The sequence below is a fragment of the Ruegeria sp. CJ3 genome, assembly GCF_056536725.1.
The window spans coordinates 1-57,171 of the sequence record NZ_JBQFQE010000006.1 but is presented as its reverse complement, the minus strand read 5'-3'; the positions used below and the strand labels follow the sequence as shown (position 1 = coordinate 57,171).

Sequence of the window (57,171 nt, the reverse complement as noted above, 5' to 3'; positions counted from 1 at the left end):
TCGAACTGCCGGGCTAGAAAATCTGTCAGGTAAAACGCAGTCGTCTCATCGTCGCCATGGGCGGCAAAGGCCCTGTTACCTTCGAAGAAGGAATAGCAATGGGGGCCTTGAATCATCTCGACCCCGAGTTTTTCACAAGCGGTTTGCAGCAACCCGCCGGTACCGCAGTCGGCATAGACGACGTAGATGCGGTCGTAATTGTCGCGATGTTTGACCACGGCGTCTTCGACGGCCTGCGTGATCTTCTCGGGGTGAACATGCAGGATGGCGGGCAGGCAGGTCAGCGCCATGTGATCCCAGCCATTGCGTTCTTTCAGGTCCAGGATTTCCCGCGCCAACGCCCCGCAGGCAATCAGAAGAATGGATTCGGCTGCGCGGGGCGCGGCATAGCCCTGGCGGGTCAGGCTTTCATCGTCTGGCAGGGGGGCATCGGTCATCTGATCTCTCCTCCGGGCTGACTTCATATAAGTACGCGCACTGCCGACAAAAAAGGCCGCCCCTTCGCAGGACGGCCTGTCTCACAGCATGGTCTGTGGCTCAGCCCGCCAGCGAGTTGTGCTTGCGCGACATGAAGTCCTTGGCCATTTCCACGGCCACAGCGGCGTCGCGGCAGTAACCGTCGGCACCGATGGCTTTGCCGAACTCCTCGTTCAGCGGCGCGCCACCAACTAGAACCACGTATTCTTCACGCAGGCCTTGCTCGATCATCGTGTCGATCACGACTTTCATGTAAGGCATAGTGGTGGTCAGCAGGGCGGACATGCCCAGAATATCCGGCTTTTCGTTTTCCAGCGCTTCCAGATAGTTCTCGACCGGGTTGTTAATGCCGATATCGACAACTTCGAAACCTGCCCCTTCCATCATCATCGACACGAGGTTCTTGCCGATGTCGTGGATGTCGCCCTTGACGGTGCCGATCACCATTTTGCCGACGCGCGGCGCGCCGGTTTCGGCCAGCAAGGGCTTCAGGATCGCCATGCCGCCTTTCATAGCGTTGGCGGCCAGCAGCACTTCGGGAACGAACAGGATGCCGTCGCGGAAGTCATGGCCCACGATGGTCATGCCGCCGACAAGGGCCTTGGTCAGAATGTCGTAAGGCATCCACCCGCGTTCCAGCAGGATGTTCACACCTTCCTCGATCTCCTCTTTCAGGCCGTCATAAAGGTCATCGAACATCTGTTCGACAAGTTCGTCGTCATTCAGTTCGGACAGGACGATGTCTTCTTCGTCGGACATGGAGCGTTTCCCTGAGCTTGGCGGGCCCGCGGCCCGTGGTGGCAATTTTTATCGTTTTGGCCATTTCGTCGCAGGTCGACTGTGACGATTGCGACCTCGGTCGATCCGAGACCGACCTATATGAGGAAATGTGACAACCAGCGACAGAATAATTTGCAAGATCATCCTGCATTCCTTTCATTTTTCCACATCAGATCGTCGTTCTGTCAACTGTCATTTCAGTTGAAGGACAGATGCAGCGATGTGCTCATCTTGTCGCGGAACCGCATTTGAGCTAAATCTGGGTTATGGAACATATAGTGAACAAATGCCGCATCACCTGAAAACGCCGGGGCGGGGCACCACCACCAACGCAACCGGTAGGTTCGAACGTTTTGCGACCGAAGCAGCCGACGATGGCTGGGATTTGCCCGATGACTTGCCGCCGCTGAGGACCGAGGTGCGGGATGAGGTCGCCCGCAGTCTGATCACATATAACCGGTCGCCGGATTTGCCCTTTGACCGGTCGATCAACCCTTATCGGGGTTGCGAACACGGCTGCGTTTACTGCTTCGCCCGTCCAACCCACGCGTATCTGGGCCTGTCGCCCGGTCTGGATTTCGAGACTCGGCTGATCGCCCGTCCTAACGCGGCGGATGTTCTACGGCGGGAACTGTCCCGACGCTCGTACAAGGTTGCGACGATCGCGTTGGGCACCAATACTGACCCCTACCAACCGGTCGAGAAAACGCGTGAAATAACAAGGTCCTGCCTGAAGGTGCTGGGCGAGTTCGGTCATCCCATTGGCATAGTGACCAAAGGCGCGCTGATCGAGCGGGATCTGGATATTCTGGCCCCGATGGCGCGCAGGAATCTGGTTCGGGTCGGGATTTCGCTGACCACGCTGGACGCGGACCTGTCGCGCCGGATGGAGCCCCGGGCACCATCCCCGCAGCGCAGGATTCGCATGATCCAGCGGCTGACACAGGCCGGGGTGCCGGTGCGGGTGATGACCTCGCCCATTGTACCGGGGCTGACAGATCACGAGCTTGAGCAGCTGCTTGAAGCAGGCCGCGATGCCGGTGCGGATGCTGCAAGCTGGATCATGCTGCGTCTGCCGCGCGAGGTCTCGGGCTTGTGGCAGGACTGGTTGGCCGAACATCAGCCGGGGAGGGCCGAAAAGGTGATGGCGCGGCTGCGCGAGATGCATGGCGGCAAGGATTATGACCCGCGTTGGGGGCACCGGATGCGGGGCGAGGGGACCTATGCTCAAATGGTTGCGCAGCGCTTCAAGGCGGCCTGCAAAAGACTGGGGCTTGCGATCAGGACGCCGCCGCTCAGCACCGCGCATTTTGCCCGCCCGCCGCAGCGGGGCGATCAGTTGTCGCTGTTCTAAGATGCGGGTTCAGAAACTGGCCGCTAAACCGACCGTGAAACCGTTGACAGTGTCGCTGCCATAGTACCGGACCATAAGCCGGGTCGTCGTCACCCATGGCACCCATGTGTCCGAAAGATCCACCTCGATCCCGCCGCCAACACGGGCCAGCCAGTCTGTACCAAGCACAATGGATTGATCCCCGATCAGATAGGACAGCGACAAATCCCCGACCCAGCGCACAGGGCGGCCGAACATCCGCTTGCCCGTGGGAAAACGATACCGGGTCCACAGAACCGTATTGGCTGCGGTGGACTGAACAAGCAGGTCTTTGTCGTCGCCGATCGGCCAGTATTCGATATGCGTGTGGCGCAGGCTGGCTTCGAATTCGCGGTCGTTTTCCAGCGGCAGGTGGTAGTCGAGCGTCAGCGACCCGCCAGCGCCACCGGCCCACAGACCTCCGCTTTCGACGAAATCCCCTTCGATGCCCAGCCGATTGGCGATCACTTGCGTCGCCACGGATGCATCGGACTGGGTTCGGCCAACCGAAATATGGGCCATCGGAGTCATCTTCCACCGCTCACCCAGATCGAACTGATATCCAACGCCTCCGGTCGCGACGACGCTGGTCCATTTCAACGGCAGAGCTGTGGTCTGGTCCGTACCGCTGAACGTCAGCACCGGATCGTACCGGGCGTATCCGATATATCCTTCCAGATAGATCGGGACGCCTTCGCTCAGCCGAAAACCTCCGCCCAATTGCGCGGATTTGAAATCATAGTCGCGATTTCTGGTGTCGGATTGCAGAGAAATCGCGCTGGCTGAATCGTCGGGGATGCCAGCCAGCCCCATGACGGCCAGTGACCCGGCTGCGTTCTCGCGTTGCAGCTTTTCGAATGCACTCTCAAGCAGGTCCTGCGCTGCAACGGGGCTGCTGAGCATGAAAGCCAGAATGATCAGAATGATACGCATGGATTCGAAGACCTGCCGGGAATTTTGACGCAAACTAGGCAGCAGACCCATGGCTGCAAAGTAAAGCGGTGGGCGGAGCTGCAGATTTCCAGCCAAGGCTACATTTCGGACACACAAAAAGACAAAGCCCCGGCGAACCGGGGCTTGTTGTTTGGTGTCATTCGCGATGCCGAAAAAGTGCTTAGCGGTTTTCGATGTCCACGTAGTCCCGGGTGGTCTCGCCCAGATACAGTTGGCGCGGGCGGCCGATTTTGTTCTGCGGGTCGGCAATCATCTCTTTCCACTGGCTGACCCAGCCCACGGTGCGCGACAGCGCAAAGATCGGCGTGAACATCGAGGTGGGGAAGCCCATCGCCTCGAGGATGATGCCGGAATAGAAGTCCACGTTCGGGAACAGCTTCTTCTCGGCAAAATACGGATCTTCCAGAGCCTGTTTTTCCAGTGCCTTGGCAACCTGTAGCTTGGGGTTGTCTTCGATTCCCAGCAGGTCCAGCACCTCATCTGCCGATTGCTTCATCACCTTGGCGCGCGGGTCGAAATTCTTGTAGACCCGGTGACCAAAGCCCATCAGGCGGAACGGATCGCTCTTGTCCTTGGCACGGGCGATGTACTCGGGGATGCGGTCGACCGAGCCGATCTCTTCCAGCATCTCAAGGCAAGCCTGATTGGCACCGCCATGGGCGGGACCCCAGAGGCAGGCGATCCCGGCAGCGATACAGGCAAACGGGTTGGCACCCGAGGACGACGCCAGACGCACGGTCGAGGTCGACGCGTTCTGTTCATGATCGGCATGCAGCGTAAAGATGCGGTCCATCGCGCGGCTGAGGATCGGGTTGACCTCGTATTCCTCGGACGGCACGCCAAAGCACATGCGCAGAAAGTTCGAGGCATAATCCAGATCGTTACGCGGATAGATGAACGGCTGGCCGATGTGGTATTTATAAGCCCAGGCCGCAATGGTCGGCATCTTGGCCAGCAGACGGTGCGAGGCGATCTCGCGCTGGCGCGGGTCGGTGATGTCGGTCGAGTCGTGATAGAAGGCCGACATAGCGCCCACAACGCCCACCATGATCGCCATCGGATGCGCGTCACGGCGGAAGCCGCGATAGAAATACTGCATCTGTTCGTGCAACATCGTGTGGCGGGTGATCGTGGTCTCAAACTTCTCAAGATCTTTTGCGACCGGCAGCTCGCCGTACAGCAGCAGATAACACACTTCGAGGAAATGAGATTTTTCCGCCAGTTGATCAATCGGATAGCCGCGATGCAGCAGCTCACCCTTTTCACCATCGATAAACGTGATCGTGCTGTCGCAGCTGGCAGTCGAGGTAAAGCCGGGATCATAAGTGAACACGTCGGCCTGACCATAAAGTTTGCGGATGTCGATGACATCGGGGCCCGCGGTGGGCGAGTGGATCGGCAGCTCGTATGTGTTGCCGTGGACAGTCAGGGTCGCTGTTTTTTGGCTATCGGTCATTTTGTCCCTTCCTCATTCATGCGCATGTCGGGTCGCTGTCCGACGCTGCGGGCAACGGCTGCGCGCGGGCGCGCAGTCCGGGTGTTAGCGGAGCAGCGTTACCCTAATATGAAGATCGGGTTTAAGTCGCTGCATCAGAAAGCCGCGCCAGGGTTTCATCCCGCCCCAGCACGAGCATCATGTCAAAAACCGAAGGTGTGACCGCCCGACCCGCCAGCACCGCGCGCAGCGGACCGGCCAGCTTGCCGAACTTGATCCCTTTCGCCTCGGCGAAGGAATTCAGAGCCTCCTCCAGCTCGTTCCGGGACCAGCTAACATTTTGCAGATGCGGCGTCAATTCTTCCAGTATACCGTCGGATACCGACGAAAGCGCCTTTGCCGCCTTCTCGTCGGGCGAAATCGGGCGCGACGTGAGCGCAAAGTGAGCCTTTTCAACAAGTTCGGGAAGGGTCCGTGCCCGATCCTTGAGGCAATACATCGCACGTTCCAGATCACCAGATTGTGCATCGCTTAACAAAGGAAGGTTCGCAGCAGCCAGATAAGCCTGAATTTCCTGCCGCAACGCAGCATCATCCGAGATGGCGATATGCTGCCCACACAGGTTCTCGAGCTTTTTCAGATCGAACCGCGCGGGGCTTTTGCCGATTCCGTCCAGATCGAACCATTCCAGTGCCTGTGCGTCGGTGAAGAATTCGTCATCGCCGTGGCTCCAGCCCAGGCGCGCCAGATAGTTTCGCATACCGGCGGCGGGATAGCCCATCGCCTGATATTCCTGCGCGCCAAGCGCGCCGTGACGTTTCGAGAGCTTCTTGCCATCCGGCCCGTGGATCAACGGGATATGCGCCCAGACCGGAACATTCCAGCCCATCGCCTCGTAGATCATCATCTGCCGGGCCGCGTTGTTAAGGTGATCATCGCCCCGGATCACATGGGTGACGCCCATATCATGATCGTCGACCACCACCGCCAGCATGTAGACCGGTGTGCCGTCCGAGCGCAGCAGGATCATGTCATCCAACTGATCGTTGCGGATCGTCACGGCACCCTGCACCTGATCCCGGATCACTGTTGCCCCGTCCTGCGGGGCCTTGATGCGGATCGCAAACGGCGCATCGGGGTGCGAGGCCGGATCAGCATCCCGCCACGGGCTGCGGAACAGGGTCGATTTGCCCTCAGCCCGGGCCTGTTCGCGGAAAGCGGCAATTTCGTCTTGCGTCGAGAAGCACTTATACGCCTTGCCTTCGGCGAGAAGCTGATGCGCGACCTCAGCATGACGGGGCGCACCTTCGAACTGGCTGATTACGTCGCCGTCGTGGTCCAGGCCCAGCCACTCCATGCCCTGTAGAATCGCTGCCGTTGCTTCGGGGGTCGAGCGTTCGCGGTCGGTATCTTCGATCCGCAGCAGGAACTTACCACCGCGACCCCGAGCATAGAGCCAGTTGAACAACGCAGTGCGCGCGCCACCGATATGAAGAAAGCCGGTGGGAGAGGGGGCAAAGCGGGTGACGACCTGATCGGACATTGTGTGGATTAACCTTTTGGTAACCGTAGCGGGCATAGTTTGGCGACTATCTACCCAGCCCGAAGGACGGGGGCAACCATGCGTGTTCTGGCACGGATCACGGCTGCATTGCTGAACCAACGCGGGCATCTGTTTCCATGGTCGCCGGTCTGTCTGGCGGCGGGCATCGGCTGCTATTTCAGCCTGCGGTTTGAACCCGGTGTGGGGCTCTACGGTGCTGCTGCCGCGTTGGTGCTGTGCTGTGTGATGGCAAGCCGCCGGATTGGCGCTGCATGGTCGCCGCTGGCTATTGCCTTGGCGCTGATTGCGGCGGGGTTTCTGCTTGGCGGCGCAAGGGCTCACAAGGTTGCAGAGCCGGTTCTGCAATGGCGCTACTATGGCCCGGTCGAGGGGCGGGTCGTGGCGCTGGACCGCTCTGCGTCGGATGCGCTGCGGATCACTCTGGATCAGGTGCGGATCGGGGACGTTCCTGCAGATCAGAAGCCGCGGCGCGTCCGGCTGTCCGTGCATGGTGACCCCGTACACCTGACACCGGGGCGGCGGATCATGACCACCGCGCATCTGTCACCGCCGCAAGGACCGGTCGAGCCGGGAGGGTTCGATTTCCGCCGTCATGCGTGGTTTCAGCAACTGGGTGCTGTCGGCTATACCCGCGTCCCGGTTCTGACCACAGCCCATGCGGCGGACGGGCGGGCCGGTGTGCGGGTGACGGCGTGGCGCATGGCGATCTCGGACCGGGTGCGGGCCGTCCTGCCGGGTGAGACAGGCGGGTTCGCTGCCGCTGTTACAACCGGAGATCGTAGTGGAATGGGGCAGGCGTCGCTGGAGAAACTGCGGGCCTCGAACCTTGCGCATCTGCTGGCGATTTCGGGGCTGCACATGGGTTTGCTGACCGGTTTCGTCTTTATGACCTGTCGGATCGGATTGTCGATGCTGCCGGCGGTGGCCCTGCGGCTGCCGGTACGCAAGCTGGCGTCGATCTGCGCCTTGGTTGCGGCCACGGTCTATCTGCTCTTGTCCGGTGGCAATGTGGCGACCGAGCGCGCCTTTGTCATGGTCTGCGTCATGCTGGGCGCGGTGCTACTGGATCGTCGCGCGATCTCGTTGCGGGCGGTCGCGGTTGCGGCGGTGATCGTTCTTACACTGCGCCCCGAGACGCTACTGAGCCCGGGTTTCCAGATGTCTTTCGCGGCAACAACCGCGCTGGTTGCCGTCTTCGGTGGGCTGCGGGACTATGGACCGATGCCGTTGCCCAAGTGGCTGTGGCCGGTCGCGGCCCTGCTGATGTCCTCGGCCATCGCGGGACTGGCCACTGCCCCGATCGGGGCTGCGCATTTCAACACCATGTCGCATTACGGCTTGCTGGCGAACCTGTTGTCGGTGCCCGTGATGGGCACAGTGGTTGTTCCGGCGGCGGTCGTGGCGGCGCTGCTGGCACCTTTTGGGTTGGAAGCGCTGGCGCTGCAGGTGATGGGGGCCGGATTGCGTTGGATCTTGACCGTCGCAGATCGGGTGTCGGGCCTGGAGGGCGCGCAGGGTTATGTCGTCAGCCCGCCGGGATTTCTGTTGCCCGTGCTGGCCGTGGCGCTTCTTTGGCTCATCCTGTGGCAGGGACGCGCACGATGGCTGGGTGTGATCCCTGCGGTTGCGGTGCTGGCGCTGTGGGGGCAGGGACACCGGCCCGAGGCCCTGATCGCAGAGACCGGTGGCTTGGTCGGCGTCATGACGGAACGTGGCCGCGCGCTCAGCAAACACAGAGGCAGCGGATTTGTTGCTTCGGTCTGGTTGGAAAACGATGGCGATGGCGCGGATCAACCGCAAGCGGCGCTGCGATGGCCCGGGGCCATAGGCGGGATTCAACGCTATCATTTGGGTGACAAAGAGCTGATCCATATCACGGGCAAAAGGGCTGCAGGCACCTTCGACGAATGCCAAAAAGACCAGATCATCGTCGCGCCGGTATCATTGGCATTGACCGGAGAATGCTGGATCTATGATCCTGAAAAACTCAGAAAAACGGGTAGTCTGGCACTATCCGAGGGGCGTCTGCGCAGCAGCGTCGCAGTGTCGGGCGACCGGTTGTGGTCGCCCAAATCAAGTCAGTAACTGCGGATCAGCCCGACCAGCCGGCCTTGTACCTTGACCTTGTCTTCGGGCAGGACGCGGGTTTCGTAAGCTGGGTTTGCAGCCTCAAGCGCGATGGCCTGACCCCGGCGGAAGAAGCGCTTCAACGTGGCCTCCTGATCCTCGACCAGCGCGACCACGATATCGCCGTTGTCGGCAGCCGATGTTTCGCGGATCACGACGACATCGCCATCATTGATGCCCGCATCGATCATCGAATCTCCGCGCACCTCAAGGGCGTAGTGTTCACCCTTGCCCGAAACCATCGTGCCCGGCACCGCAACTCGGTGCGAGACATGGCTGATCGCCTCAATCGGGACACCGGCGGCTATGCGACCCATGACCGGTAGTTCCAGCGCGTCCACCGTAACCGGTTCGAAATTGGCCGGACGGGGACCTTCGGGGCGGTCCCCTTCGATCACGCGGGGTTTGAAACCTGCGGTGGGCTCTCCTCCAAGGCTTTCAGGCAGCTTCACGATCTCGATCGCGCGGGCCCGATGAGCGAGGCGTCGGATAAAGCCACGCTCCTCTAACGCGGTGATCAGTCGATGGATGCCGGATTTCGACCGCAGGTCCAACGCGGCCTTCATCTCATCAAAACTGGGCGGAACACCGTCCGCCTGCACGCGTTTGTGGATGAATTCCAGCAAATCCAATTGCTTCTTGGTCAGCATCGCTCGCACCTCATCGCTCATGCGTTTTCTTTTGTTCTACGCATGTTCACGTTTTGTGTCAACGGGCTTGCTAGATCGGCAGGTACTGCACCTCATCCCCGGCCGCGCGCGCCGGATCATGCGGCTGACGCACCAGCAGCGCATTGGCTTGCGCCAGAACGCTCAGAAGTGAGCTGTCCTGATCGTCGCAGGCGCGGATGCCGTGATTGTCCAGAACGGCGCGCATGTAGTGTTCGCGCGGGCCATTTTCGGTAAGCGGTGCGGTCAGGCGGGCGCGTTGAAACGGGGCCAGAACCTGTTCAACCCCCAACATGCGGCGCACCATGGGGATCAGAAAGAGATAACCGCATACCATCGCGCTGACCGGGTTGCCGGGCAGGCCGACCATGGCGGCATCGCCCATGCGGCCCGCCATCAGGGGTTTGCCGGGGCGCATTCGAATCTTGTAGAACGACCGTTCAAGCCCCAGCGCCTCGGACACATCCGAGACCAGATCATATTCTCCGACCGAGGCGCCACCGATTGTCACGACCAGATCGGCGCCCTGCGCCAGATCAAAGGCGGTTTCCAGCGAGGTGACGGTGTCCTGCGCGATGGGCAGCACCCGCACATGCGTGCCAACTTCTTCCAATAGTGCTTTGATACCAAACGTATTTGATGCGATGATCTGGTCGGGTCCCGGGGTCTCTCCGGGCATCACCAATTCGTCGCCGGTCGAGATCAGAGCAACGGTCGGCTTCTGTGTCACCGGGACAGATGCGATGTTCATTGCCGCCATCAAAGCCACATCTTCGGGGCGGATGCGCCGTGGCGCGGTGATTTGGGTACCCAGGGCGAAATCCACGCCTGCGGGCCGGATGTTGGATTTCGGCCCGGGTGCTTCGGTGATGGAAATCACGTCACCGCGCCGATCGACATCTTCCTGTATGACGACAAAATCAGCGCCTTCGGGTACGGGCGCGCCGGTGAAGATGCGAACGGCCTGTCCGGGCCCGACCAGGCCGTCAAATCGCCTGCCCGCGGCAGCCTCACCCACCACTTTGAACATGGCGTGCAGTTCAACTTCGGCGCTTTTGATCGCATAGCCGTCCATCGAGGATGCGGCGAAAGGCGGCTGATCGCGCGTCGCCGCGACGTCCTGCGCCAGAACACGCCCCGAGGCCTCAGTCAGCGGAACAGTTTCGGCGGGTAGCGGTGAAACGAGCTCAAACAGAAGGGCGCGGGCGTCTTCGACGGAAATCATGTCGCTTCGTAACGTCCTGATTTACCGCCATCTTTCAGAAGAACGCGAATACCGCCAATCTCCATCGCCTTGTCGACGGCCTTGGTCATGTCGTAGACGGTCAGCGCGGCTGTTGAGGCGGCGGTCAGCGCCTCCATCTCGACACCGGTCTGGCCCGAGGTCTTGACGGTTGCCTCGATCCGTACGCCGGGTAGGCCGGGATCCAGCGTCAACTCAACCGCGACCTTGGTGACTGGCAGCGGATGGCACAGGGGGATCAGATCGGGTGTTTTCTTGGCGCCCATGATGCCCGCAAGCCGCGCAACGCCCAGAACGTCGCCTTTCTTGGCGCGACCTTCCGAAATAAGATCAAAGGTTTCCTGCGCCATCTTAATGTGACCTGCGGCAACAGCGACCCGATCGGTCACCGCCTTGTCCGAGACATCAACCATATGCGCCTGACCTTGGGCATCGAAATGGGTTAGTGGCATCACATCACTCCGGGAATAAGCGGGTTGGCCAACAGGGTCCGGGTGGCCGAGGCGACGTCGTCCTGCCGCATCAGACTTTCGCCAATGAGAAAGCAGCGCGCGCCGTAGCGGGCTATATCGGCCAGATCCGCAGATGTACTCAGGCCGCTTTCACACACGATTGTCCGGTCCGCTGGGACCAGTTTCGACAGGTGGCGTGTGGTATCAAGAGACGTCTCGAACGTCTTGAGATTCCTGTTATTTATACCAATCAATGGGCTTTTCAACAGGGTCGCGCGCTCCAGCTCCTCGGCGTCGTGAACCTCGATCAATACGTCCATACCCCAGTCAAAGGCGGTCTGTTCAAGCTCTGCTGCCTGCGCATCATCGACCGAAGCCATGATGATCAGGATGCAATCTGCGCCCAAGGCGCGGGCTTCGACCACCTGATAGGGGTCGTACATGAAGTCCTTGCGTAGCGCGGGCAAAGAACAGGCCGCGCGCGCCTCGCTCAAGAACGCTTTTGCGCCCTGAAAGCTGGGCGTATCGGTCAAGACTGATAAGCAGGTCGCGCCACCTTCTTGGTACGCCTGCGCCAGCGCGGGCGGGTCGAAATCGGCGCGAATTAGACCTTTGGATGGGCTGGCCTTTTTGACCTCGGCAATCAGTCCGTAACCGGTGCGCGTGGCGGTTTGCAGCGCATTGGCAAAACCGCGAACTTCCGGTGCGCTGCGCGCCTCGGATTCAAGTGTTTCCAGCGATTTATGCGCCTTGTCTAAAGCAACTTCTTCAAGCTTATAGGCTTTGATCCTGTCCAGAACGGTCTCGGTCATGCGGCTTCCTGTGTAATGCGTGCCAGAGCGTTGATTTTGTCCCGCGCCTTGCCGCTGTCGATGCTTTCGCGTGACATGGTAACGCCTTCGCGCAAGTCGGAGGCGGCGTCGGCTACAACCAGCGCGGCGGCAGAGTTCAGCAGCACCGCGTCGCGATAGGCCGAGGGTTGCCCGTCCAGCAAAGCGCGGAAGGCGATTGCGTTTTCTTCGGGCGTACCGCCGAGTATATCCTCGAACGGGTGCACCGGCAGGCCCGCGTCTTCGGGATGAATCTCGACTTCTTTCACTGTGCCGTCCTCGACCGAGGCGACCCAGCTGACGCCGGTGATTGTCAACTCGTCGGTGCCGTCCGACCCATGCACCAACCAGGCATGTTCCGCACCTAGCAGGCCAAGCGTTTCGGCCATCGGGCGGATCAGGTCACGACTGAAGGCCCCCGTCAGCTGGCGTTTGACGCCTGCGGGGTTGGTAAGCGGGCCCAGAATGTTGAAGATCGTCCGCGTCCCAAGTTCTTGCCGCGAGGGCATGACATGGGCAATGGCCGGGTGGTGCATTGGTGCCATCATGAAACCGATTCCGACCTCTTGCAGCGCCTTTTCAACAACTTGCGGGCCAACCATCACGTTGATCCCCAACTGTCCCAGCGCATCGGCAGCGCCGGATTTTGAACTCAGGTTTCGGTTGCCGTGCTTGGCAACTGTGACCCCGGCACCCGCCGTCACAAAGGCCGTCGCGGTCGAGATGTTCAGAGTGCCCTTGCCGTCGCCCCCAGTGCCAACGATGTCAATCGCACCTGCGGGGGCTTTCACCGCGTTGCATTTCGCACGCATCACCGCGGCGGCGGCTGCGTATTCGTCCACCGTTTCGCCCCGCGTGCGCATCGCCATCAGCAGCCCGCCAATCTGGCTGGGCGTCGCAGCACCGTCAAAGAGGATACCAAAGGCCTGTTCAGCCTCGGCGCGGGTGAGAGGCCGATCGGCCGCAGCGTCGATCAGCGGTTTCAGAGCGTCGCTCATGCAGGGACTTTCATCTCATTCAGGAAATTCTTGAGCAGGGCATGACCATGCTCAGAGGCGATGGATTCCGGATGGAACTGAACGCCGTGTATTGGCAGATCCTTGTGCTGCAGACCCATGATAGTGCCATCTTCAAGCTCGGCAGTGATCTCAAGACAGTCGGGCAGGGTGTCGCGATCGACGACCAGCGAATGATAGCGCGTGGCCTCGAAGGGTGATGGCAGCCCAGCAAAAACGCCTTTGCCGGTGTGGTTCATCGTGCCCATCTTGCCATGCACGATTTCATGGCACCGCACGACCTGACCGCCAAAGGCCTGACCGATGGTCTGATGGCCAAGGCAAACACCCATCAGCGGCGTCTGCGTCTCTGCTGCGGCTTCGGTCAGGGCAAGGCAGATACCGGCCTGGTCCGGGTCGCAGGGACCGGGGCTGAGCAGAATACCGGCAGGGTTCATTGCCATTGCTTCCTGCACATCCAGCGCATCGTTTCTGCGCACGACCATCTCTGCCCCAAGCTCACCCAAGTAGTGAACGAGGTTGTAGGTAAACGAGTCATAGTTGTCGATCAGCAGCAGCATTTGGGCACTTATCTTCCTATGGGCATTTCAGGCTGGCGATGCAGCCCATAGCCACGGTATGATGTCGGAACATACATGCTCAGGCTTGTGCGGCAGCGTCAAGAGGACATACCGATACTGACGTCGTACGGGTGAGCGCCACAGCAGATGGCGCCGGGGCGGTCGAGGCAAGAAACAACGCGAAAGGCGAGATTTCGATGGGCGGATTTTACGGTGGACTGATCGCCGGGGCGGTCTCGGTGCTGGCTTTGGGCGCTGTTCTGTCGCTGACGGCCCCTTTGTCGCGCAAACCAGAGTTGGCCGAGGACGCACCGCGGGTGGCCGAGGCTCCGGCACCTGTGCAACCTGTCGAGGTCGACGATACCGGTCTTGATGCCGATCTGGTCGAGCTGCCGCCCTCGGGTCCGGAAAGCCCGGATTCGGACACGGATTCGCTTGATGCCCTGACAGGGATCGAGCAAGAGCCAGGTCAACGCCCCGAAACAGCCGCAGCACCGGCTGCGTCTGATGCTCCGGCAGTCGGCTCGACGACGACCGTGACGGTCCAAACCGACGCGCCGGCTGCGCCTCCGGCACCGGCTCCGGTCCCGGATTCGCCTTTGCAAGAAGCCGATCCCGAGGTGCTTGCCGAAGCGCCTCCGGCACCAGAGCCCGAGCAAACCCCAGAGCCCGAAGTGATCGAAGAGGTGCCCGCAGAGGAGGAACCTCAGATCGCGGCCCTGCAGCCCGAGGTGCCAAAGGAAGAATCAGAGGCCATCGAAGCACCGGTTGCCGAGCCTGAGGCCTCGCCTCAAGACAATCCAATCGCGGTTGAGGGGGAAGAAGATACCCGCCCGGTCGTCCGGCCCCGCGTTCTGGCGTTGCCACAGATCGGGGGCGATGGTCCCACGGTCTCGGGCGGATTGATCGGCAAACGGGTGGTGCCGCTGACCGAGCGCGACGATGCCCCCGCCGAGACATCTGATCCGGTTGCGGTGGCGCAAAAGCCGATCGAGGAACACGCGGCCAGCTTTGAAAATCCCGAGGCCAAGCCTCTGATGTCGATCGTTCTGATCGATGACGAAGGCGCGTTCGGAGTTGAGGCATTGCAGGATTTTCCATATCCGCTCAGCTTCGCCATCAGCCCGTCGGACCCTGATGCCGCCGAGAAGATGGCCCGCCACCGCGAGGCCGGGTTCGAAGTACTGGCTCTGATCGATATGCACGAAGCCGCCAGCGCGCAGGATGCCGAAGTGTCCTTGTCCGTGTGGCTGGATCAGCTGCCCGACACCGTTGGTATTCTCGAAGGCGTCGGCTCGGGTATCCAGGGCAACCGCAAGCTGGCTGATCAGGTCGCTGTGATTGCGGGCGATACCGGGCGCGGGCTAGTCACTCAGGATAATGGTCTGAACACGGTGCAGAAGCTGGCGGCGCGCAATGGCGTCCCCTCGAGTGTTGTGTTCCGGGACTTTGATGGGGCCAAGCAGGACCCCAAGGTCATGCGGCGATTCCTGGATCAGGCGGCCTTCCGTGCCGGGCAGGAGGGGGCCGTTGTGATGCTGGGCCGTCTGCGCCCTGAAACGATCTCGGCCCTGCTGTTGTGGGGGCTTGAGGATCGCGGCAGCCGAGTGGCGATGGCACCGATCTCTGCTGTGATGATGAATGAAGTTCAGCAGGGCGACTCGGGCTTGTGACGCGGGTCGCATTGACCCTGTCGTCCGGTGCTTAGCTGTTCCCGCTGCCGGTAAAGCGCGCCGCATCTGCCGCCGCACGGCGGATGGCGTTCGACTTGTGCACGGTCTCCATGTATTCCGCCTCGGGGTCGCTGTCATAGACCACACCGCCGCCTGCCTGAATATAGAGCTTGTGGTCTTTCACAATGGCCGTTCGTAGCGCAATGCACATATCCATATCGCCGCCTGCGCTGAAATAGCCGACCCCGCCGCCATAGATGCCGCGTTTCTCGGGTTCCAATTCGTCGATGATCTCCATCGCGCGCACCTTGGGCGCACCTGACACGGTGCCCGCTGGCATCCCGGCAAAGAAGGCGTCCAGCGCGTCTTTGTCATCGGCCAACTCTCCGACCACGTTTGATACGATATGCATCACGTGGCTGTAGCGTTCGATGATGAACTCTTCGGTGGGGCGCACGGTGCCGATTTTCGAGACACGACCGGTATCGTTGCGCCCCAGATCCAGCAGCATCAGATGCTCGGCCAGCTCTTTCTGGTCGGCCAGCAGATCGACTTCATTGGCCTTGTCTTCCTCGGGCGTTGCGCCGCGTGGGCGGGTGCCTGCGATGGGTCGGATGGTGACTTCGTTGCCGAAGACACGCACGAGGATTTCCGGGCTGGCCCCGACAACCTGAAAGCCGCCAAAGTTGAAATAGAACATGAAGGGCGACGGGTTGGTGCGCCGCAGCGATCGGTACAAGGCAAAGGGCGGCTGCGGGAAATCCTGCGTCCAGCGTTGCGCCGGGACGACCTGAAAGATATCGCCCGCGCGGATATATTCCTTGGCCTTTTCGACCGCCTCCATATAGCCCGACTTGGTGAAATTCGAGGCCGGAGGACCGACTTCAATCGCCTCACCCAGATCGCGGGTCTCGGCGGGCATGGCGCGTTCCAGATCGCGCACCGCATCCATCACACGCTCAGCAGCTTGTGCATAGGCCGCCTTGGCGGATTGGCCTTCACTGACCCAGGCGGGTGAGACCACGGTAACCTCGCCCTTTACGCCATCCAATACGGCGATGACCGATGGGCGCAGCATGATCGCGTCGGGCAGGCCCAGCGGATCGGGATTCACGTCCGGTAGATACTCAACCAGCCGCACCATGTCATAGCCCAGATAGCCGAACAGCCCCGCAGCAGCCTGAGGCAGATCATCCGGCAGCGCGATGCGGCTTTCGGCCAGCAGGTCGCGCAGGTTGTCCATCGGGTTGCCGTCCTGCGGCTCGAACGCCTCGGCATCGAAACGGGCGGATCGGTTCAGCGCGGACGTCTCGCCGTGACAGCGCCAGACCAGATCGGGCTTCATGCCGATGATCGAATAGCGCCCGCGCACTTCTCCGCCTGTCACGGATTCCAGCATGAACGCGTCTTTCTGCGCGCCCGTCAACTTGAGCATCAGTGAAACCGGCGTGTCCAGATCGGCGGCGAGGCGGGTATAGACAACCTGATTTTCGCCCGCGTCATAGGCGCGCGCGAAGCTGTCATAATCCGGGGTCAGGGCCATCAGAGGTCTCGCTTAATAGCTGGCCCGGACTGCGTTCAGCGCTTGCTGATCCACCACCGGGCGCGCGCGGGTCTGGGCGTTGCGCACGTAGATATCGAAAATGTTCTGCGCCAGCGCCTGATTGAGCTGCGCGGCCAAGGCATCCTGCATCTGACGCTGCTCGTCGGTTTCTGCGGGGGGCAGTTCCTCGTCCAACCGCACGATCAGGGCGGTGCCGGTGCCGGGGATAACGCGCAGTTCGCCGGGCTCCATTTCAAAGACCTGGGTCATGAAATCGGCCGGAACGTCGTCAAGAAAAGCAGTACGGGTCAGGGCATTTTCGACGCGGAACGGCAAGCCGGTCGCGGTGAAGTCGCCGTCGACCGCCAGTTGTGTCAGAACCGTATTGGCCTGATTTTGCAACGCTTTCGCGATCTCGTCCTGCACCCATGCGCCCGCAACCCGGGGCCGCGCGCTGTCGAGCGGCTCGGGGCGCTGCGGCAGCACTTCGTTCAGGCGCAGGGCAAAGATGGAACCATCTTCGAGGAAGGCGATCTCGGGGAAATCGCCGTCTTGTACGGCCAGGGCCGCCTCGCGGAAGCCGTTATAGGCGGCGACGCCTTCGTCACTTTGCTGGGTCCAGTCGATCTGACCCAACTCCATCTCGGTCTCGCCGGTCAGTTCTTCCAGCGTGGCACCACCGGCCAGCAGGTCGTTGATATCTTCGGCCTGTGCCTCGATCTGGCGGCGGGCGCGATCAGCGGCCAGCTCTTCGCGCAGCTCAGGCTCGGCGTCTTCGAAGGTCACTATGTTTTCGGCCAGTGAGCCGTTCACGCGGAACAGGGCGGGACCAAAGAGCGACGGCAGCGGGCCTACAACCTCGTCGATCTCGGCCGCGAATACGCGGTCTGCAGCCTCGCCAAGGTCTTCGCGGGTCACGTCACCCAGATCGACATCGCTGAGTTCCAGCTGACGATCCCGCACCAGCTGTTCAAAATCCGCGCCGCCGACTTCCAGTTGCGCCAGTGCTTCGGTTGCCTCGGCTTCGCTGGGATAAGGCAGGCGTTCGACCAGACGACGCTCGGGCTGATTATATTGGTCCGAGCGCTGATCGTAGAGGCGGCGCAGCGCATCCTCATCAACCTCGACACTATCCACCAGCATCTCGGGCGACAGGATGGCATAGGTCAGGCGCTTGGTGCGGGGCAGGGTGAAGCGGTCGGCATTCTCATCATAGTAAGCCTGCACCTGTGCGTCCGTCGGTTGCGCCACAGGGGTTTCCAGAGCGTCTGAGGACAGGGTGGCGACGGTAAAGCTGCGGCGGGCAAGGACATAGTTCGACAGGGCCTCGGTCAGGGTGCGGGGCATTTCGACACCGCTCATGACAGCGCCTTGAACGATGGTGCGGGCAGATTCCTTGCGCAGGTCCGATTCGAACTCGGTGTCGGACATGCCGACCTGATCCAGTTGAAAGCGATAGGCTTCGCGGTCGAACGTGCCATCGACGCCTTGGAACGAGGGGATCTGCACGATCTCGCGCTGCAGATTTTCGTCACCGATCGAGATGCCAAGCTGACCGACCTCGTTGTCCAGCGCAGCCAGCGCAACAAGCCGGGACAGCGCCAGTTGATCCAGACCCAGATCATGCGCCTGCGAGATTTGCATCGGTTGGCCGGTCTGTGCCTCAACTGCGCGGATTTCGCGCTGCAACTCGCGGAAGTATTCGTCAACCGAAACACTTTCGTCGCCCACCTGAGCGACGGTACGCACTGTGCCGGTCAGGCTGGTTGCGCCAAAACCTGCAAGGCCCAGCATCAGAAGGCCCATGAGAATCCAGACAAAGGTTTTGGATAGCTTTTTTACGCCTGCGGCCATGGTGCCCTCTTGGTTATGTCTGCCCTGTCGGTTGCGGCCCTGAATACGATGCGCGTCGCCGGGGGGCAAGCTTAGAAGGTGAGGGTTTCCAGCCGGTCGAACAATTGCGCGATTCCGGCGCGGTCGAGATTGGCAAATGCGATGCGGACCTGCCGTTGTCCGGCGGCGTCATGTTGGGGCATGAACATGGTGCCAGGCAACAGCAGCACACCCGCATCGGCCACCAGACGTTTCGCCAATTCGTCCGAGGGCATGTCGAACGGGTGTTCGAGATAGGCGAAATAGGCCCCCAATCCCAGCAGACGCCAGCCCTTGTCCGCAAGGCGCGGCATCCCGTCGGCGATCGCGGCGCGGCGGTCTAGGATTTCATCCCGCTCACCGGCGACCCATTGCGACAGGTTCTGCATCCCCCAGAGCGCGGCGAACTGTCCGATCTGGCCGGGGCAGATGGCCACGGTATCGAGGAATTTCTCGATCTCGGCCAGCAGGGCCGGATTAGTGGCAAGCGCCCCGACGCGGTGGCCGGTCAGGCGGTAGGCTTTCGAGAAGGAATAGAGATGGACAAGCGAGTCGTCCCACGCGTGTTGCTGGAACAGTGCGTGAGGGGGGCCGCTGCGGCTGTCGAAATCGCGGTAGGTTTCATCTACCAGCAGGTACAGGCCGGTTTCCTGTGCAAGATCATAGAAAGCGCGCACCAGCTCGGCTGGATATTCCACGCCGCCGGGATTGTTCGGCGTGACCAAAGCGATTGCACGGGTTTTGTCGGTGATCAGCGCGCGGGCCTTGTCGGGGTCGGGCAGAAGATCGTCGCCGGTGGGCAGATCGATTGCGGTGACCCCGGCCATATCCAGCCACATTTTATGGTTGAAATACCATGGGGTCGGCAGGATGACCTCATCCCCCTGATCGGTGATGGCCGAAACGACCGCCGAGAACGCCTGATTGCAGCCCGAGGTGATGGCGATCTGATCGGCCGCGATCTGTGCGGCGTAATGGGTGCTGATCTGCGCGGCAAGCTCGGCCCGCAGGTCATCATTTCCCAGAACCGGTCCGTACAGGTGCGCGCTGTCCTGAGAGACGGCGAAATCGGCCATGGCCTGACGCAGCGCCAGCGGCGGCGGGTCGACCGGGGCGGCCTGGCTGACATTGATCAGGGGCCGGTCGTCTGGGAAGGTAACCCCATCCAGCCAGCGGCGCGCCTCCATCACCGGAGGGGGGAAGGTGGCGCTGGTGCGGGTCTGTGTCATGGTGTGACCAATTTGCGAGGCTCTGCCTCGCGCTCCGAAGTATTTTTGAACAGAAGAAGGATCAGTCAGTGCCCCGATAGGGTTCGACATATTGCAATGCCATATCCCACGGGAAGAAGATCCATGTGTCCTGAGAGACCTCGGTGATGTAGGTGTCGACCATCGGGCGGCCTTTGGGTTTCGCGTAGACGGTGGCGAAATGGGCCTTGGGGTACATTTCGCGCACCAGTTCCAGCGTTTTGCCGCTGTCGACCAAATCATCGATGATCAGGACGCCGGTGCCATCGCCCATCAGATCGGCGTTGGGGGCCTTGAGCACCTCGGCCTCGCCCTGTGCCTGATGGTGGTAGGATTTCACGCTGACCGTATCGACGGTGCGAATGTCGAGTTCACGGCTGACGATCATCGCGGGCGCCATGCCGCCGCGGGTGATGGCCACGACGGCGCGCCATGCGCCATCGTCGGGGCCTTGCCCGTCCAGCCGCCATGCCAGCGCGCGCGAGTCGCGGTGAATCTGATCCCAGCTGATGTGAAAGCCTTTTTCGTGGGGCAGGCGGTCCTTGGCGCTCATGGTTTAACCCTTTTCAACGTCTGGTGCGTCAACGGCTTTCATGCCGACGATGTGATAGCCCGAATCCACATGCAGGTTCTCTCCGGTCACACCGCTGGACAGATCGGATAGCAAGTAGAGCGCGGAGTTGCCAACATCGTCGATGGTCACGTTGCGGCGCAGGGGCGAGTTATACTCGTTCCACTTCATGATATAGCGGAAGTCGCCGATGCCACTTGCCGCCAGCGTCTTGATCGGGCCCGCCGAGATCGCGTTGACGCGGATGCCGTCCTTGCCGAGATCTTCGGCCAGGTATTTGACCGACGCTTCCAGCGCGGCCTTGGCGACACCCATGACATTATAGTGCGGCATCACTTGCTCGGCCCCGTAATAGGTGAGTGTGATGGCGCTGCCGCCTTCGGTCATCAGCTTTTCAGCCCGCTGCATGACGGCGGTGAAGGAGTAGACCGACACATCCATGGTCAGGCTGAAATTGGAACGGCTGGTGTCGACATAGCGGCCACGCAGTTCGTTCTTGTCGGAAAAGCCAATGGCGTGAACAACGAAATCGAGCTTGCCCCATTTCTGTTCCAGCGCAGTGAACAGCCCGTCGATGGACTCTTCGTCGCTGACATCGCAGGGCAGGACGATCTCGCTGCCCAGTTGCGCCGCCAGCGGGTCGACGCGTTTCTTCAGGGCATCGCCCTGATAGGAAAAGGCCAGCTCGGCCCCGGCATCGGACAAGGCGCGGGCGATTCCCCATGCGATTGATTTGTCATTGGCCAGTCCCATGATGAGGCCGCGTTTTCCGGCCATCAACTGATTTGACATCTTCGGTTCTCCGCCTGTCGTCGCGTTACTTTCGGTTGGTTTATGCCATTGATTGGCCTGCATCAAGGCCATGTCCTCTTGCCCGCAGCGGCTTCTCGCCTTAGGGTCGGAAACAATTGTTTCCAGGGGATGGAAATGAACGAGCGCAGTGGCATCTTTGCCGGAACCGATCCGTTTGAAATTGCGGAGCGGTGGCTGGCCGAGGCGGAAAAGACCGAGACGAACGATCCGAATGCGATTGCGCTGGCAACCGTCGATAAGGAAGGTTTGCCTAATGTCCGGATGGTTCTGCTGAAAGAGATCGAACCGGACGCGTTTGTATTCTATACCAACTACAAAAGCGCCAAGGCCGAGGAACTGGGCTCCACCGGCAAGGCCGCGTTTGTGATGCACTGGAAATCGTTGCGGCGTCAAATTCGCGTTCGTGGTACAATCACCCGGGAAGACGGGCCAAAAGCTGATGAGTATTATGCATCTCGGTCGCTCAAAAGCCGGTTGGGTGCTTGGGCATCACACCAGTCGCAGCCGCTGAAAAGCCGGGCATCGCTGATGGCGGATGTGGCAAAAGTAACAGCCAAGCTGGGACCGAACCCGCCGCGCCCTGAATTCTGGGGCGGATACCGTCTGACGCCGGTCGAGATCGAATTCTGGGCCGATGGGGCCTTTCGGTTGCACGACAGGTTTCAGTGGCGTCGGGGCAACCCTGATTCCGAATGGCAAGTGCAGAGGCTGAATCCATGACTCTCGCGTATCGTGAAATGCAAAGGCCAGCAAACAAAGGCTTTTTTCAGCTTGAATTTGCGGACCAATACCATAAACAACAGACCCTTAACGACCCGCCTTTCATCGTAATGGGAAAACAGTGCCGGAAGATCTGAACAGCATGTATCGCGTCCGTGGACACGTTAAATGGTTCGACCCCGCCAAGGGGTACGGATTTGTTGTGTCCGACGAAGGCGGTCCGGATATTCTGTTGCACGTCAATGTGTTGCGGAATTTCGGGCAGAGCTCGGTCGCCGATGGTGCGGGCATCGAGATCATGACGCACAAGACCGACCGCGGTGTTCAGGCGGTCGAGGTTGTCAGCATTGATCCGCCCGTGCGGACCGAAACCATGATGCTGGCTGACTTTGCCGAGCTTGATCCCAACGTGATCGGCAGCGCTCCGCTCGAAGCGGCGCGGGTCAAGTGGTTCGACAAGGGCAAGGGCTTTGGCTTTGCCAACGTATTCGGCAGCAGCGAGGATGTCTTCTTGCACATCGAGGTGTTGCGTCGTTCCGGGCTGGCCGATCTGCAACCGGGCGAGGCGCTGGCGATGCGCGTTATTGACGGCAAGCGCGGGCGGATGGCGGCACAGGTTCTGGCCTGGGAAGCGGCCTTGGGCGGCTGAACTTCAGATGAAGAAATTCGTGGCAGTTCTTGGGGTTGTTGCGGCTATGTCCGGCGGGGCGGCCCGTGCGGAATGCCGTGCCGACCGGGTTGAGTTGCGAAACGATCTGGCGCAGGTCCGGTTTGACATCGAACTGGCAGTAACGCCGCAAGAACGGTCGCGCGGTTTGATGTTTCGGGAAACCATGCCAAGCCGGTCAGGGATGCTGTTCATCTTTGACCCGCCACAACCGGTGGCATTTTGGATGAAGAACACGCTGATTCCGCTGGATATGATTTTCGTCGATCGCACTGGAACCGTGACGCGTGTTCATAAGGGGGCCATTCCCGGCGACCTGACTCCGATCGAGGGCGGCGATTCGGTTTACGCCGTGTTGGAAATCAACGCTGGTCTGGCCGAGCGCTATGCTCTTCGTCCGGGAACTCAGATGCGCCACCAAGTTTTTTCGCAAGGTCCCGCGATTTGGCCCTGTTAGGGCTTTTCAAATCAAACCACCACGTTTAGGAAGGCGCACGGTCCGGGGCGTGGCGCAGTCTGGTAGCGCACCTGTTTTGGGTACAGGGGGTCGTAGGTTCGAATCCTGCCGCCCCGACCACTTCCATCATATTGGCGTTCCACCGAAATCGGCATAAAGCCGTGAGAAATCCCGATCCAGATCCTTGCTTTCCACGGGTATCCTGACGGTCTTGCCGTCTTTTTGCGGCACAAGAAAGAACAACTCGGCGTCCACCCGGTACCCGGCCTGATTCTTACTGGAACTCAGGCGGGTTACGATCTGCGGCAGGTTCTGCGGATACCCATCGAAATTGAGAATCAGATAGGCCGTCGCCTCGGGCGAAAGGGCCTCGCGGCATTCCACGCTGTTCGAACTGGTCTTCCTGTAACTGTCGCCGGGGCCGGCGCAGTCGGTCTTGAAGCTGCGGAACAGGTTTTGTGGATAGTCGGGGAATTGTGCGCTGCGCGACGCGGGCGGCACGTCCTGTGATGTGCAGGACACGATCAGGGCCAGAAGAGGCAGCAGAAAAAGCAGGCGCATGGCTAAAACGGGTCCCGGGCAAAAAACACAACATCGCAACTATGGCACGGGGTTGGCGGGGGTGACGATGATTCTCTGACGGGTTGCTTAATGGTGTGCCGCCGGATCAACCCTGCGTAACTGTGGCGTTCAAAACGGGAAATCAGTTTGGGACTTCGGTGTCCGGCCTAGTCGGCGCGCATGACCTGCCTGTGGAGGAATCGCCGACCGGCGGTTTCCCGCCGGTTCAGCGAACGGGGTCAAGCCAAAAGATTTGTAAAATGGACGAAAAAGCCCGTTGACCAGCTATGGGTGTATACGTCAAGTTGTATGGACCGAGAGGCGAGCCACAAAATCTGGTAGATATAGGCCAGAGGCGGCATTCGGGCGAGGGACGGAAAACAATACAGTATGACGTGCGACCGTATTTGCGGTCCCGCGCTGCGATACGCAGCGTCCGGTCCTTTGTGCCCTGATCGCGTCGGTCGTGCGGGCGGCACCCCGCAACACAAGATTTGGTGCCGGCGTTGAGAATTTTGGACAACCTGAAGCTGGGGCAGCGGACATGAAGATTGAAAGAAAATTCACCAAACCGGGACAGGATGCATATGCCGATCTGGATTTTGTGTCGGCAACCTCTGAGATCCGCAACCCGGATGGTACCATCGTCTTCCGTCTGGACGAGATCGAAGTTCCCGCCAAGTGGAGCCAGGTGGCCAGCGACGTTATCGCTCAGAAATACTTCCGCAAGGCCGGTGTTCCATCCAAGCTGAAAAAAGTCAAAGAGAAGGACGTGCCCGAATTCCTGTGGCGCTCGATTCCTGCTGATGGCGCAGAATTCGATGGAGAGACGTCTTCGAAGCAGGTGTTTGACCGTCTGGCCGGTGCGTGGGCTTATTGGGGCTGGAAAGGCGGCTATTTCTCGACCGAGGATGACGCGCGCGCCTACTTTGATGAGATGCGCTATATGCTGGCAACCCAGCGCGCGGCGCCGAATTCGCCGCAATGGTTCAACACTGGGCTCCATTGGGCTTACGGGATCGATGGTCCCGCGCAGGGGCACCACTATGTCGACTACAAAACCGGCAAGCTGACCAAATCGAAATCCGCCTACGAGCATCCGCAGCCGCACGCCTGCTTCATCCAGTCCGTCGATGATGATCTGGTGAACGAGGGCGGCATCATGGACCTGTGGGTCCGCGAAGCGCGCCTGTTCAAATACGGCTCGGGCACAGGGACCAACTTTAGCCACCTGCGGGCTGAGGGAGAGGCGCTGTCGGGTGGTGGCAAATCCTCGGGCTTGATGGGCTTTCTCAAGATCGGCGACCGCGCCGCTGGCGCGATCAAATCAGGCGGGACAACCCGTCGAGCAGCAAAGATGGTAATCGTCGATGCAGATCACCCCGATATCGAACAATTCATCGAATGGAAGGTGATCGAAGAGCAGAAAGTGGCCTCGATCGTTGCTGGATCGAAGATGCACGAGAAGATGCTGAACGGCATTTTCGAGGCCATTCGTTCTTGGGATGGGTCTGCGGATGATGCCTATGATCCGAGCGCGAACGACGCGTTGAAAAAGGCGGTACGCGAGGCCAAAAGAGTTGCGATCCCAGAGACTTACATTAAGCGTGTGCTGGACTATGCCAAGCAGGGCCACGACAGCATCGAATTCCCGACCTATGATACGGACTGGGATTCGGAAGCCTATAGCTCGGTCTCGGGGCAGAACTCGAACAACTCCATCCGCGTGACCAATGCGTTCCTGACTGCGGTCGAGAAAGACGCCGATTGGGAACTGATCAACCGCACCGACGGCAAGGTCGCCAAAACCGTCAAGGCCCGCGATCTTTGGGAGAAGGTCGGCCACGCCGCCTGGGCCTGCGCCGATCCGGGCATCCAGTTCCACGACACGGTCAACGAATGGCACACATGCCCCGAAGACGGCGAGATTCGCGGTTCGAACCCGTGTTCCGAGTATATGTTCCTGGACGACACGGCCTGTAATCTGGCGTCGATGAACCTGCTGACCTTCCTGAAGGATGGTGAGTTCCAGGCGGCGGACTACATGCATGCTTCTCGCCTGTGGACCCTGACGTTGGAAATTTCGGTGACCATGGCGCAGTTCCCGTCGAAGGAAATCGCGCAGCTGTCCTATGACTTCCGCACCTTGGGTCTGGGCTATGCGAACATTGGCGGCCTGCTGATGAACATGGGCTACAGCTATGACTCGGACGAGGGCCGGGCGATCTGCGGTGCACTAACCGCGATCATGACCGGTGTGGCCTATGCAACCTCGGCTGAGATTGCTGGCGAATTGGGCACCTTCAAAGGCTATGAGCGCAATGCAGACCACATGCTGCGTGTCATCCGTAACCATCGCCGTGCGTCGCAGGGGGTGACCGAGGGGTACGAGAAACTGGCCGTAAAGCCTGTGCCACTGGATCACGGCAACTGCCCGGACAAACGCCTGGTCGATCTGGCCATGTCCGCCTGGGACGAGGCGCTGAGCCTTGGTGAGAAGAACGGCTACCGCAACGCGCAAGCCACTGTGATCGCGCCCACCGGCACGATTGGTCTGGTGATGGATTGCGACACCACAGGGATCGAGCCGGACTTTGCTCTGGTGAAATTCAAGAAGCTGGCCGGTGGCGGTTACTTCAAGATCATCAACCGTTCGGTGCCGTCGGCGCTGGAGAAACTGGGCTATTCCTCGGCTCAGATCGAAGAGATCGTTGGTTATGCGGTCGGCCACGGCACCATCGGCAACGCGCCGGGAATCAACCACACTTCGCTGACCGGTCATGGCTTCGGCCCGAACGAACTGGCCAAGGTGGACGCCGCGCTGGAAAGCGCGTTCGACATCCGGTTCGTGTTCAACCAGTGGACGCTGGGCGAGGATTTCTGCACCGGCGTTCTGGGCATCCCGGCGACCAAGCTGAATGACCCGACATTCGACCTGCTGCGTCATTTGGGCTTTACCAAGGCGGATATCGACGCGGCCAACGATCACGTCTGCGGAACCATGACTCTGGAAGGCGCGCCACATCTGAAGGAAGAGCACTATTCGATCTTCGACTGCGCCAACCCGTGCGGCAAGAAAGGCAAGCGTTTCCTTGGGGTTGATAGCCATATCACCATGATGGCGGCAGCGCAGAGCTTCATCTCGGGTGCGATCAGCAAAACGATCAACATGCCGAATGATGCGACCATCGAGGATTGCCAGAAGGCCTACGAACTCAGCTGGTCGTTGGGTGTGAAGGCCAATGCGCTCTATCGTGATGGTTCAAAACTGTCGCAGCCTCTGGCGGCGGCGCTTGTCGAGGATGACGACGAGGCGGCGGAAGTGCTGGAAAGTGGCTCGACGCAGGAAAAAGCTGTCGTTCTGGCCGAGAAGGTGATCGAGAAGGTTGTGGTCAAGGAAATGATCCGCAGCCATCGCGAGAAACTGCCGCATCGCCGCAAGGGCTATACCCAGAAGGCAATCGTCGGCGGCCACAAGGTCTATCTGCGCACCGGTGAGTTCGAAGACGGCAAGCTGGGCGAGATTTTCATCGATATGCACAAGGAAGGCGCTGGCTTCCGGGCGATGATGAACAACTTTGCCATCGCTGTCTCGGTCGGCCTGCAATATGGCGTACCGCTGGAGGAGTTCGTTGATGCCTTCACCTTCACCAAGTTCGAACCGGCTGGGATGGTGCAGGGCAATGACTCGATCAAGAACGCGACGTCGATCCTGGACTATATCTTCCGCGAACTGGCCGTCAGCTATCTGGACCGCACCGATCTGGCCCATGTGAAACCAGAAGGTGCAACCTTTGACGATCTGGGTCGGGGCGAAGAAGACGGTCTGTCGAATGTGTCGGAAATCAGTGAAAGCGCGGCGACCAAGTCATTGGAAGTGCTGAAACAAATCAGCTCGACCGGCTATCTGCGCAAGCGCCTGCCGCAGGACCTGATGGTCTTCAATGGTGGTCAGGCCGATGTGACCGGCATGGCCGAAACCGCAGCCGCATTCGAAGCACCTGCTGAAACGGCGGTTGCAACCGGTATGGACGCACGGACCAAGGCCAAGATGCAGGGGTACGAGGGCGATCCCTGCGGCGAATGCGGAAACTACACGCTGGTGCGCAATGGCACCTGCATGAAATGCAACACCTGCGGCGCGACAAGCGGGTGTAGCTGAGTTTAGCCCCCCGGCAACCCGGGGTGCAGGGGTCGGATAGCTGCCACAGGTACCGACCCCGACGAACACGGAGAAAGGCGCTGAGACTTACCATCGATGCCTTTTTCCACTCGACCGACATGCCCGTGTTGGTCGGGAACAGGGTGGGGCGGAATATTGCTCTTTCCCACTCTCTCACGGGGCGGGTGCGCTCGTCCCATGCGCAGTCCAGGCCGCAGGCAAAAAAACACCGGGCGGTCAACGAAATGAGCCTGGAAGGCGAAACTGACAGGGGGCTTCGGCCCCCTTTCTTTTTCAACCCCGAGTCGGTTGTCTGAGCAGGGCCTTGCCGGATCATCCCGGTCGCATAGGGCAAGTCCCGCCGATACGCACCATATCCATTTCGTCCGGCGATGGTCCGCAGACGCGACTCTGTCAAACACGCGGAGATTGGCGCGGGCGCTGTAATTTCAAGCAGAGCGGGTGACGTAACCGGGGAATGGCCATTTCTTAACCTCTGTCCGGACACAGACACTCAAGAAAACACACTCAGGAGGCATAAAATGGAATCGAAGAAACTGGTAATCGTCTCTGCCCTGGCTTTTGGACTGCCGGTCACAGGGCTTGCCCAAAGCTCGGCTGACACCAATGGCGACGGAGTTTTGACTATCGAAGAGGTTCAGGTGGTTGTGCCTGATGTTGATGCCGAAGGATTCGCACAGATGGATGCGAATGGCGACGGCGCGCTGGATCAGGATGAAGTTGCCGTTGCGCAGGAGGCAGGATTGCTGCCGCCGTCCAACGGGTAGATCACCTCAAAGAAGGGCGGCCCGAACTGCTTTGGGCCGCCTGCTTTCAGTGTATTAGGACGTCAAGTGAATGTTAAACTTGCGACGCAGGTCCGCGTCCAGAAGCGGGTCAAATCGGGCGTTCGAGGGGGCCGACAGAATCTCCTCCTTCCGGGCAATGGCTTTTTCGACCAAATCTGGTTTTCCCAACTCGGCCCATTCCTTGGGTGATGTCCGGTCGCCAAGTGTTGGATAGACATAATCTGTCTGCATTCGCCCCAGCGTGGCATCCGTGCCCAGATAATGCCCCGGTCCACCCAAGCACACCTCGGCCATCTGATCCAAAGCCAGAGTCTCGTCGGTAACTTCGATCCCCCGCACACAACGCTGCGCCTGCCCGATAAGATCGTCCCCTAAGATCAGGGATTCATGGCAAAAACCCAGCAGAGAGGAATGCATCCCTGCCGCCTCATAGATCATATTTGTGCCTGAAAGCCCGGCCATGATGTTCGAACACATCTGCTCCCATCCGGCCTGCATGTCGGGCAGTTTCGAATCCGATGCTCCCGCAGCTGCACCACCCGGCAGGTCGTAGAACTCGTGCATCTGCGCGCAACCGGCGCTGAGCAGCGCCTGCTCTCCGGACCCCACAGACATAGCGCCGGTACGCAGGTCCAAACCAAAGGGCCATGTGCCAAAAACCGCGGAGGCACAAGGGCTTATGGCGTTTACATAAACCAGTCCGGCAAGGCATTCGGCGGTGGCCTGCGTGATTGCGCCAGCGATGGTCGAAGGCGCGGTTGCGCCCGCCATGCCTGCAGACAGCAGCAGAACGGGCAATCCGGCTTTGATACATTCCTCCATTACCTGGCAGCTTTCGGTGGCGAATTTCATAGGTGGCACCACGAAACAGTTCGAGTTCGACACGAAAGGCCGGGCGCGCCACGCGTCTTCTCCACCTGCAATCATGTGCAGCATTTCAACGGCTTGCGAGACGTAGCTGGGGTCGGTGAAGGAGGTCCCGATATGTTTGAATGTGCCCGAGCAACAGGCATAGATGGTGTTCAGGTCCATCTCGAGATTGTCAGTGATGTCCCGGCACACCATGGGGCGCTGGACAAAGTGGATATTATCCAACTGCTCGCAAATCTTCGCGGCATCATGCAGGTCCTGAACCGTCGAGTCACGATACTCTCGTCCGGTTACGTCGACCATATGCACCGCAGCCCCCGCGGTGCCGTAATGCACCCGGTTGCCCGAGAGGTCTAGGTCCGTGTGCCCGTCGCGGCTGTAGAGGGTCACGGATCGGTTGGCACGTGCCAACGTATCCTCGACGAGCGCAGCAGGAAAACGGATACGCCCGTCATCTCCAAGCGTGCATCCGGCCGCCAGAAGGTAGTCAATCCCGCTCTGAGGAGCGTCTGCTAACCCTATGGTTTCAAGCGCTTTCAGCGCTGCAAGATGGATTTTCTCGACATCAGGCGCACTCAGCGGCTTGTAGGTGCCACCCTCCATGCCCGGACGGACGGGGCGCATATGTTCGGGCAGGGCTGCAGCGCGCGCAGCGCGGCGGGCGGCGCGGCCGCCGCTGCGGGATGAAGTGCGGGTTTGATCATTCATGGAAAGGTCCGGATTTGAAGCAGAAACAGGTGTTCAGGCGCGGTCAAGATGGGCCGGTCTGCCCCGTGCCGCACGCCCGCGATCTGCCCCAATGGTGCGGCTGATCAGGCAGATCTTCCAGACCTCGTTCTGCATTGGCGTCCTCGGTTTCCTAACTCAAAGTGTTTCAACACTATGCGGCACAATCTACTCTGTTTGCGACCTCTGTTTGCCGTTCCGGATCGATCGGGTGCCCCACATGCGCCCAAGAACGCGTGATCAAATGTTCTTTCCCGTGGGGCTAAAAACCTGTTACGCTGTACATAGTTATTTAACCAAAGCTTGTAAGTTTAAGTCAGAAGTCAGGGAGCTGCTGCCAAAGTCGCCCCGCAATCCGCCCCGACCGGCATCATATGTTCGGAGGTCTGAATGAAATCAAAGCTGGCCATAGTCGCCGCAGCGCTGCTGATCGGAGCGGGCCCGGTGAGTGCTGAGGATTGGACCGGTGCTTATGCGGGGTTCAGCTTTGGCTATGCCGATGCGGATGGCTCGGGCGGGGCCGGTGGAAACGATTTCGGCTTTGGCCCTCATATCGGATATGATTACGATTTCGGCAATTTCGTCCTAGGGGGCGAACTTGAATATAACCGCCTGAACCTTGATCTGGGTCAGTCCGAGGGCAGTCTGGACAGTCTCACGCGGCTGAAACTGCGCGGCGGCTATGATTTTGGCTCGGCGCTGGGGTATGTCGTGGTCGGTACCGCACGGGCCAGCACCTCTGGCGACAGTGATACCGCTGCTGTCTATGGAATCGGGGTTGCCTATCCTCTGGGCGAACGGTTTGTCATCAGCGGCGAGGCCTTGCGGCAGAGTTTCGACGACATTCCGAACTCGGGCAGCAATCTGGACGCCAACGTCTTCAATTTACGGACGACATTCCGGTTCTGATCCTAACCGGTCGCGGTTTCCGCCCGCTTGGCTAACTGCCCGGCCAGGTCACAGAGCAACTTCAACGACGCGACGAACTTGTCATCGGCGATCGTCATCGCGACGCGGATGTGTCCGGCTGCGGCGGCACCGAAACTTTCGCCGGGCATGACCGCAATCGCGTGTGTGTCCAGCAAGGCGTCGGCAAAGGCTTCGCCGCTGAGGCCCGTCGCTCGGATGTCGAGCATCAGGTACATCGCACCCTGGGCCGGGATCAGGCTCACCGTCTGCTGTGCGGCCAGAATGTCCAGCGCCAGCGCACGGCGGCGGCGAAAGGGCTCGGCTATTTGGTTTTCAAGATCGGAGCCGGCACTTAGGGCATAACTGGCGGCGTCCTGAATGAACCCCGGGACGCCATAGGTGGTGTGGGTGGCGAGGTTGATCAGATGGTCGGTGACCTCTTCCGGGGCGACGATCCAGCCACAGCGCGAGCCGGTCATGGCGTGAGATTTCGACATTGACCCGATGACCAGCGTGCGCTCGGCCATACCGGGCAGGGCGCGCGGCGAAAGATGGGTGCCGTCCCAGACCTGCGTGTCATAGACCTCATCCGAAATGAGCCAAAGATCGCGTCGTTGGCATAGCTCAGCGATGGCCGAGAGGGTTTCAGTTGAATAGACCACTCCGGTCGGGTTGTTCGGGGTGTTGATCAGCAGAGAAACAGCACCGTCGGCTGCGGCGTCGATATCCTCGGCGCGCGGCTGGAAGGCGTCCTCGGCACGGGTCGCGATGGGGCGGGCGATGGCTCCGGCCCCTCGGATGGTGCCGGGATAGGTGGCATAATAGGGGTCGAGATAAAGACCCACATCACCGGGATCGCATAGGGCCGTATGCGCAGCAAACAGCGCGGCCTGACCGCCCGGCGTGATCATCACATTGTCCCGGGTGGTTCTGACGCCAGTGCGCATTTGGACACGTGCAGCAACCGTATCGCGCAGCAGATCGGTGCCGGGTACCATGGCATAGCCGGTATGGCCTTCGCGTGCCGAAGCATCCATCGCCGCCAGAATCGAGGGATCAGTGCCGATATCATGCTCGCCAATGGTCAACTCGGTGACGGCATGGCCTTCTGCGATCATCTGGCGGGCGCGATAGAACACGTCCCACCCGTCCGATCCGCCGCCGGTCAGATGCGTGATGCGATGCGATAGTTTCATGGCGCGCCTCCCTTGACCCGAAATGGGGCAGAGCGGCGGGGTCTTGTCAATCGGCTTCGTCGCGGCACCCGGGACCGAACTCAGGGCTTGGCGGGGCGCTGAACCCGTGCTAGTCAGGGCGCATGAACCGGAAAACTTGCATCATTATCTGCTGCATTCCCTGCTGATTTATCAAGCGGGCCGGTTTCTTTCGTTTTCATCCCTGAGACAAGTTGCTAAGCCCGCGCCAATGCGTGACGTATATGCTGTTTCAGGAGCACGAGCCGATGACGACGATCAAACTGCACAACACGAGGACACGGGCGAAAGAGGATTTCGCGCCGATCGATCCCAGCAATGTGCGGATGTATGTCTGTGGCCCGACGGTCTATGACCGCGCCCATTTGGGGAACGCGCGACCTGTGGTGGTGTTTGACGTGCTCTACCGGTTGTTGCGCCACGTCTACGGCGCGGATCATGTGACCTATGTGCGCAATTTCACCGATGTGGACGACAAGATCAACGCGACGGCTCTGGCGCGTAAACAGGCCGGAGCCGCGGGGTCATTGGAGCAGTTGGTGCAAGAGCGTTCGGACGAAACCATTGGCTGGTATCTGCATGACATGGGTGCTCTGGGCGCGATGGAACCCGATGAGATGCCGCGTGCCACGCAGTACATCGCACAGATGATCGCGATGATCGGAGACCTGATGGCCAAGGGGCATGCTTATGCCGCCGAGGGGCATGTGCTGTTTGCCGTGGATAGCTGGAAGGACGATTACGGCGCGCTGTCGGGGCGCTCGGTCGATGACATGATCGCGGGCGCGCGGGTTGAGGTCGCGCCTTACAAGAAGAACCCGATGGATTTTGTGCTGTGGAAGCCCTCGACCGATGAATTGCCCGGCTGGGAAAGTCCGTGGGGCAGGGGGCGTCCGGGTTGGCATATTGAATGCTCGGCCATGAGCTATGAGTTACTGGGTGAGAGCTTTGACATTCATGGCGGCGGGAATGATCTGATGTTCCCGCACCATGAGAACGAGATAGCGCAGAGCAAATGCGCCCACCCGCATGGTGAATTCGCGCGTGTCTGGATGCACAATGAGATGCTGCAGGTTGAAGGCAAGAAGATGTCCAAATCGCTGGGCAATTTCTTCACCGTCCATGATCTTTTGGATCAGGGAGTACCGGGTGAAGTGATCCGCTTTGTGTTCCTGCAGACCCATTATCGCAAGCCGATGGACTGGACCGAGAAGAAGGCGCGCGAGGCCGAGGCGACGTTGCGCAAGTGGCGGGCGCTGACAGCGGGCATTGAGCCCGCCGCCAACGCGGCCCCTGCCGTCATCGCGGCGCTTGGTGATGATCTGAACACCGCAGGTGCCATTGCAGAGCTGCACCGTTTGGCGGCAGAGGGCGATGCTGCGTCTTTGTTGGCGAGCGCGCAGGTGGTCGGGTTATTGACCGATGAGATGGGCGAGTGGGCGGAGACGGGCTCAGTCGATCTGTCGTCTCATGCCGAAAGACTGGCCGAGGCGCGGGCGGCTGCGATGCAATCCAAGGATTTCTCGGAAGTTGATCGCTTAAAGGCCGCGTATGTTGCCGCCGGGCTGGAGGTCCGGATGAGTAAGGAGGGCGTGGAACTGGTGCCCGGTGCCGGTTTCGATCCCGCCAAGTTGGAGGGGGTCGGATGAGCAAAGAGCGTCTTTACCTCTACGACACCACCTTGCGGGACGGGCAGCAAACGCAGGGCGTGCAGTTTTCGACCGCCGAGAAGGTGCAGATTGCGCAGGCGCTGGATGCGTTGGGGGTGGATTACATCGAGGGCGGCTGGCCCGGCGCGAACCCGACGGATAGTGCGTTCTTTGAGGCGGCGCCCAAGACGGCGGCCTGTTTGACCGCGTTTGGGATGACCAAGCGCGCGGGGCGGTCGGCCGAGAATGATGACGTGCTGGCCGCAGTGATGAATGCCGGGACGCCCGCGGTCTGTCTGGTCGGGAAGTCGCATGACTACCATGTGACGGATGCGCTTGGCATCGCACTGGAGAAGAACACCGAAAACGTCCGGGCCTCGGTCGCGCATATCGTGGCGCAGGGGCGCGAGGCTTTGTTCGATGCCGAGCACTTCTTTGACGGCTACAAGGACAATCCCGGATACGCGGTTGAGGTCTGCCGGGCCGCGCTGGATGCCGGCGCGCGGTGGGTCGTTTTGTGCGACACCAATGGCGGTGCCCTGCCTGCCGAGGTTGGGCGCATCGTGTCTGAGGTGATTGCCGCCGGTCTGCCCGGGGATCGGCTGGGCATTCATACACATAACGACACCGAGAATGCGGTGGCGTGTTCTCTGGCCGCCATCGATGCTGGCGCACGGCAGGTGCAGGGCACGCTGAACGGATTGGGCGAGCGGTGCGGCAACGCCAACCTGACCGCTCTGATCCCCACGCTGATGCTCAAAGAGCCCTATGCCTCGCGCTATGAGATCGGGGTGAAGCCCGAGGCGTTGGCCGGGCTGACGCGGATCAGCCGGATGCTGGACGATATCCTCAACCGCGTGCCCAGCAAGCAGAGCGCTTATGTCGGGGCTTCGGCCTTTGCGCATAAGGCCGGGCTGCATGCCAGCGCGATCCTCAAGGACCCGTCGACCTATGAGCATATCGACCCGGCAAGCGTCGGCAATGCGCGCATCATTCCGATGTCGAACCAGGCCGGGCAGTCGAACCTGCGCAAGCGTCTGAACGATGCGGGACTGACTGTCGACGCGGGCGATCCGGCGTTGGGGCGTATCCTTGAACGGATCAAACTGCGGGAGGCTGAGGGCTATTCCTATGACACCGCGCAGGCCAGTTTTGAGCTGCTGGCGCGGGATGAGCTGGGGCAGCTGCCCGAATTCTTCGAGGTCAAGCGTTATAAGGTGACTGTTGAGCGCCGGAAGAACAAATACAACAAGATGGTCAGCCTGTCTGAGGCGGTTGTTGTTGTGAGAGTAGACGGTGAGAAGAAACTGTCGGTTAGTGAATCGCTGGATGAAGACGGCAGCGATCGGGGTCCAGTGAACGCTTTGGCGAAGGCCTTGGCCAAGGATCTGGGGCAGTATTCGCAGATACTGGCGGATATGCGGCTGGTCGACTTCAAGGTGCGCATCACCCAAGGCGGGACCGAGGCGGTGACCCGCGTGATCATCGATAGCGAGGACGGGCAGGGGCGGCGCTGGTCCACTGTCGGGGTGAGTGCGAACATAATCGACGCCTCGTTTGAGGCTCTGCTGGATGCGATCCAGTGGAAACTGGTGAGCGATTGCGCACCGCGCTCCGCCGCTGCCGAATAACGTGGAATTCGACGACGATATAAAGGCCTGCGCGGCGCTGGTGCATAAGGCCCATCCGGATCGTTTCATGGCTGCGATGGCTGCGCCGGTGGCAGCGCGGACGGTTTTGTTTCCGATCTATGCGCTAAATGTCGAGGTGGCGCGCGCGCCTTGGGTGACACAGGAAAGCATGATCGCCGAGATGCGCCTGCAATGGTGGCGCGATGCGTTGCAGGAGATTGCCGAAGGCCCAACAGTGCGGCGGCACGAGGTTGTGACGCCTTTGTCCCGTGTGATCTCGCCTCATCTGGCGGCGCAGTTGGATGAATATGTGGCCGTAAGGCGTTGGGATGTCTACCGTGATCCGTTCGAGGACGAGGCGCATTTTGAAGCGTATATCAATCACAGCGCCGGAACGCTGATGGTGGTGTCTGCGCAGGCTTTGGGGGCCGCGGACGAGGCGGTGCTGCGCGATTTTGGCTATGCCGCGGGGATTGCAAACTGGTTCCGGGCTATCCCCGAGCTTGAGGCACGGGGCAGGATTCCTCTGCTCGATGGGACGCAGGATGGTGTTCGGGCGCTGGCGCAGATGGCGTTGGACCGGTTGGCGCGTGCACGCGAGGCCCGCAAGGACGTCAGTGCGCAAGCGCGGCCTGCGCTCTATGCCGGGTGGCAGACCGAATGGGTGTTGCGGGCCGCCTTGGCACGGCCCGAACGCGTGGCGGCAGGGGCTTTGGCGCAGGGTGAAATCCGCCGCCGGTTTTCGCTGATGAAAACAGCGGCGACGGGGCGCTGGTAAGATCAGGCTGCTTGCGGGTCCGAAGGCCTCAGCACCAGCCACAACAGCGCTCCGCCTGCCAGCGTCAGCAGCGGGATCATGGCGAGGTTGACCGCCGTCCAGCCCTCGACCGCGGAACCTCCTGAGCAGTTCATCAGCCCTCCGGACGCCAACGAGGCGAAAGTGACGCCGCCAAAGACCAGTAGGTCGTTCAGGCCCTGCATGCGTCCACGCTCATGCACCTCATGCGAGTCCGCCAGCATGCTGGTCGCCCCGATGAAGCCGAAGTTCCAGCCGATGCCCAGCAGGATAAGGGCGACGAAGAAATTTCCGAGATCAACGCCTTGCAGCGCGACGATGCCAGCCCCGCCAAGGATAAACAACCCAAGGGCCACAATCTTCTCGACCCCGAACCGCGCGATCAGATGGCCGGTGAAGAAACTGGGGATGTACATGGCCAGCACGTGACTGGTGACGATATCTGCGGCGTCGCCCTCGGTATAACCGCAGCCGACAACGGCCAGAGGCGTCGATGTCATCACGAGGTTCATCAACGCGTATGAAACCATGGCGCAGATGATTGCGACGGCGATGCGCGGTGTTTTCAGCAACTCCAGCCGGGTGCGGCCTTTGGGTTCATCCTTTGTGGGCTTCGGCGGGGTCGGGATATCGAGGAAGAAGAACAGCGCCGAGCCGAAGACGTTGATCGCTATGACGGCCAGATAAGTGCCCAGAAACGGGATCACATAGGCCTGCGAGGTCAGCTTGACGATCTGAGGGCCGATGATCGCTGCCGCCAGCCCCCCGGCCATGACATAGGATATGGCTTTGGGCCGGAAGGCGTCAGACGCCGTATCGGCGGCGGCAAAGCGATAGAAGCCATGCGCGCTCATGTAGATACCGGTCAGGAAACTGCCGACAAGGAACAACGGGAACGAACCCAGATACAGGCCATAGGCGCCGATCACCCCGCCCGCAGCACCCGCGGTTGAGCCGACCAAGAATCCAGCGCGCCGTCCCCAGCGCTGCATGATGGCAGAGATCGGCGTGGCGGCCATCATCGAGCCCAGAACGATCAGTGAGATCGGTAATGTCGCGAGGCACGCATTGCTGGCCAGCGATTGCCCCGCCAGCCCGCCGACAATGAACATCATCGGCATCTGCGACCCCAGCACAGCCTGCGCGGCCACCAGTACGGCGACATTGCGTTTGGCCTGAGTGTCGTTGGGGGAAGCAGCGATCAGTGTCATGGGCAAATGGTTATCGGCGATTGCGATGTGGCACAAGCGGGTTGCATATGCGGCACATCCGCCTAACGTGCGGACAAGGATCACTTATCGGAGAGCGCATGTCCGTCGGACGCATCATCGAAACACCGGACTGCGTGACCGAAGGGGCCGAGTGGCTGGCCGGGGCCTGCCCGCGGATGGCTTATGCCATGGAACAGACCGGACCTCTGCCGCTACGGCGCAAGCCGGATGGGTTTGCCCAGCTGCTCAGCGCGATTGTCAGCCAGCAGGTCAGCGTGGCTTCGGCCAATGCGATCTGGAAACGGTTGAGGGATGCGAAGCTAACCGGCCCGCGCAAGATCATGTGGGCGACGGATGATGATCTGCGCGCGGTTGGGCTCAGCCGTCAGAAAATCCGCTATGCCCGTGCGCTGGCCGAGGCGCGGATCGACTACAGGGCGCTGCGCGATGCGCCGGATGATCAGGTGGTGGCGATCCTGACCGAGGTGCCCGGCATCGGAGTCTGGACCGCCGAGATATACGCGATGTTTTCACTGGGACGCGCCGATGTGATTGCGCCGGGCGATCTGGCCCTGCAAGAGGCGGCGCGCATCCTCTATGACTTGCCAAAACGACCAACAGACAAAGAGTTACGCCAGATGGCCGAAGCATGGTCGCCGTGGCGATCGGTTGCGGCGCGGGTGTTGTGGGCCTACTACCGGGTCTCCAAAGACAGAGAAGGGATCAGATGACACGGGTTTTGAATGCGCTCCGGAAAGAGCCGGTCTCGGGGGATACACGCTCGGTCGTGGTGTTTGTGCATGGCTATGGTGCGAACGGGGCCGACCTGCTGGGTCTGGCCGATCCGCTGGGCGAACACCTGCCGGATACGCTGTTCGTGGCCCCCGATGCGCCCGAGCAGATCGCAGGCATGCCGAACGGGTTTCAGTGGTTCCCGATCCCGTGGATCGATGGCTCGTCCGAGGAAGAGGCCCGGCGCGGAATGGAAATGGCGGTCGAAGATTTCAACGCCTTTCTGGATGCGCTGATGGTGGATGAAGACGTTCTGCCCGAACAGGTCGTTCTGTTCGGCTTCAGCCAGGGCACGATGATGAGCCTGCACGTCGCCCCCCGCCGTGAAGACCCGGTGGCCGGGATCGTCGCCTTCTCGGGTCGGCTGCTGGAGCCGGATCTGTTGCCGGATGAGGTGGTTAGCCGGATGCCCGTTCTGTTGGTCCATGGCGATGCCGACGATGTGGTGCCGCCACAATCGCTGCCCGAAGCAGCAGAGGCGCTGCAGAGTGCCGGGTTCAAAGAGGTCTATGCCCATGTGATGAAGGGCACGGGCCATGGCATCGCGCCGGATGGCCTGAGCGTGGCGCTTGCCTTCATGCGGGATAAGCTGAGCCTCTGATCTTAAGGCGTTTACCAAAGGAGCATGTGATGCTGATCGTGACAGGAGTGGTAGAAGTCTCTAAAGCAGGGGTCGAGAAAGCATCGACCGCGGCGCTGGAAATGGTTGCGGAAACCCTGAGAGAACCCGGTTGCCTGATCTATGAATTCAGTCAGGTTCTGGGTCATGCGACTCGGTTTCGGGTTTACGAGGAATGGCAGGATCAAGCCGCGCTTGAAGCCCATTTCGCAACGCCTCATATGGCCGCGTTTCAGGCTGCTTTGGGCGAGATCGGCGTGACCTCCAGCGAAATATACCGCGTGATCGGGGGCGAGAAACAGCCGCTCCGCTAACTGGTCAGTCCCACAAATGACCTTCTGAAAACTCGACCGAATTGCCAGCCGGGTCGCGCACGTAAAGTGACCGGGCCCCGTTGGGCCAGTCGAACTCGGCATCCAGGGGAACGTTCCAGTCCAACAGGTGCTTGCGCATCACGGCGATCTCAGTCCGGCTGAGCACAAGGCAGACATGGCCCGGCCCGCGGGCGCCATGCGGCGGGACGGGTAGGGCGGGGTTGCCGGGCGGTTTCTCGGTCTCAACGGCGTTGAACAGCAGCAGGACCGAACCCCCGACCCGATAGAATACATGACGATCGGTCACGCGCTGGATTTTCTCAAGGCCCAGTATCTGGCCATAGAACTCCTCGGTCGCGTCCAGATCATCGACGTAAAGCGCGGCTTCCAGAATGGCCGATGGGGCCGGGATGTCTGGTGTGACCTTCATCCCCTAAACCTATCACATCGCGCGATTTTTGTCACCGGCGCGGGCGGCGGTCGCGTTTGCGTTGTGGCGCCGCGCTGAGGGTGGGCATGGGCAGGCTGTCCCACTGTCCGAGCGCAAGCCCGTCGAGGGTCCAGTCTCCGATGCGGGCGCGGATCAGACGCAGGGTCGGGTGACCCACGGCTGCCGTCATCCGGCGCACTTGGCGGTTGCGGCCCTCGCGGAGTGTTAGCTCCAGCCAGCAGTCGGGCACGGTCTGGCGCACCCGGATTGGTGGGGTGCGTGGCCAGAGGTCCTCGGGTTCATCAATCAGGCGCGCTTTGGCAGGGCGGGTGGGACCGTCGTTCAATGCGACGCCATCCCTCAGCGCTTTCAGCGCAGCCGCATCGGGAAGGCCTTCGACCTGCACCCAGTAGGTCTTGGCCATCTTGTGCTTGGGGTCGGATATCTGCGCCTGCAGCCGCCCGTTGTCGGTCAATAGCATCAGACCTTCGCTGTCGCGGTCCAGACGCCCGGCGGGATAGACGCCGGGAAGGTCGATGAAATCCGACAGTGTGCTGCGAGGTGAGTCGGCATTGGCGCGGTCCGTGAACTGCGGCAGCACATCAAAGGGTTTATTGAAACGAATGAACCATGACATGACCCCGCCATAACGCCCGCGCCAGATCAGCGCAACCTGTGGATAAGTGTCACATATCCGTTACGGATTGCCCATAACAAGAACCCGAGATGTTGTGTGAACTCGGTACTTGTCAGAGATTTAACACGAGATATAGTTGAGCTAAGGCCGGGGCGGGTGTTCCCCGCTCTGATGTCACAAACGGGCAGTACAGAGCGAGGAGCGATTCTATTATGGACGGAGACTTCAGGACCGAATTTGTCAGGGAACCCGGTGCGCTCAGGCATCATCCGGCATTGGTTCTGAACGCTGATTACCGCCCTTTGTCGTACTATCCGTTGTCCCTCTGGCCCTGGCAGGAGGCGATCAAAGCCGCTTGGCTGGACCGGGTGGACATCGTGGCCGAATATGACGAAGTGGTCCGCAGCCCCAGTACCGAGATCCGAATACCCTCGGTCGTTGTGTTGAAAGACTATGTAAAACCCAGAAAGCGCGTGGCCTTCACGCGCTTTAATTTATTTCTGAGGGATGAATTCAAATGCCAGTATTGCGGCAGCCGCGGTGATCTGACCTTTGATCACGTTGTCCCTCGCGCCGCCGGGGGTGTCACAAGTTGGCAGAACGTCGTTGCAGCCTGCAGCCCGTGCAACCTGCGCAAAGGGTCCAAATCGCTGCGGCAGGCCGGGATGTCGCTGAACAAGCCCCCGCGTCAGCCCGATGCCGAGGCGTTGCGCAACATTGGTCGTAAGTTCCCGCCGAACCACTTGCATGACAGTTGGATCGACTTCCTCTACTGGGATGCTGAACTGGACGCTTGAGCAGCCTTAGCGCAACCGCCAGGCAATCAGCCAGAGCAGTGTGAAACCGGCCGAGGCGAGGAAGTTCCAACCTGCCATCGAGATGCCAAACAGCTCCCACGGGACCTCGTCGCAGCGCACCAGCGGGGCGTTCATGATCTGGTTGAACAGGTCGTCGGTGGACAGGCCGCTGATATCGCCGGAGGTGCATGAGGACGGCCCCTCCCACCAGCCCTTTTCCACGCCCGCGTGAAAAAAGCCCAGACCGGCAGTCGTTGCGGCGGCCAGCGCGCCCAGCAGCGGCAGGATACCCACGCGCGGAAAGGCAAAGAACAAGAGCCCCAGAATGACGGCCGCGCCATGAGGGTATCTTTGCCAGATACACATCTTGCAGGGTGCCATGCCGCCCAGATACTGAAAGCCCCAAGCCCCCAGCAGCAAGGCCGCCGATCCCCCGGCAGCCATCAGAATGAGTGTTTTCTTGAGCGTCATAGGTATCGCACCAGCAGAAACCCTCCGATCAGGAGGACAACGAAGACGGTAAAGACTAGACCCAGCCGCTTTTCGATAAAGTCGCGGATCGGTTCGCCGAATTTCCACAGCAGACCGGCCACCACAAAGAACCGCAGCGCGCGGGCCAGAATCGAGGTGGCGACAAATGTACCCAGCGGCATCCCGGTCCAGCCGGACATGATCGTAATGACCTTGTAGGGAAACGGAGTGATGCCCGCAGCCAACACAGCCCAGAAGCCGAAGTCATTGAAGCGATGATTGAATTCTTCCATCGCCTCTGCCTTGCCCATGGATTCCAGAATGGGCTGGCCGATGCTTTCATAGAAGAACGCGCCGATCGCGTAACCCAGCATCCCACCCAGCACCGAGGCAACCAGCGCGACGGTGGCAATCAGCCACGCACGCGAGGGGCGCGCCAGGATCATCGGGATCATCAGCACATCCGGCGGGATCGGAAAAAACGAGCTTTCGACGAAGGCGACGATGGCCAGCGCCCATAAAGCATGAGGGTGCTCGGCCAGACGAATGGTCCAGTCATAAAGAGATCGCAGCATAAGGCACAAATATCCGGGTAACTTTTGGGCCAAGCCAAAGCACGCGCGTGCCAAGGGGTCAACCTCTGCCCGTGAAACAATCGGCGGGCTGGTTGTTTTTTGCCTCTGGACCTTCCGCCGGTTGAAGGCTAATTCGGTTGGCGTGGCCCAAGTGGCGGAATGGTAGACGCAGGGGATTCAAAATCCCCCGCCTTCACGGGCGTGAGAGTTCGAGTCTCTCCTTGGGCACCACATCAAACCCTTTAGAGCTGTATATGCTTGAAAATAAGGGTTCTGGGCTTGCCTCCTGACACACATTTGGACACACAAGCGGGACACAAGCCTATGAGTCTTACCGTGAAATTGAAGCATATTGACCCCAGAAAAAGCGGCGCTCTGCGCTTCAGGAGGCGTTTTCCTAAGGACTGCGAAGAAATTCTTGGCAAAGCACCGATGGAGGTCACGCTAAAAAATCGCGAAGGCGTTAAGATGCAGATCGAATACGAGGCGGTGCTTCGTGAGTTCGACCGGTTGGTCGATGATGCCAGACAGCGCCTGAGGGGCGCAGACAGCCGTAGTCCGTTCGCTAAGTGGCAAGATGCGTTATTAGAGGCAGAAGGGCTTCTAGAGGGCGTTACGGGCCTAGATGAGCATGAAGCGCGGGGCCTGATAGGCGATGACCTGAAAAAGCGAGAGGCCGACCCGCTCGTCGTAAAAGCCCTGCTCAACCCCAAAGCAGAACCACCCAAGGCGACCCTTCAGGATGCCGCTCAGATGTACCTCAATCTGAAGGTAAAGGATAATCACCAGAAGAAAGTCCGGTTCACTCGAACGAAGGAGCGAATGGAAGCCGTTCTGGGGCCGCTAAAGGAACTCCCTCTTGTCGATCTGCGAAGGGAACACGGTCGGAATGTCAAAGACTACCTTCTTGGCCTGAAGAAATTTGATGGAACACCGTTGGCCGTCGAGAGCGTCCGGCGCGATCTGACGACCATCAAGGCAATGGTAAACCTCGGCATCACCGAATTGGACCTTGAGGGCAGGGCCAGCAATCCCTTCGCCAAGCTGGAATTGCCCAAGGAAGTTGGACGTAAGATCGAAAAGCGGCCACCGCTCCCTGATGACGTGGTCAAGAAGACACAGTCTAAACTTGCAGGCGTAAAAGACAACGATGCTCTGCGTTGGTCTTGGTGTCTGATGGCGGGTACATCGGCCCATGTGAAAGAAGTAGCTTTCCTTGAACTTCAAGACATTGATATCGAGCGGGAAGTCCTTGAAGTTAGGCCAAATAGTCTTAGGGGCGATTTGAAAACTGACTCGCGGGACAGAGCTATTCCCCTGATAGGTGACGCACTGGTAGCTGCGAAAGAGATTGTCCGTGCTATGGAGGGCAGCAAACCGTCCGACCCAGTATTTCCTCGGTACTGTAAGCATGAGCGGTCTAGTGACGCTTTATCGGCCACATTGAATAACCACATCAGGAGTGTAACCGATTTGGAGGACACAACTACCTACGGATTACGCCACAGAGTCAGCGCAAAACTGCGCCTTGCAGGGGCACCTCAGGAGACAATTGACCGAGTGATGGGGCACACCATAGCCGCCACCGGAGCGAGTACCTACGGGGGCGTTGACGACCGCCTGACGGTGGACCGGGAGTGGATGCTGGAAGCTGGGTTGTGAGCCTAGTGGTTCTTGCAGAAGACCGCCAACTCAAGCACATTAACAGCGTCGCCGTAGAGCGCCGAATTTAGGGAACTATTTCATTGCCAAATCCAGTTGTTCGCCGTGTTCCGAAAATTGACGATCTCACATTGCATCAGGCATTTGAGCGCGTTGTGAGAGCAGTAATCCCCAATGAAGTCGAAGACTCTAAAAATGCCAAAGTAAACCACTGGAACTATTCGATTGGCGGGGTAGTCAATGTTGCCTCCAGTGATATCGAAGACGTTTCTGATTGGACGGGAAAATATGTGGTCGAAAGTGCCGTCCTTAAGGTAACCTCTGCAGAAAATGTTCCAGTCTCTGTAACGTTCTCCCGTACGATTGATCAGGGTTCGCAAAAACGACCTTCGCCTCACTATGATCAGTTTTCTCTGATTTTTGGGGAAGCTAATCGCGTAAACTGGGATGATGCTGGCCTCGCGGCTGAGATATTGACAGCGTTATTAGCAGATCAAGTTCCTTCTACCGCAGGCGGCGATGAGTCTAATTTACTGCCTCAACAAATTGTCGAGTTTGGCGCGGCGCATCGGCAAATGCTGGCCTCTTTGAATACCCAACTAGCTGAGCTTACCAAGAAGCGGCAGGAAATGGAGACTGAGTTTAAAGCTAAGGAGGATGCTCGACAGCTACAGCATGAGGAGTCCTTGCAGGAACTTGAAGCCGAAAGAAAGAAGTTGGAGCTTGAGTCCTACAAGGCGAGGCGGCGTTCGCTCCAGACCGCCATGACAGGAAAATCTGCAGCCGAACGTTTGCGCGAATACATGCCCGCCGGAGCAAAGGCTTACAGCATCTACGTGGTGTTTGTCGCGCTAATAGCATCTGGAGTTGGGGCTTTCTTCACGTACCAGTCAATCAACCAAATGGCGATAAACGACGGCGATATTGTCCGACTGCTTTCGGTCGTTAGAGAAGGAGGTGCTGATGTTGCCAAAGTCGAGGCAATGGCTGAGAGCGCGCTTTCCACAATAAATTGGTACCTGATAGTCAAATCTGTGCTTTCTTCGCTCCTGACCGTTGGCGGGCTGTTGTATGCCGCCGACTGGCTTCGAAAACTCTACCTTAGTGAGGTTAAGGCGGCGCAAGAAGCAGACCAGTTCAATTACGATATTCTGCGTTCTAATTGGATTATTGAGTCGGTTCTCGAAATGGAGAATGAGCATGGCGGCAAAGTGCCTGAAACCTGGCTAAACAGCGTGACTACAGGACTATTCGCCAACCGAGAAGGAAGCCCTAGTGAAGAAGACCAAGCTTCAACTGCCTTACGTGCGCTTCTTGGGTTGTCAGCGTCGGCAAAAATAGGTCCAGATGGGACTACAATGGAGTTTGGCCCCAAAGGGGTTAAGAAAATGGCGGCACCGCCTAAATAGAAGTGTCGCACACGCCATTAAGGGTGGGTTTGTTTGCGCGGCAGTCCTGATTGAAGGACGGAATCTGTCCCGAACAGAAGTTAGCGCCAATTGAAAGGGTGCCTGAAAACCGACCAAGAAGGTGGTACGAGGGGTTCATTCTGAAAGCAAAACATTCCTGACGCAAAAATTTGAGAGCCCGAGATAGAATAGGATGCCGCGCATCACCCCCCGCTAGGGGCACCGTCAATCCACCTTGTTTCCACCTGCGGGACATTCCCATTAGTGGAGCTAAATCAATGGGTTGACAGGGATTCGCGCATGACTCATCTAGGCGTTGCATCACAACGATGCAGCACTACCAAAACTAGGATTACCTTCATGCTGAAATTCTTCGACCTTCGCTTTGGCTCTTTCGTGTCTCACCTGTACGTGACAACTCCGCGTTGCTTTGCGCCCAGATGCGAGACTACCGACCCAGAACATATCTTTGACTTCCGCGTTGGTCCCCTTGATCTTCTGATACTGCGCTACTCGCAGGCTGCTGCTTTCAAGGCCGAGAGTGACCGCCGCGATGAAGTCACCGTCGATCTTTGGAAGCTTCAAGCCATGTTTACATACCACCGCAAGGAAACCAAAGGCGCTGATTTGGTCACAACCGAATAGCCCTCGGATAGCTGTGTAACAGTCACAACCTTCGTTGACATTTGCAACAGTGAGATGATAGGCCCCTCGTGAAACACTCAGCAAGGGGTCTTCTTGTGAAAAAGTATGTCATTTACCGCAGAGTCAGTACCGAGGACCAAGGAAGGTCCGGGCATGGAATTGACGCGCAAAAGCGGGACATAGGGCTTTTTCTAGAGAACTACTCTGAGGAGCCATTCGAAATCTTAGGTGAGTTCGAAGACATACTGAGCGGCAAGACCAGTGAAAGACCAGAACTTGCTAAGGCGCTTGAACTTGTTCGCAGCAACGGCGCTGAATTGTTGGTATCTAAATTGGACCGACTAAGCCGCAAGGTGTCCTTCATCGCCACCATTATGGATGACCCGAAGGTGAAACTCAGGGTGGCCTCAATGCCCTATGCAGACAACTTCCAGCTTCACATCTACGCTGCGTTAGCTGAACAAGAACGCGAGTTCATATCCGCTCGGACGAAAGCCGCATTGGCGGAGGTCAAAGCCAAGGGGAAAAAACTTGGTGGCCTTCGACCAAAGACTGAGGCAAGAAACAAGGCCATACAGGCCAACGCCATAGACAGAGCGGAGCGGGTTTCCAAAACTGTGCTGCCTCTCAGGGCACAAGGCGTATCCCTCAGAGAGATAGCGGAAGCACTAAACACCTCAGGGGTGCCAACGGCGCGTGGCGGCAAGTGGCAGGCGTCACAAGTAAAGCGGGTGATAGAGAGACTGGAGCAAACATCCTGAGGCTTCAGGCCAATTCACCCACCCCAAAGCCCCACACAGCCGCGCCACCCTAGCTGCACCCTCGGTATCGCCCTCATAGGGGCCTTCAGCAAGCCCCGAAGTCTCGGTCAAGGAAAGGTCCGAGGGTGTCGCTAGTGTGGTGTGCGGTCGGCCTGTTGCAGCGATTTACCCACCCCATAGAAGAAGACAGGCGCAGCAAGCGTTTCAAATCTCCGAAACCTGTCTGTTAGGTGGGGTGTTCAATCAGTTACTTTCGCAAGTTGGACCCAAGTTAACCGGCTTTGCTCACTATGTGGCGGGATACCCACCCGGAAATACCCTCCGTAACCCTTTAGGTAGTTTGAGGGGCTGAAACCTCCATCATCTCCTTGATTAGGAAGACCATGATCGGCTTCGCCGGAGGAGACCGATATCAATCATCACCCCTAACCAACTCTACGGGCAGTTTTAGCCGCCCCCAAAGGGACATGCTCATTATGCTCACAGATATTAACAATGCCCCCTTGTTCACTGATGTCTTCACCCGTCATGTCTTCAGCCACAACGGTGAGGACATAGACATATTGGTCTCCAACGGAAACGTCTGGTTCCACGGGTCTGATGTGTTGCGCTTCGCCCGGTTCACGGAACATGCAAAGGGCGGATTTGGACGAACCCTAAAGCGTGTGTCTCCGCCCGACATAATCAAGATCAAAGAAACCCCGTTCAGGTTCCCTGATGGTCGCCGCAACAGAGGCGCGTTCATCAGCCCGCGAGGTTTCATTGAGTTGGTCGAGAATTCCCGAAAGGGTTACAACAAGATACTCGCAGGTTTCTTTGCTGATTGGATGAGGGACAACCTATTCACTGACGGCAGAAACGCAGATTTCTGGTCTCCTGCACGAGAGGAGCCAGTAAAGCTACAGCCGGTTTTCAGGGCTACCTCGTTTCCCGATGACAAAGAAACGAAGCTAGACCCTCTGGCACCAGTAGGGCCAAATCCGAGACTCAATGATGGAACGGCCATCAAGCCGGATGAAGTTCAATTCTGCCTATGTGGACGTGCATGCAAGTGTGAGCTTCGAGAGATCAGGCCCCACCATCCACCGGAAACAGACGATTGGATTGACCATGGCGATGATTTCTCGCCCGAGACCTCGTGGCCCGTTGTATGGGCGAAGGTCATTCATGAAGGGGCCGGACCTGACTACTTCAACTCCCTAACACTCCTTGGCCGTCCCTCCGCGTGCGACAGCTAAAGTAAAATCCCGGAACTCATGGGGATAAGGGCGAACAACAGACCTCCACCAAACCTCAAGGAAAATCTATGAAGACCTTACACACCGCCGCCAAGCGGCCCTCTAAGCATGCCCGACAGGGTCTTGGGGAGAAATCTCGAACCCGTTTCACGCGACAACTGAACGACCGCGCGCGCATTCTGTTTGGCCCGTGGCGTTGGGCATCAATACAGCGCAACTGGCTTGAAGATCGCCGCGAAGCTACTGGACGACAGGAGGGCCACCTGTGGGCAAACCTGAAAGTCCGACCAGAAGTGGTCCACGCCGCGCACATCTTCCAAAGTCGTTATCTGAAGAACAAAGGTGATGAGGTCTCCCTTAGCGAGGTCATCAGCCTAATGGTGGCTGAAGGCATCAAAGCCGTGGACCGCATGCCTGATTTCAAGGGGAAATCGTCATGAGGCAAGAACTCAGAGAACGATTGAGAAAGGTCGTCAGGGACAACCACAGGCCGCCTTCAGACCGCTCAGACAACCACCCCAACGTACACTTCATCGACACCTATGGGGAATACCGTCTGGTGACCTCCGTCAAAAGCACCGGCTACGCCTTCCAAAAGCGAACTGGCGACCAGCCGCACAGACCTTGGATTACCCTGACAAAGCACCAGAACCCACGCGCCCTTCGTCGTGGCGTTGTCAAATGTCTCGCCCGAGAGGTGGGGCTGAACCCTAGCGACGTTGAATTGCGATCTGACATCAACGCCGCCTTGACCAAATTCAGAAAACACCAGCAAACCGAAAAGGACACCCCATCATGACCGGATGGTATGACGCAACGGGCAACGAACAGCCCAACACATCAAGCAACATCGCATCAGGAGACCGACGAGGCGGGCCGATTGTCGAAACCAGCCGACCGGTTGAGGTGACAATTCGCAATGGCGAGATGACAACTACCGTAGAGAACCCGAGCGAGTATCAGGCAGACAGCAACCAAGACCGGGGGACCGGCATCTTGGCGACTGTCCGCGATGCTGGAAATGGTCTTATCCATTCGCGCTCCTTGCGCGACACGGACACGGTGGACATCGGCGGCATGCGCACCGACATCGCAACGGCAATCTCTATGGGGTTTGTCCAAAGGGATGGCCAAGGTGGATACCGCGAGGCAAGCCTTCAGGACGCCCCTCAAGCCACTCAAACTGAAACCCCCGAAACCGCCCCTGAGGATTTCCATATCGGGATTGAAGGCGAAGCTGCGATGGACAAGCTGGTCACCAGTATCGACCAAGGCAGCATTCACTCGGCAGTCACTCAGGCCATTCACTCGGGCGAGATCAATGACAGCACCATCGAACGCATCGCACATGGTATCGGTGTTGAGCCTGCTGAAGCCGAGGCTCTGGTCAGTCAGGCTTGGCATGGTTTCTATGACACCAGCATGACCCGGTTTGGGGAGGCTGGGGTCTCTGAGGAAGCCTTGGAAGGGCTTCTGAACAGCAACCCGAGAGCAGCTTCACTGATGAAGGAAGCCGCTCAAGAATTGTTCATGCACAACGACACCGCCAAGCTGGACGATGTGCGCCAGATGGCCGTTGAAAGCCTCGACCGTTTGGACCCGACAGAAGTTACCCAGGCATTGACTGAGGCGGGCTATCGTTACCGCATGGCCAAAGACGGGCAAGTCATTGTGATCGACCGCAATGGTGGCGAGACGCCGTGGAATGTCGCCGTGCGTTCGAAGCTCATCAAGTTCATCTGACAAACCCTTTAGGGCTGGCCTGCGGGCTGGCCCTCATTGACCGCGAAAGAAGCCCAATGTTCGAAAACCAGCGAAGGTTAAGCCCCGCAAACAAGCTCCGTCTGCGCCAAAAGATGGAACGAAACGCTATCGAAGACGAAGCCAAGCGTACCACGCCTGAGACTTACGCTTTGGCCGCAAAGGCAGAATGCAAATCTTCAGCCCAGCGTATTAAGGGTTTGGCAATCAAGTCCATCCCCCGACCAGCGCACAACCCGAAACCGTGTCAGACACCGGCAGATCAGGTTGATCTATGACGGGCACCGAAATCACAATCCACACAGATGGCTCTTGTCTTGGAAATCCGGGGCGAGGCGGATGTGCCGCTGTGGTGCGCCGCTATGAAGGCGCGGTGGAAGTCAAAAAACGTGTTGTTCAAGACAGTCAGCTATCGACAACGAACAATCGTATGGAGATGACCGCCGCTATCCTCGGGCTTCGCCAGATCAAGCGGGACGAACAAGCTTCGATCACCATCTACTCAGACAGCCAATTGCTCGTCAGGGGGATGAACGAGTGGTTGCCAAAATGGGTCGCCAACGGCTGGTGCAAAGCCGGACGCAAGCCTGTTGAGAACCGCGCCCTTTGGGAAGAACTAATCGCTCTGTCGGACGGGATGGACGTTCGCTGGGTGTGGCTCCGTGGACATGCCGGTGACCCGCGAAACGAAGAAGTAGACGCACTGGCATTCGCTGCAGCCAACAAGGCCGCGTGATTTAGGCGCAGTTCTATCCCGATAAAGACTTACTGTGTCCCCGCTCAGGCAGGGGCATCAGCCCTCCCAAAGAGAGACCTTTCATGGAAACCAATACAGCAATCCTCGGCCTCATCCGTGGGGCCGAAACCTCCCGTGGCTACGACGACTACAGTCGTTATGCGACGATGGCACCCCCAAAGCAGGTCACTCAGATGACCGTGAACGAGATCAAACAATGGCAGCGTGACGCAGCCCGCAGGGGTTCCAAATCGGTGGCCGTAGGTGGCTACCAGATGATCACCAAGACCTTCAACGCAACCGTGCGCGACATGGGCCTGACCGGCGACGAAATCTTCGACGCTGACCTTCAGGACCGCATGGGCATGCACCTGTTGAACGGTCGCGGATACAACAAGTGGATCAACGGTCAGATGACTGATGACCACTTCATGGACAACCTGTCGATGGAGTGGGCAGCACTGCCCCGCGCGACCGGCCCGAAGCGTGGCCGAAGCCACTACGACAAGGACGGCCTCAACGCCTCCCGAGTGGGCCTTGACGTTGTCTCTCAGGCCCTTGAAGCAGGCCGTACCGGTGCCGAATGGGAGTTCCCCGGTGGAACCCCGAGCGGCGGCGGGCGCACGTTCACCCCTGCAGAACAGGAGCGCCAGATCAAGCTGGCATCCTTGAGCGCAGACGACAGCTACACCGGAGCCGACACATCTAAGGTCACCTCCACGGGTTTCTTCCGCACACAACAGGATGATGCCAAGGCTGCGGAAGCCGGGGGCGTATCCTTCTGGGATGGCCTCTCTATGGCTATCGACGAGACTTGGATATCCCATCAGGCTGCCCGCCAGCTTGGCCGTGAGAGCTACTCTGTCGATAAGGACTTTGTCCTGACTGATGAAATCTGGGGAAACCTGACTGCTGACATCCCGTCACAGTACCATGACGTCTTCAATGACGCTGTCTCGTTGGATCATGCGAAGTCGCTCCGTGAAGAAACCATGCGGTTCGTTGAACTGGACCAGAAGATGGCTTCACTCGGTTGGACCGGCACCGGCCTGCGGGTTGGCGCTGCGCTCCTCGACCCGGCAGCTATCGGTATCTCTATGGTCACCGAAGGCTCGGCTGCGCCCTTCATCTACGGTGCCAAAATCGGCCGTCTGGGCCGCTTCCTTCGGGGTGGCGCTGCCGCCTCGGCAGTGAACGCTGGTATCGAAAGCTACATCGTTTCTCAGAACCCTCTCATGGACTACGAGAACGTGGGCTACGCGGCTGCTGCAGGCTTCGTCCTGGGTGGCGCGTTCAGTGCTTTGGGCCGCTCAAGCACGGACCAGAAACTGGCCGATGCGATGGAGAAGGTTCTGGATGGTGTGGACACCCCTATGGGGACTGCACTGCCAAGTCAGCTTTCACCAGACGGCTCCCTTTCGGCTGCCCGCGCAGAGCCCATTGACCCGAACCTCTCGGTGTCTGAACAGGTGGCGCTGGCCTCTCAGGATGCAGCCCGTACCGTTGACACTGTAGGTGAGCTGGTCCCGGCCCTCAAGAACGTCCCTGTGGTCAAGGATGTGAAGACCCGTATCGACATGGTAGGGCGTCTGAAGTCATCTGAGAGCGGTATCGTCCGCCGTGTCGCTGGTCTTCTTGGCGAGGATGCGGTGGGTAACGTGGATGACTCGGTTGTCACCCGTGCAGCCTCTGAGAACTTGGCCCGCGACATGCGCGTCACAGGAGCCCGTTTCTATCGCGTCTACAACGAAGCCTTCTCGAATTGGGCTAAGTCGCAAGACCTGAGTTGGTTCAAACGTAACGGACCCGCCGCCCGCCTTCAGTTCAACGAAGCCGTGGGCATCGCGGTTCGCCGGGAGATCGACGACGCACTGGACCCCAATGTCCGCGCCGTTGCCCAGCAAGTGAAGACGCAATATGCCGATCTGCTGCAGTGGGCCAAGGAGAACAACGTCCGTGGCTTCGACAACATCGCCGAGAAGTCCAACTACCTGACCCGAAAGCACCGCGTTGAGCGGCTGGACGAGCTTATCGAACGACATGGCGAGGGTACGATCAACCAGTTGGTCGCCCGGTCAATGGTCAAACAGAACCAGAAGCTCCGCAATCAGAACGCTGCGCGGGCGATGGGTGAGCCGGAACTCGACTATGAAGACGCCCTCAAGCTGGGCGCGGCCTACGTGAAGTCCATCCGCAGCCGTCGTTACGGCTCGTTCGATCACATGCAGGCATTCTCAGGTGCCGATGGAGACCTCCTTGAGGAACTCCTTCTGGACACCGGAATGAAAGCCGATGACGTCGCCGGTATCCGCTCCCGAGTGGAGGGCCGGAAAGACACGAGCCAAGAGGGTCGCCTTGGGGTTGCCCGTATGCGGCTTGATCTGGACGAGACCTTCAGCATGGACCGCATCATGCCGGATGGTTCGACTGAGACGCTGCGCATCGAAGACTTCCTCAACAATGACATCGAAGCAGTCTTCAATGACTACGCTCGTGGTGTCTTTGGGGCAGGCCACATCGAACAAGCGTTCGGCACCCTCAAGGTCGCGTTGCCAGACGGCACGATGCCCCGTCACGCTCCGTCATGGGAAACCATCAAGGGGTACATCAGGGACGAAGCACAGCGCCTGAATATGTCCACCAACCAGTTGAACGGCGAACTCCGCAAGCTGGAAACGCTCTACAAGGGCGTGAAGGGCATCCCGCAACAGGAACACTTCCGTCGCCATGATTGGATGCGTCGCCTGCGGGACTACAACTTCGTTCGTATTGGTGGCCAGTTGGGTATCGCTCAGTTGGCCGAGATCGGAAACGTATTGGGCAACGCTGGGGTCACCGGAATGGTGCGCCACATGCCAGCCCTGCGGTCGATCTTCCAGACGGCCCGCTCAGGCGGCACCTTCTCGGACGATATGTTCAACGAGATTGAGGCGATCTGGGGCTTCGGCACCGACCTCACACGGCAATCCCCGCACGTCCGTCCTGACGACCTCTCAGGGGGCACCTTTGAAAGCCGTAGTGGTGACATCACCAATGGCCAGAAGGTGGACTTCCTATTGGCTCAGGGCAAGAAGGCGACGTCGATAGGGTCCGGTATGGCCCACATCAACATGACCCTGCAGCGCATGAACGCCCGCGTTCTGGTACAGCGGTTTATGGATGACGCCAACGGCACCCGTGGCATCAACCCCCGCCGAATGGCTGTGATGGGCATCAGTGAAGATATGCAGAAGCGTATCCAAGCGCAGATGTCGCAGCACGTCGATCAGGTGGAAGGTCTGATCGGCCGTAAGGTATCCCGCATCAACATCGAAAAGTGGGACGACCTGGACGCCAAGAACGCCTTCATCAATGGTGTGGATCGCTGGTCGAAGAAGTCGGTCCAAGAGAACGACATCGGCAACATGCCTGAGTTCATGACCGGCGAGTTGGGTAAGACCATCATGCAGTTCCGCTCGTTCATGGTCGCTGCCTATACGAAGCAGCTTCTAGCTGGCGTCAATGCCCGCGATTGGGAAGCCTTCTCGGCTGCCATGACGTCCATGTTCTTCGGTGGCCTGTTCTACGCGGGTCAGCAGGTTCTGAACGCCCAAGGCCGTCCCGACAAGAAAGAGTGGCTGGAAGAACGCCTCTCGACCTCATCCATTGGCAAGGCCGCATTCCAACGTGCCGCATTCTCGTCCTTCATCCCGATGGGCGTGGACTTCGTCTGGGGCTTCGGTGGCGGTGAACCCGTCTTCGACTATCGTTCCAGCGGCCTCCGCAGTGGCGGTGGTGGGTTGATGAACTCGCTCCTGTCCAACCCTACCGCAGACCTCATCCAGAGGGCACAGCAGGCCGGACAGGGCGTCACAGCGTCTTTCCTGAATCCCGATTATGACTTCAGCCAGCGGGATTGGAGGGCGCTGTCTTCGACGCTGTTCTTCCAGAATGCCTTCATCCTGCGGAACGGGCTGCAAATGATGGGCTCGGGATTGCCGAGGTACTCATACTAAGACAACGGCGGTCACCTTCGGGTGGCCGCCATCGAGACCGTATTTCACATCGCTATGGTATCTCGAAACCCAAATGCCTATATCTAGCAACGATAGGTACCCAAGGTACATTTTGTGCTGTGTCAAACTGATCAAAGGCACAATAAACCCTCGGCGAAGGATTCGATTCCTTGACTGTTGGAATTTAGCACGAGGCAGAACAGTGAAGTTGGTTTTCAATGATCAGTACAAGTCCATCACTCCGGGTGGCGAGTTGGAACTACCCCGCCTTGTCATTCTTACGGGGCTAAACGGCTCCGGCAAAACGCAGCTTCTGAGCGCAATCGGTAGCCCTGCAGTCCCCACAAAAAAAATTAGAGTGGAAATCGACGGTGAGGAACTGAAATCGACAAGATACCTCTCGTCGGCCCGATTGACGCCCGGTCGTTCTGAGAGAATCGAACCGTCAACTGGTGAAGATGTGTACCTTCTCCTCCTGCAATGGTGCGACCAATCGGTTTCTTCTGGACAAGGTATCACCGAAGAAGAGAAGTATGTTAACCGCGTACCATCCAGGTACCACGAAGACTGCAAACGGAACAGCAACTACCACAAGTTGAAGCCGGTCCTGAAAAAACTCCTCCAAAAATCGTTTGATGGCGGTAAACGGCAAGTCACTAAAGATGAAATCAGGCAATTGGTAAGTCTGGAAGACCTTCAGCAGATCGACCAAAGCGCAATGTTCCAACAAGCGTTCTCAACTACTTTCCTGAGGTATTTTCAGGACTTTAGGGCTAACCAAATTAGTAGGTACCTGCGTGACCAAGAAAACGAACCCGTAAGCGCCTTGGATGACAAAGACTTCTACGCTTTGAAGGGAAGACCGCCTTGGGAACTCGTAAACCAGATGCTCGAACGGATGGACCTCCCGTTCGAAATCAACAAGCCGGTATCATCGGAGAACGCTTATTCAGCAAGGCTGACTAGCAAGTTAAACGGGGCGAACATTGACTTCAGTGAGTTGTCATCCGGTGAGCAATCTCTTTGCAGTCTTGCAATCGCGCTGTACCAGTCTGAAACCGATGTAGCGTTCCCAGACGTCTTGCTTCTTGACGAGCCAGATGCGCACTTGCACCCCAAAATGGCGTCCAAGATGATTGACACACTACAGGACGTTATACTTCCGCGCTTGAAGGGCGGCGTTATTGTGGCGACACATTCGCCTACCACTTGCGCCCTTGCCCCCACCGGTTCGCTGTATTTGATGGACACCGAAACCCGACGACCAAAAAAGACGACACTTGATGCAGCCTTGGAAACCTTGTGTGTCGGATTGCCCATACTGTCGATTCGAAAGTCGAATGAAAAACAAGTGATCGTTGAGAGCGATGTCGATGCTGAACTCTATACGCAGTTGTGGATGAAGACCAAAGACGTTTCATCGGGCGAGGCAAACGCTCCTACGCTGAACTTTTTGTCTTCCGGCGCAGGTTACAAGACGGGAAGTTGCGATGCTGCGATAGACTTATGCAACAAACTGCGAGATGCGGGCTCCACGACGGCTTTCGCTATTGTCGATCACGATGGCCATAGGAAACCGAGCAAAGCGGTCAAAGTGCTAGGTTCAGGACTAGGGTATTCCATTGAGAACTTCGTTCTGAACCCACTGTCCGTCGTCGGTTTGCTTTATCACAGGCACGGGGAATGCGATAAAATCCCAGACTTTGCCAAGGGAATTGATTTGGTCGGCTTGGGTAGTATCGGCACTGAGGAACAACAAGAGATTTCTACCGGGTTCTGCGCGAGCCTAAGGGCGTTCTTGGAGGTGAATAGACAGCCAGGTAATACGGTCAATAAGTTCCCTAAGATCGACCTTTCCAATGATGGCCCAGCAGAGCTTTCACTACTCGATGGGACGGAAATCGTGCTGCCACATTGGTTCATGCACTCTCAAGGGCACTGCATTGAGGATGCCATTAGGGCGCAATACCCGGAGCTTCAGAAGTACGGCAGAAACGCCGGAGACCTCATGCAGGCCGCTGTGCGGCATGTCTTGGCGAGTCACAGTGGACTAATTCCGAAGGGGATTGTCGAGACGCTAAGGCAGGTGCAGATGAGCTAGATGATACTCTACGAGCACCTTTAGTTGCGTTTGGAAGCTGAACACTGCGTCACTGGTGACCGTCACCGCGTCACCAACGATTCTTAATCATCTGCCTGACACACAAATCGGGGTCTTCCTGACACACAAATTGAAAAAGAGGGCTTTTCAACCCCGCTTAAGTGCCTTATTTTTTTGGGTATTCACCGTGTCGGTTTGAGTCCCAGAAGCCCTCCTTGGGCACCACCACATTCAACATTGTCTCTGGAACAGCCTCCTCCCTTTGCGGCGGAGGCCGCTGAGGTCGGCCCGGCCCCGGTTTGGACGGGGAAAATCCCCCGGACGTCTTCAAAACTGCAGCTTTTGCAGGTTCGGCATGGGGGCGCACTTGACAAGTGCCGTCTCTGAATGAAACCTCATAGACGTTGGGAGACTTTGGAAAAAATCAAATATTGACATACTTTACGTTGCCGAAGCGGCTATGGTGCCGATGTTCGGGTGTCGTCAAGTCTGCCGAAGAAGACAACAGGGAGATCAAAAATGAAGAAAAAGGTTGAAGTTAGCCTCACAGCGTTCGCGACTGCTGCGTTTCTAGCGCCTGCGGCGTATGCAGAGGAGTTTATCACGATTGGGACGGGTGGTGTAACGGGAGTTTACTATCCGACGGGTG

At 59.0% G+C, this 57,171-nt stretch carries 51 protein-coding genes and 2 tRNA genes (1 of these 53 only partly in view); 29 read left to right on the top strand and 24 right to left on the bottom strand.

The features are described from left to right. Positions 1-437 carry the 5' portion of a DUF1638 domain-containing protein gene (locus ACR0J1_RS12245; protein ID WP_480733099.1) on the bottom strand. It extends 223 nt beyond the left edge of the window, so only the first 437 of its 660 coding nucleotides appear in the window; it begins with the start codon at positions 435-437; the stop codon falls past the left edge of the window. Positions 438-537: 100 nt separating this feature from the next. Then, positions 538-1,236 (bottom strand): corrinoid protein, encoded by a 699-nt coding sequence (locus tag ACR0J1_RS12240; RefSeq protein ID WP_480515037.1) that lies wholly within the window; start codon positions 1,234-1,236, stop codon positions 538-540. A gap of 307 nt (positions 1,237-1,543) precedes the next feature. On the opposite strand from ACR0J1_RS12240, the gene ACR0J1_RS12235 reads away from it, so the two are divergent. After that, entirely contained in the window at positions 1,544-2,611 is a 1,068-nt protein-coding gene (locus ACR0J1_RS12235; protein ID WP_480733098.1) for a PA0069 family radical SAM protein, read from the top strand. Positions 2,612-2,620: 9 nt separating this feature from the next. On the opposite strand, the gene ACR0J1_RS12230 is transcribed toward ACR0J1_RS12235, so the two are convergent. From ACR0J1_RS12230 to gltX, 3 genes are all read right to left on the bottom strand, one after another. Next, entirely contained in the window at positions 2,621-3,562 is a 942-nt protein-coding gene (locus ACR0J1_RS12230) for an autotransporter outer membrane beta-barrel domain-containing protein (RefSeq protein ID WP_480733097.1), read from the bottom strand. Between the two features lie 181 nt (positions 3,563-3,743). Further along, on the bottom strand, positions 3,744-5,039 hold the full coding sequence (gltA, locus tag ACR0J1_RS12225) for a citrate synthase (protein WP_480733096.1): 1,296 nt from the start codon (positions 5,037-5,039) through the stop codon (positions 3,744-3,746). Between the two features lie 121 nt (positions 5,040-5,160). Beyond that, entirely contained in the window at positions 5,161-6,561 is a 1,401-nt protein-coding gene (gene gltX / locus ACR0J1_RS12220) for a glutamate--tRNA ligase (RefSeq protein WP_480733095.1), read from the bottom strand. Positions 6,562-6,639: 78 nt separating this feature from the next. Here gltX and ACR0J1_RS12215 point away from each other — a divergent pair, with 78 nt between their 5' ends. Continuing rightward, positions 6,640-8,667, top strand: a complete 2,028-nt coding sequence (locus ACR0J1_RS12215) for a ComEC/Rec2 family competence protein (protein ID WP_480733094.1) — start codon at positions 6,640-6,642, stop codon at positions 8,665-8,667. Here the strand turns inward: ACR0J1_RS12215 and lexA are convergent. The 6 genes from lexA to ACR0J1_RS12185 form a co-directional block, all read right to left on the bottom strand. Further along, entirely contained in the window at positions 8,661-9,359 is a 699-nt protein-coding gene (gene lexA / locus ACR0J1_RS12210; RefSeq protein WP_480733317.1) for a transcriptional repressor LexA, read from the bottom strand. The two genes, ACR0J1_RS12215 and lexA, sit on opposite strands and share 7 nt — an antisense overlap. Positions 9,360-9,429: 70 nt before the next feature. Then, on the bottom strand, positions 9,430-10,602 hold the full coding sequence (locus ACR0J1_RS12205; RefSeq protein WP_480733092.1) for a molybdopterin molybdotransferase MoeA: 1,173 nt from the start codon (positions 10,600-10,602) through the stop codon (positions 9,430-9,432). Then, a complete protein-coding gene (gene moaC, locus ACR0J1_RS12200; protein WP_480733091.1) occupies positions 10,599-11,072 on the bottom strand; it encodes a cyclic pyranopterin monophosphate synthase MoaC in 474 nt (157 codons plus the stop codon). The genes ACR0J1_RS12205 and moaC overlap by 4 nt, the downstream gene beginning before the upstream one ends. Further along, positions 11,072-11,884: an indole-3-glycerol phosphate synthase TrpC gene (trpC, locus tag ACR0J1_RS12195; RefSeq protein WP_480733090.1), complete on the bottom strand. Its 813-nt coding sequence runs from the start codon at positions 11,882-11,884 to the stop codon at positions 11,072-11,074. Before trpC ends, moaC begins: the two co-directional genes overlap by 1 nt. Beyond that, a complete protein-coding gene (gene trpD / locus ACR0J1_RS12190; protein WP_480733089.1) occupies positions 11,881-12,900 on the bottom strand; it encodes an anthranilate phosphoribosyltransferase in 1,020 nt (339 codons plus the stop codon). Before trpD ends, trpC begins: the two co-directional genes overlap by 4 nt. Continuing rightward, entirely contained in the window at positions 12,897-13,478 is a 582-nt protein-coding gene (locus ACR0J1_RS12185) for an anthranilate synthase component II (RefSeq protein ID WP_480733088.1), read from the bottom strand. The genes trpD and ACR0J1_RS12185 overlap by 4 nt, the downstream gene beginning before the upstream one ends. Before the next feature lie 131 nt (positions 13,479-13,609). On the opposite strand from ACR0J1_RS12185, the gene ACR0J1_RS12180 reads away from it, so the two are divergent. Further along, a complete protein-coding gene (locus tag ACR0J1_RS12180; RefSeq protein WP_480733087.1) occupies positions 13,610-15,151 on the top strand; it encodes a divergent polysaccharide deacetylase family protein in 1,542 nt (513 codons plus the stop codon). 31 nt (positions 15,152-15,182) lie between these two features. Here ACR0J1_RS12180 and trpE read toward each other — a convergent pair whose 3' ends face one another. The 5 genes from trpE to fabI form a co-directional block, all read right to left on the bottom strand. Beyond that, a complete protein-coding gene (trpE, locus tag ACR0J1_RS12175; RefSeq protein WP_480733086.1) occupies positions 15,183-16,694 on the bottom strand; it encodes an anthranilate synthase component I in 1,512 nt (503 codons plus the stop codon). 12 nt (positions 16,695-16,706) lie between these two features. After that, complete coding sequence (locus tag ACR0J1_RS12170) at positions 16,707-18,548, bottom strand: peptidyl-prolyl cis-trans isomerase (RefSeq protein WP_480733085.1); 1,842 nt, start codon at positions 18,546-18,548, stop codon at positions 16,707-16,709. Positions 18,549-18,619: 71 nt separating this feature from the next. Continuing rightward, entirely contained in the window at positions 18,620-19,795 is a 1,176-nt protein-coding gene (locus ACR0J1_RS12165; RefSeq protein ID WP_480733084.1) for an aminotransferase, read from the bottom strand. A gap of 61 nt (positions 19,796-19,856) precedes the next feature. Further along, positions 19,857-20,366 carry a xanthine phosphoribosyltransferase gene (gene gpt / locus ACR0J1_RS12160; protein ID WP_480733083.1) on the bottom strand — a complete coding sequence of 170 codons (510 nt, stop codon included), beginning with the start codon at positions 20,364-20,366 and terminating at the stop codon, positions 19,857-19,859. Between the two features lie 3 nt (positions 20,367-20,369). Next, positions 20,370-21,176: an enoyl-ACP reductase FabI gene (gene fabI, locus ACR0J1_RS12155; RefSeq protein WP_480733082.1), complete on the bottom strand. Its 807-nt coding sequence runs from the start codon at positions 21,174-21,176 to the stop codon at positions 20,370-20,372. A 135-nt stretch (positions 21,177-21,311) separates the two neighbouring features. Here fabI and pdxH point away from each other — a divergent pair, with 135 nt between their 5' ends. The 4 genes from pdxH (at position 21,312) to ACR0J1_RS12135 (ending at position 23,161) form a co-directional block, all read left to right on the top strand. Next, positions 21,312-21,917, top strand: coding sequence for a pyridoxamine 5'-phosphate oxidase (gene pdxH, locus ACR0J1_RS12150; RefSeq protein ID WP_480733081.1), 606 nt, complete (start codon positions 21,312-21,314; stop codon positions 21,915-21,917). A 121-nt stretch (positions 21,918-22,038) separates the two neighbouring features. Then, a complete protein-coding gene (locus tag ACR0J1_RS12145) occupies positions 22,039-22,566 on the top strand; it encodes a cold-shock protein (RefSeq protein ID WP_480733080.1) in 528 nt (175 codons plus the stop codon). Positions 22,567-22,573: 7 nt separating this feature from the next. Beyond that, entirely contained in the window at positions 22,574-23,041 is a 468-nt protein-coding gene (locus ACR0J1_RS12140; protein ID WP_480733079.1) for a DUF192 domain-containing protein, read from the top strand. 43 nt (positions 23,042-23,084) lie between these two features. After that, positions 23,085-23,161: transfer RNA gene (locus ACR0J1_RS12135), tRNA-Pro, on the top strand. Positions 23,162-23,167: 6 nt separating this feature from the next. Here the strand turns inward: ACR0J1_RS12135 and ACR0J1_RS12130 are convergent. Then, the gene (locus tag ACR0J1_RS12130; protein WP_480733078.1) at positions 23,168-23,602 is read right to left on the bottom strand and encodes a hypothetical protein; all 435 of its coding nucleotides are present in this window, start codon (positions 23,600-23,602) and stop codon (positions 23,168-23,170) included. Positions 23,603-24,146: 544 nt separating this feature from the next. Between ACR0J1_RS12130 and ACR0J1_RS12125 the strand changes: the two genes are divergently transcribed. Together ACR0J1_RS12125 and ACR0J1_RS12120 are read left to right on the top strand one after the other, a co-directional pair. Then, positions 24,147-27,764: a vitamin B12-dependent ribonucleotide reductase gene (locus ACR0J1_RS12125; protein WP_480733077.1), complete on the top strand. Its 3,618-nt coding sequence runs from the start codon at positions 24,147-24,149 to the stop codon at positions 27,762-27,764. Between the two features lie 542 nt (positions 27,765-28,306). Continuing rightward, positions 28,307-28,552 (top strand): EF-hand domain-containing protein, encoded by a 246-nt coding sequence (locus ACR0J1_RS12120; RefSeq protein ID WP_480733076.1) that lies wholly within the window; start codon positions 28,307-28,309, stop codon positions 28,550-28,552. 54 nt (positions 28,553-28,606) lie between these two features. Here the strand turns inward: ACR0J1_RS12120 and ACR0J1_RS12115 are convergent, their stop codons facing one another. Continuing rightward, entirely contained in the window at positions 28,607-30,151 is a 1,545-nt protein-coding gene (locus tag ACR0J1_RS12115) for a trimethylamine methyltransferase family protein (RefSeq protein WP_480733075.1), read from the bottom strand. A gap of 408 nt (positions 30,152-30,559) precedes the next feature. On the opposite strand from ACR0J1_RS12115, the gene ACR0J1_RS12110 reads away from it, so the two are divergent. Then, complete coding sequence (locus ACR0J1_RS12110) at positions 30,560-31,078, top strand: outer membrane protein (RefSeq protein ID WP_480733074.1); 519 nt, start codon at positions 30,560-30,562, stop codon at positions 31,076-31,078. A 2-nt stretch (positions 31,079-31,080) separates the two neighbouring features. On the opposite strand, the gene ACR0J1_RS12105 is transcribed toward ACR0J1_RS12110, so the two are convergent. Continuing rightward, the gene (locus ACR0J1_RS12105) at positions 31,081-32,274 is read right to left on the bottom strand and encodes a pyridoxal phosphate-dependent aminotransferase (protein ID WP_480733073.1); all 1,194 of its coding nucleotides are present in this window, start codon (positions 32,272-32,274) and stop codon (positions 31,081-31,083) included. Positions 32,275-32,540: 266 nt separating this feature from the next. On the opposite strand from ACR0J1_RS12105, the gene cysS reads away from it, so the two are divergent. The 3 genes from cysS to ACR0J1_RS12090 are packed head-to-tail and all read left to right on the top strand — an operon-like array spanning position 32,541 to position 36,350. Next, complete coding sequence (gene cysS / locus ACR0J1_RS12100) at positions 32,541-33,941, top strand: cysteine--tRNA ligase (RefSeq protein ID WP_480733072.1); 1,401 nt, start codon at positions 32,541-32,543, stop codon at positions 33,939-33,941. Next, the gene (gene cimA / locus ACR0J1_RS12095; protein WP_480733071.1) at positions 33,938-35,572 is read left to right on the top strand and encodes a citramalate synthase; all 1,635 of its coding nucleotides are present in this window, start codon (positions 33,938-33,940) and stop codon (positions 35,570-35,572) included. The genes cysS and cimA overlap by 4 nt, the downstream gene beginning before the upstream one ends. 1 nt (position 35,573) lies before the next feature. Beyond that, positions 35,574-36,350, top strand: coding sequence for a squalene/phytoene synthase family protein (locus ACR0J1_RS12090; protein ID WP_480733070.1), 777 nt, complete (start codon positions 35,574-35,576; stop codon positions 36,348-36,350). Positions 36,351-36,352: 2 nt separating this feature from the next. On the opposite strand, the gene ACR0J1_RS12085 is transcribed toward ACR0J1_RS12090, so the two are convergent. After that, a complete protein-coding gene (locus ACR0J1_RS12085; RefSeq protein WP_480733069.1) occupies positions 36,353-37,579 on the bottom strand; it encodes an MFS transporter in 1,227 nt (408 codons plus the stop codon). A 98-nt stretch (positions 37,580-37,677) separates the two neighbouring features. Between ACR0J1_RS12085 and ACR0J1_RS12080 the strand changes: the two genes are divergently transcribed. Genes ACR0J1_RS12080 through ACR0J1_RS12070 form a run of 3 tightly spaced genes read left to right on the top strand, consistent with a single transcriptional unit; the run spans position 37,678 to position 39,304 of the window. Then, a complete protein-coding gene (locus tag ACR0J1_RS12080; RefSeq protein WP_480733068.1) occupies positions 37,678-38,310 on the top strand; it encodes a DNA-3-methyladenine glycosylase family protein in 633 nt (210 codons plus the stop codon). After that, positions 38,307-38,972, top strand: a complete 666-nt coding sequence (locus tag ACR0J1_RS12075; RefSeq protein ID WP_480529807.1) for an alpha/beta hydrolase — start codon at positions 38,307-38,309, stop codon at positions 38,970-38,972. The genes ACR0J1_RS12080 and ACR0J1_RS12075 overlap by 4 nt, the downstream gene beginning before the upstream one ends. A gap of 29 nt (positions 38,973-39,001) precedes the next feature. Continuing rightward, entirely contained in the window at positions 39,002-39,304 is a 303-nt protein-coding gene (locus ACR0J1_RS12070) for a putative quinol monooxygenase (RefSeq protein WP_480733067.1), read from the top strand. Positions 39,305-39,308: 4 nt separating this feature from the next. Here the strand turns inward: ACR0J1_RS12070 and ACR0J1_RS12065 are convergent, their stop codons facing one another. Further along, on the bottom strand, positions 39,309-39,734 hold the full coding sequence (locus ACR0J1_RS12065) for a VOC family protein (protein ID WP_480733066.1): 426 nt from the start codon (positions 39,732-39,734) through the stop codon (positions 39,309-39,311). Between the two features lie 31 nt (positions 39,735-39,765). After that, entirely contained in the window at positions 39,766-40,371 is a 606-nt protein-coding gene (locus ACR0J1_RS12060) for a pseudouridine synthase (protein WP_480733065.1), read from the bottom strand. Between the two features lie 212 nt (positions 40,372-40,583). Here ACR0J1_RS12060 and ACR0J1_RS12055 point away from each other — a divergent pair, with 212 nt between their 5' ends. Beyond that, the gene (locus ACR0J1_RS12055) at positions 40,584-41,168 is read left to right on the top strand and encodes an HNH endonuclease (protein WP_480529813.1); all 585 of its coding nucleotides are present in this window, start codon (positions 40,584-40,586) and stop codon (positions 41,166-41,168) included. A 6-nt stretch (positions 41,169-41,174) separates the two neighbouring features. Here the strand turns inward: ACR0J1_RS12055 and ACR0J1_RS12050 are convergent, their stop codons facing one another. Together ACR0J1_RS12050 and ACR0J1_RS12045 are read right to left on the bottom strand one after the other, a co-directional pair. After that, positions 41,175-41,639, bottom strand: a complete 465-nt coding sequence (locus ACR0J1_RS12050; RefSeq protein ID WP_480733064.1) for a disulfide bond formation protein B — start codon at positions 41,637-41,639, stop codon at positions 41,175-41,177. Beyond that, a complete protein-coding gene (locus ACR0J1_RS12045; RefSeq protein WP_480733063.1) occupies positions 41,636-42,214 on the bottom strand; it encodes a YqaA family protein in 579 nt (192 codons plus the stop codon). Before ACR0J1_RS12045 ends, ACR0J1_RS12050 begins: the two co-directional genes overlap by 4 nt. A 145-nt stretch (positions 42,215-42,359) precedes the next feature. Between ACR0J1_RS12045 and ACR0J1_RS12040 the strand changes: the two genes are divergently transcribed. The 12 genes from ACR0J1_RS12040 (at position 42,360) to ACR0J1_RS11985 (ending at position 56,522) form a co-directional block, all read left to right on the top strand. Further along, positions 42,360-42,445 (top strand) — tRNA-Leu (locus ACR0J1_RS12040). Positions 42,446-42,538: 93 nt separating this feature from the next. Continuing rightward, positions 42,539-43,876 carry a tyrosine-type recombinase/integrase gene (locus tag ACR0J1_RS12035; RefSeq protein WP_480733062.1) on the top strand — a complete coding sequence of 446 codons (1,338 nt, stop codon included), beginning with the start codon at positions 42,539-42,541 and terminating at the stop codon, positions 43,874-43,876. Between the two features lie 83 nt (positions 43,877-43,959). Further along, positions 43,960-45,285 carry a hypothetical protein gene (locus ACR0J1_RS12030; protein WP_480733061.1) on the top strand — a complete coding sequence of 442 codons (1,326 nt, stop codon included), beginning with the start codon at positions 43,960-43,962 and terminating at the stop codon, positions 45,283-45,285. A gap of 360 nt (positions 45,286-45,645) precedes the next feature. After that, positions 45,646-45,930, top strand: a complete 285-nt coding sequence (locus ACR0J1_RS12025) for a hypothetical protein (RefSeq protein WP_480733060.1) — start codon at positions 45,646-45,648, stop codon at positions 45,928-45,930. Between the two features lie 95 nt (positions 45,931-46,025). Next, positions 46,026-46,691, top strand: coding sequence for a recombinase family protein (locus ACR0J1_RS12020; RefSeq protein WP_480733059.1), 666 nt, complete (start codon positions 46,026-46,028; stop codon positions 46,689-46,691). 383 nt (positions 46,692-47,074) lie between these two features. After that, complete coding sequence (locus ACR0J1_RS12015; protein ID WP_480734646.1) at positions 47,075-47,929, top strand: hypothetical protein; 855 nt, start codon at positions 47,075-47,077, stop codon at positions 47,927-47,929. A gap of 68 nt (positions 47,930-47,997) precedes the next feature. Next, a complete protein-coding gene (locus ACR0J1_RS12010; RefSeq protein ID WP_480733057.1) occupies positions 47,998-48,369 on the top strand; it encodes a hypothetical protein in 372 nt (123 codons plus the stop codon). After that, positions 48,366-48,728, top strand: coding sequence for a hypothetical protein (locus ACR0J1_RS12005; protein ID WP_480733056.1), 363 nt, complete (start codon positions 48,366-48,368; stop codon positions 48,726-48,728). The genes ACR0J1_RS12010 and ACR0J1_RS12005 overlap by 4 nt, the downstream gene beginning before the upstream one ends. Continuing rightward, positions 48,725-49,672, top strand: coding sequence for a hypothetical protein (locus ACR0J1_RS12000; RefSeq protein WP_480733055.1), 948 nt, complete (start codon positions 48,725-48,727; stop codon positions 49,670-49,672). The genes ACR0J1_RS12005 and ACR0J1_RS12000 overlap by 4 nt, the downstream gene beginning before the upstream one ends. Positions 49,673-49,964: 292 nt before the next feature. Further along, on the top strand, positions 49,965-50,426 hold the full coding sequence (rnhA, locus tag ACR0J1_RS11995; protein WP_480733054.1) for a ribonuclease HI: 462 nt from the start codon (positions 49,965-49,967) through the stop codon (positions 50,424-50,426). Between the two features lie 194 nt (positions 50,427-50,620). Next, entirely contained in the window at positions 50,621-54,421 is a 3,801-nt protein-coding gene (locus tag ACR0J1_RS11990; protein ID WP_480734533.1) for a hypothetical protein, read from the top strand. A 202-nt stretch (positions 54,422-54,623) separates the two neighbouring features. Further along, positions 54,624-56,522 (top strand): AAA family ATPase, encoded by a 1,899-nt coding sequence (locus ACR0J1_RS11985; protein ID WP_480733052.1) that lies wholly within the window; start codon positions 54,624-54,626, stop codon positions 56,520-56,522. Positions 56,523-57,171: the final 649 nt, after the last annotated feature.

Excerpts from the sequence above, each read along its gene's own strand:
- ACR0J1_RS12240 (WP_480515037.1), bottom strand. The coding sequence starts at position 1,236 with ATGTCCGACGAAGAAGACATCGTCCTGTCCGAACTGAATGACGACGAA.
- ACR0J1_RS12235 (WP_480733098.1), top strand. The coding sequence starts at position 1,544 with ATGCCGCATCACCTGAAAACGCCGGGGCGGGGCACCACCACCAACGCA.
- ACR0J1_RS12230 (WP_480733097.1), bottom strand. The coding sequence starts at position 3,562 with ATGCGTATCATTCTGATCATTCTGGCTTTCATGCTCAGCAGCCCCGTT.
- gltA (WP_480733096.1), bottom strand. The coding sequence starts at position 5,039 with ATGACCGATAGCCAAAAAACAGCGACCCTGACTGTCCACGGCAACACA.
- gltX (WP_480733095.1), bottom strand. The coding sequence starts at position 6,561 with ATGTCCGATCAGGTCGTCACCCGCTTTGCCCCCTCTCCCACCGGCTTT.
- ACR0J1_RS12215 (WP_480733094.1), top strand. The coding sequence starts at position 6,640 with ATGCGTGTTCTGGCACGGATCACGGCTGCATTGCTGAACCAACGCGGG.
- lexA (WP_480733317.1), bottom strand. The coding sequence starts at position 9,359 with ATGCTGACCAAGAAGCAATTGGATTTGCTGGAATTCATCCACAAACGC.
- ACR0J1_RS12205 (WP_480733092.1), bottom strand. The coding sequence starts at position 10,602 with ATGATTTCCGTCGAAGACGCCCGCGCCCTTCTGTTTGAGCTCGTTTCA.
- moaC (WP_480733091.1), bottom strand. The coding sequence starts at position 11,072 with ATGCCACTAACCCATTTCGATGCCCAAGGTCAGGCGCATATGGTTGAT.
- trpC (WP_480733090.1), bottom strand. The coding sequence starts at position 11,884 with ATGACCGAGACCGTTCTGGACAGGATCAAAGCCTATAAGCTTGAAGAA.
- trpD (WP_480733089.1), bottom strand. The coding sequence starts at position 12,900 with ATGAGCGACGCTCTGAAACCGCTGATCGACGCTGCGGCCGATCGGCCT.
- ACR0J1_RS12185 (WP_480733088.1), bottom strand. The coding sequence starts at position 13,478 with ATGCTGCTGCTGATCGACAACTATGACTCGTTTACCTACAACCTCGTT.
- trpE (WP_480733086.1), bottom strand. The coding sequence starts at position 16,694 with ATGGCCCTGACCCCGGATTATGACAGCTTCGCGCGCGCCTATGACGCG.
- ACR0J1_RS12170 (WP_480733085.1), bottom strand. The coding sequence starts at position 18,548 with ATGGCCGCAGGCGTAAAAAAGCTATCCAAAACCTTTGTCTGGATTCTC.
- ACR0J1_RS12165 (WP_480733084.1), bottom strand. The coding sequence starts at position 19,795 with ATGACACAGACCCGCACCAGCGCCACCTTCCCCCCTCCGGTGATGGAG.
- gpt (WP_480733083.1), bottom strand. The coding sequence starts at position 20,366 with ATGAGCGCCAAGGACCGCCTGCCCCACGAAAAAGGCTTTCACATCAGC.
- fabI (WP_480733082.1), bottom strand. The coding sequence starts at position 21,176 with ATGTCAAATCAGTTGATGGCCGGAAAACGCGGCCTCATCATGGGACTG.
- pdxH (WP_480733081.1), top strand. The coding sequence starts at position 21,312 with ATGAACGAGCGCAGTGGCATCTTTGCCGGAACCGATCCGTTTGAAATT.
- ACR0J1_RS12140 (WP_480733079.1), top strand. The coding sequence starts at position 22,574 with ATGAAGAAATTCGTGGCAGTTCTTGGGGTTGTTGCGGCTATGTCCGGC.
- ACR0J1_RS12130 (WP_480733078.1), bottom strand. The coding sequence starts at position 23,602 with ATGCGCCTGCTTTTTCTGCTGCCTCTTCTGGCCCTGATCGTGTCCTGC.
- ACR0J1_RS12125 (WP_480733077.1), top strand. The coding sequence starts at position 24,147 with ATGAAGATTGAAAGAAAATTCACCAAACCGGGACAGGATGCATATGCC.
- ACR0J1_RS12120 (WP_480733076.1), top strand. The coding sequence starts at position 28,307 with ATGGAATCGAAGAAACTGGTAATCGTCTCTGCCCTGGCTTTTGGACTG.
- ACR0J1_RS12115 (WP_480733075.1), bottom strand. The coding sequence starts at position 30,151 with ATGAATGATCAAACCCGCACTTCATCCCGCAGCGGCGGCCGCGCCGCC.
- ACR0J1_RS12110 (WP_480733074.1), top strand. The coding sequence starts at position 30,560 with ATGAAATCAAAGCTGGCCATAGTCGCCGCAGCGCTGCTGATCGGAGCG.
- ACR0J1_RS12105 (WP_480733073.1), bottom strand. The coding sequence starts at position 32,274 with ATGAAACTATCGCATCGCATCACGCATCTGACCGGCGGCGGATCGGAC.
- cysS (WP_480733072.1), top strand. The coding sequence starts at position 32,541 with ATGACGACGATCAAACTGCACAACACGAGGACACGGGCGAAAGAGGAT.
- cimA (WP_480733071.1), top strand. The coding sequence starts at position 33,938 with ATGAGCAAAGAGCGTCTTTACCTCTACGACACCACCTTGCGGGACGGG.
- ACR0J1_RS12085 (WP_480733069.1), bottom strand. The coding sequence starts at position 37,579 with ATGACACTGATCGCTGCTTCCCCCAACGACACTCAGGCCAAACGCAAT.
- ACR0J1_RS12080 (WP_480733068.1), top strand. The coding sequence starts at position 37,678 with ATGTCCGTCGGACGCATCATCGAAACACCGGACTGCGTGACCGAAGGG.
- ACR0J1_RS12075 (WP_480529807.1), top strand. The coding sequence starts at position 38,307 with ATGACACGGGTTTTGAATGCGCTCCGGAAAGAGCCGGTCTCGGGGGAT.
- ACR0J1_RS12070 (WP_480733067.1), top strand. The coding sequence starts at position 39,002 with ATGCTGATCGTGACAGGAGTGGTAGAAGTCTCTAAAGCAGGGGTCGAG.
- ACR0J1_RS12065 (WP_480733066.1), bottom strand. The coding sequence starts at position 39,734 with ATGAAGGTCACACCAGACATCCCGGCCCCATCGGCCATTCTGGAAGCC.
- ACR0J1_RS12060 (WP_480733065.1), bottom strand. The coding sequence starts at position 40,371 with ATGTCATGGTTCATTCGTTTCAATAAACCCTTTGATGTGCTGCCGCAG.
- ACR0J1_RS12055 (WP_480529813.1), top strand. The coding sequence starts at position 40,584 with ATGGACGGAGACTTCAGGACCGAATTTGTCAGGGAACCCGGTGCGCTC.
- ACR0J1_RS12050 (WP_480733064.1), bottom strand. The coding sequence starts at position 41,639 with ATGACGCTCAAGAAAACACTCATTCTGATGGCTGCCGGGGGATCGGCG.
- ACR0J1_RS12045 (WP_480733063.1), bottom strand. The coding sequence starts at position 42,214 with ATGCTGCGATCTCTTTATGACTGGACCATTCGTCTGGCCGAGCACCCT.
- ACR0J1_RS12035 (WP_480733062.1), top strand. The coding sequence starts at position 42,539 with ATGAGTCTTACCGTGAAATTGAAGCATATTGACCCCAGAAAAAGCGGC.
- ACR0J1_RS12025 (WP_480733060.1), top strand. The coding sequence starts at position 45,646 with ATGCTGAAATTCTTCGACCTTCGCTTTGGCTCTTTCGTGTCTCACCTG.
- ACR0J1_RS12015 (WP_480734646.1), top strand. The coding sequence starts at position 47,075 with ATGATCGGCTTCGCCGGAGGAGACCGATATCAATCATCACCCCTAACC.
- ACR0J1_RS12010 (WP_480733057.1), top strand. The coding sequence starts at position 47,998 with ATGAAGACCTTACACACCGCCGCCAAGCGGCCCTCTAAGCATGCCCGA.
- ACR0J1_RS12005 (WP_480733056.1), top strand. The coding sequence starts at position 48,366 with ATGAGGCAAGAACTCAGAGAACGATTGAGAAAGGTCGTCAGGGACAAC.
- ACR0J1_RS12000 (WP_480733055.1), top strand. The coding sequence starts at position 48,725 with ATGACCGGATGGTATGACGCAACGGGCAACGAACAGCCCAACACATCA.
- rnhA (WP_480733054.1), top strand. The coding sequence starts at position 49,965 with ATGACGGGCACCGAAATCACAATCCACACAGATGGCTCTTGTCTTGGA.
- ACR0J1_RS11990 (WP_480734533.1), top strand. The coding sequence starts at position 50,621 with ATGACCGTGAACGAGATCAAACAATGGCAGCGTGACGCAGCCCGCAGG.